This window comes from Bradyrhizobium sp. McL0615 (genome assembly GCF_049993905.1).
Classification (GTDB): Bacteria; Pseudomonadota; Alphaproteobacteria; order Rhizobiales; family Xanthobacteraceae; genus Bradyrhizobium.
In genome coordinates, this window is sequence record NZ_CP188254.1 from 2,810,395 (window position 1) to 2,868,065 (window position 57,671).

The 57,671-nt window shown below is 63.2% G+C and carries 49 protein-coding genes (2 of these 49 only partly in view); 33 read left to right on the forward strand and 16 right to left on the reverse strand.

Annotation, left to right across the window (positions count from 1 at the left end; all coding sequences use genetic code 11):
* On the reverse strand, positions 1-706 hold the 5' portion of the coding sequence (locus ACPPVP_RS13425; RefSeq protein WP_426534905.1) for a Bug family tripartite tricarboxylate transporter substrate binding protein. It extends 281 nt beyond the left edge of the window; only the first 706 of its 987 coding nucleotides appear in the window; it begins with the start codon at positions 704-706; the stop codon falls past the left edge of the window.
* A gap of 62 nt (positions 707-768) precedes the next feature.
* On the reverse strand, positions 769-1,584 hold the full coding sequence (locus tag ACPPVP_RS13430) for an IclR family transcriptional regulator (RefSeq protein ID WP_426534907.1): 816 nt from the start codon (positions 1,582-1,584) through the stop codon (positions 769-771).
* 103 nt (positions 1,585-1,687) lie between these two features.
* On the opposite strand from ACPPVP_RS13430, the gene ACPPVP_RS13435 reads away from it, so the two are divergent.
* From ACPPVP_RS13435 to ACPPVP_RS13445, 3 genes are read left to right on the forward strand one after another with little or no spacing between them, the layout of a single operon-like run.
* The gene (locus ACPPVP_RS13435) at positions 1,688-2,929 is read left to right on the forward strand and encodes an acyl-CoA dehydrogenase family protein (RefSeq protein ID WP_426534909.1); all 1,242 of its coding nucleotides are present in this window, start codon (positions 1,688-1,690) and stop codon (positions 2,927-2,929) included.
* Positions 2,930-2,977: 48 nt separating this feature from the next.
* Entirely contained in the window at positions 2,978-4,798 is a 1,821-nt protein-coding gene (locus ACPPVP_RS13440) for a flavin-containing monooxygenase (RefSeq protein ID WP_426534911.1), read from the forward strand.
* 40 nt (positions 4,799-4,838) lie between these two features.
* Positions 4,839-6,773, forward strand: a complete 1,935-nt coding sequence (locus tag ACPPVP_RS13445; RefSeq protein WP_426534913.1) for an alkyl/aryl-sulfatase — start codon at positions 4,839-4,841, stop codon at positions 6,771-6,773.
* Positions 6,774-6,909: 136 nt separating this feature from the next.
* Here the strand turns inward: ACPPVP_RS13445 and ACPPVP_RS13450 are convergent, their stop codons facing one another.
* Positions 6,910-7,980, reverse strand: a complete 1,071-nt coding sequence (locus ACPPVP_RS13450) for a glycosyltransferase family 4 protein (RefSeq protein ID WP_426534915.1) — start codon at positions 7,978-7,980, stop codon at positions 6,910-6,912.
* Between the two features lie 303 nt (positions 7,981-8,283).
* On the opposite strand from ACPPVP_RS13450, the gene ACPPVP_RS13455 reads away from it, so the two are divergent.
* From ACPPVP_RS13455 to ACPPVP_RS13470, 4 genes are all read left to right on the forward strand, one after another.
* Complete coding sequence (locus tag ACPPVP_RS13455) at positions 8,284-10,047, forward strand: ABC transporter ATP-binding protein (RefSeq protein WP_426534917.1); 1,764 nt, start codon at positions 8,284-8,286, stop codon at positions 10,045-10,047.
* A 67-nt stretch (positions 10,048-10,114) separates the two neighbouring features.
* Positions 10,115-12,313 (forward strand): glycogen debranching N-terminal domain-containing protein, encoded by a 2,199-nt coding sequence (locus ACPPVP_RS13460; protein WP_426534919.1) that lies wholly within the window; start codon positions 10,115-10,117, stop codon positions 12,311-12,313.
* A gap of 43 nt (positions 12,314-12,356) precedes the next feature.
* The gene (locus tag ACPPVP_RS13465; protein ID WP_426534921.1) at positions 12,357-12,839 is read left to right on the forward strand and encodes a PRC-barrel domain-containing protein; all 483 of its coding nucleotides are present in this window, start codon (positions 12,357-12,359) and stop codon (positions 12,837-12,839) included.
* A gap of 169 nt (positions 12,840-13,008) precedes the next feature.
* Entirely contained in the window at positions 13,009-14,238 is a 1,230-nt protein-coding gene (locus ACPPVP_RS13470) for an MFS transporter (protein ID WP_426534923.1), read from the forward strand.
* Here ACPPVP_RS13470 and ACPPVP_RS13475 read toward each other — a convergent pair.
* Positions 14,210-15,436, reverse strand: coding sequence for an MFS transporter (locus tag ACPPVP_RS13475; protein ID WP_426534925.1), 1,227 nt, complete (start codon positions 15,434-15,436; stop codon positions 14,210-14,212). The genes ACPPVP_RS13470 and ACPPVP_RS13475 overlap by 29 nt on opposite strands.
* Before the next feature lie 122 nt (positions 15,437-15,558).
* A complete protein-coding gene (locus ACPPVP_RS13480; RefSeq protein ID WP_426534927.1) occupies positions 15,559-16,050 on the reverse strand; it encodes a cupin domain-containing protein in 492 nt (163 codons plus the stop codon).
* A 253-nt stretch (positions 16,051-16,303) separates the two neighbouring features.
* Between ACPPVP_RS13480 and ACPPVP_RS13485 the strand changes: the two genes are divergently transcribed.
* Positions 16,304-16,585, forward strand: a complete 282-nt coding sequence (locus ACPPVP_RS13485; RefSeq protein WP_426534929.1) for a hypothetical protein — start codon at positions 16,304-16,306, stop codon at positions 16,583-16,585.
* 87 nt (positions 16,586-16,672) lie between these two features.
* Positions 16,673-17,386, forward strand: coding sequence for a peroxiredoxin-like family protein (locus ACPPVP_RS13490; RefSeq protein ID WP_426534931.1), 714 nt, complete (start codon positions 16,673-16,675; stop codon positions 17,384-17,386).
* 8 nt (positions 17,387-17,394) lie between these two features.
* Here ACPPVP_RS13490 and ACPPVP_RS13495 read toward each other — a convergent pair whose 3' ends face one another.
* Positions 17,395-18,297, reverse strand: a complete 903-nt coding sequence (locus ACPPVP_RS13495) for a LysR family transcriptional regulator (protein WP_426534933.1) — start codon at positions 18,295-18,297, stop codon at positions 17,395-17,397.
* 186 nt (positions 18,298-18,483) lie between these two features.
* Here ACPPVP_RS13495 and ACPPVP_RS13500 point away from each other — a divergent pair, with 186 nt between their 5' ends.
* A complete protein-coding gene (locus ACPPVP_RS13500; protein WP_426534935.1) occupies positions 18,484-19,308 on the forward strand; it encodes a 3-hydroxybutyrate dehydrogenase in 825 nt (274 codons plus the stop codon).
* Positions 19,309-19,335: 27 nt separating this feature from the next.
* The gene (locus ACPPVP_RS13505; RefSeq protein WP_426534937.1) at positions 19,336-20,496 is read left to right on the forward strand and encodes a patatin-like phospholipase family protein; all 1,161 of its coding nucleotides are present in this window, start codon (positions 19,336-19,338) and stop codon (positions 20,494-20,496) included.
* Between the two features lie 6 nt (positions 20,497-20,502).
* On the opposite strand, the gene glgA is transcribed toward ACPPVP_RS13505, so the two are convergent.
* Positions 20,503-21,930 carry a glycogen synthase GlgA gene (gene glgA, locus ACPPVP_RS13510; protein ID WP_426534939.1) on the reverse strand — a complete coding sequence of 476 codons (1,428 nt, stop codon included), beginning with the start codon at positions 21,928-21,930 and terminating at the stop codon, positions 20,503-20,505.
* A gap of 186 nt (positions 21,931-22,116) precedes the next feature.
* Between glgA and ACPPVP_RS13515 the strand changes: the two genes are divergently transcribed.
* The 9 genes from ACPPVP_RS13515 (at position 22,117) to ACPPVP_RS13555 (ending at position 31,657) form a co-directional block, all read left to right on the forward strand.
* A complete protein-coding gene (locus tag ACPPVP_RS13515) occupies positions 22,117-23,322 on the forward strand; it encodes a CaiB/BaiF CoA transferase family protein (protein WP_426534941.1) in 1,206 nt (401 codons plus the stop codon).
* Between the two features lie 149 nt (positions 23,323-23,471).
* Positions 23,472-25,013 carry an ABC transporter substrate-binding protein gene (locus ACPPVP_RS13520; protein WP_426534943.1) on the forward strand — a complete coding sequence of 514 codons (1,542 nt, stop codon included), beginning with the start codon at positions 23,472-23,474 and terminating at the stop codon, positions 25,011-25,013.
* Between the two features lie 6 nt (positions 25,014-25,019).
* Positions 25,020-25,970, forward strand: a complete 951-nt coding sequence (locus ACPPVP_RS13525; protein ID WP_426534945.1) for an ABC transporter permease — start codon at positions 25,020-25,022, stop codon at positions 25,968-25,970.
* The gene (locus ACPPVP_RS13530; protein ID WP_426534947.1) at positions 25,957-26,829 is read left to right on the forward strand and encodes an ABC transporter permease; all 873 of its coding nucleotides are present in this window, start codon (positions 25,957-25,959) and stop codon (positions 26,827-26,829) included. The genes ACPPVP_RS13525 and ACPPVP_RS13530 overlap by 14 nt, the downstream gene beginning before the upstream one ends.
* Positions 26,826-27,821 carry an ABC transporter ATP-binding protein gene (locus tag ACPPVP_RS13535; protein WP_426534949.1) on the forward strand — a complete coding sequence of 332 codons (996 nt, stop codon included), beginning with the start codon at positions 26,826-26,828 and terminating at the stop codon, positions 27,819-27,821. Before ACPPVP_RS13530 ends, ACPPVP_RS13535 begins: the two co-directional genes overlap by 4 nt.
* A complete protein-coding gene (locus ACPPVP_RS13540) occupies positions 27,818-28,798 on the forward strand; it encodes an ABC transporter ATP-binding protein (RefSeq protein ID WP_426534951.1) in 981 nt (326 codons plus the stop codon). Before ACPPVP_RS13535 ends, ACPPVP_RS13540 begins: the two co-directional genes overlap by 4 nt.
* A 102-nt stretch (positions 28,799-28,900) precedes the next feature.
* Complete coding sequence (locus ACPPVP_RS13545; RefSeq protein WP_426534953.1) at positions 28,901-29,971, forward strand: alcohol dehydrogenase; 1,071 nt, start codon at positions 28,901-28,903, stop codon at positions 29,969-29,971.
* 128 nt (positions 29,972-30,099) lie between these two features.
* Positions 30,100-31,182: an isocitrate/isopropylmalate dehydrogenase family protein gene (locus ACPPVP_RS13550; protein WP_426534955.1), complete on the forward strand. Its 1,083-nt coding sequence runs from the start codon at positions 30,100-30,102 to the stop codon at positions 31,180-31,182.
* 34 nt (positions 31,183-31,216) lie between these two features.
* Entirely contained in the window at positions 31,217-31,657 is a 441-nt protein-coding gene (locus ACPPVP_RS13555) for a hypothetical protein (protein WP_426534957.1), read from the forward strand.
* 208 nt (positions 31,658-31,865) lie between these two features.
* Here ACPPVP_RS13555 and ACPPVP_RS13560 read toward each other — a convergent pair whose 3' ends face one another.
* From ACPPVP_RS13560 to ACPPVP_RS13580, 5 genes are all read right to left on the reverse strand, one after another.
* Positions 31,866-32,687: an enoyl-CoA hydratase gene (locus tag ACPPVP_RS13560; RefSeq protein WP_426534959.1), complete on the reverse strand. Its 822-nt coding sequence runs from the start codon at positions 32,685-32,687 to the stop codon at positions 31,866-31,868.
* A gap of 18 nt (positions 32,688-32,705) precedes the next feature.
* Positions 32,706-33,431, reverse strand: coding sequence for a glutathione S-transferase family protein (locus tag ACPPVP_RS13565; protein WP_426534961.1), 726 nt, complete (start codon positions 33,429-33,431; stop codon positions 32,706-32,708).
* 369 nt (positions 33,432-33,800) lie between these two features.
* Complete coding sequence (locus ACPPVP_RS13570) at positions 33,801-34,196, reverse strand: helix-turn-helix transcriptional regulator (protein WP_334388833.1); 396 nt, start codon at positions 34,194-34,196, stop codon at positions 33,801-33,803.
* Positions 34,197-34,870: 674 nt separating this feature from the next.
* Positions 34,871-36,379 carry a sensor histidine kinase gene (locus tag ACPPVP_RS13575; protein ID WP_426534964.1) on the reverse strand — a complete coding sequence of 503 codons (1,509 nt, stop codon included), beginning with the start codon at positions 36,377-36,379 and terminating at the stop codon, positions 34,871-34,873.
* A gap of 162 nt (positions 36,380-36,541) precedes the next feature.
* Complete coding sequence (locus ACPPVP_RS13580; RefSeq protein ID WP_426534966.1) at positions 36,542-37,804, reverse strand: serine hydrolase domain-containing protein; 1,263 nt, start codon at positions 37,802-37,804, stop codon at positions 36,542-36,544.
* Between the two features lie 135 nt (positions 37,805-37,939).
* Between ACPPVP_RS13580 and ACPPVP_RS13585 the strand changes: the two genes are divergently transcribed.
* From ACPPVP_RS13585 to ACPPVP_RS13620, 8 genes are all read left to right on the forward strand, one after another.
* Complete coding sequence (locus tag ACPPVP_RS13585) at positions 37,940-38,854, forward strand: intradiol ring-cleavage dioxygenase (RefSeq protein WP_426534968.1); 915 nt, start codon at positions 37,940-37,942, stop codon at positions 38,852-38,854.
* A gap of 339 nt (positions 38,855-39,193) precedes the next feature.
* Positions 39,194-40,513 (forward strand): CmpA/NrtA family ABC transporter substrate-binding protein, encoded by a 1,320-nt coding sequence (locus ACPPVP_RS13590; protein ID WP_426534970.1) that lies wholly within the window; start codon positions 39,194-39,196, stop codon positions 40,511-40,513.
* 64 nt (positions 40,514-40,577) lie between these two features.
* Positions 40,578-41,486, forward strand: a complete 909-nt coding sequence (gene ntrB, locus ACPPVP_RS13595; protein ID WP_426534972.1) for a nitrate ABC transporter permease — start codon at positions 40,578-40,580, stop codon at positions 41,484-41,486.
* Between the two features lie 11 nt (positions 41,487-41,497).
* Positions 41,498-42,292 (forward strand): ABC transporter ATP-binding protein, encoded by a 795-nt coding sequence (locus ACPPVP_RS13600; RefSeq protein WP_247518914.1) that lies wholly within the window; start codon positions 41,498-41,500, stop codon positions 42,290-42,292.
* A gap of 52 nt (positions 42,293-42,344) precedes the next feature.
* Positions 42,345-42,770 carry a globin family protein gene (locus ACPPVP_RS13605; RefSeq protein WP_426534975.1) on the forward strand — a complete coding sequence of 142 codons (426 nt, stop codon included), beginning with the start codon at positions 42,345-42,347 and terminating at the stop codon, positions 42,768-42,770.
* Positions 42,771-42,779: 9 nt separating this feature from the next.
* Entirely contained in the window at positions 42,780-43,997 is a 1,218-nt protein-coding gene (locus tag ACPPVP_RS13610) for an NAD(P)/FAD-dependent oxidoreductase (protein ID WP_426534977.1), read from the forward strand.
* A 13-nt stretch (positions 43,998-44,010) separates the two neighbouring features.
* Positions 44,011-46,716, forward strand: a complete 2,706-nt coding sequence (locus tag ACPPVP_RS13615; RefSeq protein ID WP_426534979.1) for a molybdopterin-dependent oxidoreductase — start codon at positions 44,011-44,013, stop codon at positions 46,714-46,716.
* Between the two features lie 108 nt (positions 46,717-46,824).
* Entirely contained in the window at positions 46,825-48,126 is a 1,302-nt protein-coding gene (locus tag ACPPVP_RS13620; protein WP_426534981.1) for an aspartate aminotransferase family protein, read from the forward strand.
* 61 nt (positions 48,127-48,187) lie between these two features.
* Here the strand turns inward: ACPPVP_RS13620 and ACPPVP_RS13625 are convergent, their stop codons facing one another.
* The 3 genes from ACPPVP_RS13625 to ACPPVP_RS13635 are packed head-to-tail and all read right to left on the reverse strand — an operon-like array spanning position 48,188 to position 50,154.
* Positions 48,188-48,862 (reverse strand): L-2-amino-thiazoline-4-carboxylic acid hydrolase, encoded by a 675-nt coding sequence (locus ACPPVP_RS13625; RefSeq protein WP_426534983.1) that lies wholly within the window; start codon positions 48,860-48,862, stop codon positions 48,188-48,190.
* A gap of 34 nt (positions 48,863-48,896) precedes the next feature.
* Positions 48,897-49,283, reverse strand: coding sequence for a RidA family protein (locus ACPPVP_RS13630; protein ID WP_426534985.1), 387 nt, complete (start codon positions 49,281-49,283; stop codon positions 48,897-48,899).
* A gap of 1 nt (position 49,284) precedes the next feature.
* Positions 49,285-50,154: a VOC family protein gene (locus tag ACPPVP_RS13635; RefSeq protein ID WP_426534987.1), complete on the reverse strand. Its 870-nt coding sequence runs from the start codon at positions 50,152-50,154 to the stop codon at positions 49,285-49,287.
* Positions 50,155-50,281: 127 nt separating this feature from the next.
* Here ACPPVP_RS13635 and ACPPVP_RS13640 point away from each other — a divergent pair, with 127 nt between their 5' ends.
* The 5 genes from ACPPVP_RS13640 to ACPPVP_RS13660 all read left to right on the forward strand — a co-directional run bounded on the left by ACPPVP_RS13640 (position 50,282) and on the right by ACPPVP_RS13660 (position 57,349).
* Entirely contained in the window at positions 50,282-50,908 is a 627-nt protein-coding gene (locus ACPPVP_RS13640) for a LysR family transcriptional regulator (protein ID WP_426534989.1), read from the forward strand.
* Between the two features lie 7 nt (positions 50,909-50,915).
* Entirely contained in the window at positions 50,916-51,758 is an 843-nt protein-coding gene (locus ACPPVP_RS13645; protein ID WP_426534991.1) for an aldo/keto reductase, read from the forward strand.
* Positions 51,759-52,115: 357 nt separating this feature from the next.
* Positions 52,116-53,105: a DMT family transporter gene (locus tag ACPPVP_RS13650; RefSeq protein WP_426534993.1), complete on the forward strand. Its 990-nt coding sequence runs from the start codon at positions 52,116-52,118 to the stop codon at positions 53,103-53,105.
* Positions 53,106-53,363: 258 nt separating this feature from the next.
* Positions 53,364-56,225 (forward strand): autotransporter outer membrane beta-barrel domain-containing protein, encoded by a 2,862-nt coding sequence (locus ACPPVP_RS13655; protein WP_426534995.1) that lies wholly within the window; start codon positions 53,364-53,366, stop codon positions 56,223-56,225.
* A 41-nt stretch (positions 56,226-56,266) separates the two neighbouring features.
* The gene (locus tag ACPPVP_RS13660) at positions 56,267-57,349 is read left to right on the forward strand and encodes a zinc-binding dehydrogenase (protein WP_426534997.1); all 1,083 of its coding nucleotides are present in this window, start codon (positions 56,267-56,269) and stop codon (positions 57,347-57,349) included.
* 149 nt (positions 57,350-57,498) lie between these two features.
* On the opposite strand, the gene ACPPVP_RS13665 is transcribed toward ACPPVP_RS13660, so the two are convergent.
* A protein-coding gene (locus ACPPVP_RS13665; protein ID WP_426534999.1) for a DJ-1/PfpI family protein crosses the window boundary here: on the reverse strand, positions 57,499-57,671 show its 3' end. Its footprint extends 979 nt past the window's final position; only the last 173 of its 1,152 coding nucleotides appear in the window; its start codon lies beyond the right edge, outside the window; its stop codon occupies positions 57,499-57,501.

Genomic DNA, 57,671 nt, shown 5'->3' on the forward strand with positions numbered 1-57,671 from the left:
CGGCGACACGTTTGTCCGTCATCACGGCAAGCGGCTTCACGCTGCCGGCCTTGATGTGCGGCAACGCCAGTTCGAGCGAGACGATTTCGAAATGCATCAGATTCGTCATCAGGTCGATCAGGGCCTGCGGCTGGCCCTTATAACCGACATTGGTGAGCTTGATGTCGGCCGCCTGAAACAGCTTTTGCGCGCTCAGGTCGATCGAGGAGCCGGTGCCGGGATTTCCGAAGTTCAATTCTCCCGGCTTCTTGCGCGCGATCTCGACGAATTCCTTGATGGTGCTGGCCGGCATCGACGGATGGACCAGCGCCACGCTTTGGTTCCAGACCGCAAGGCCGACGCATCTGAGATCCCTGAGCGCGTCCCAGCCGGCGTCCTTGTAGAGCGTCGGATTGACCAGCGCCGCCGGGCCGGTGACGAGCCAGGTGTAGCCATCCGGTTCGCTGCGTGCGACCGCTGATGTGCCGATATTACTGTTGCCGCCCGGCCTTGCTTCGATGACGACCGTTTGTTTCCAGTCACGGCCGACCTGTTCGGTCACAGCGCGGGCGACCATGTCGACGATGCCGCCGGCGGGGTAGGGCACGATGATGCGGATCGGGCGGTTTGGGTAATTGCTCTGCGCCTGCGCGGTATTGGCGAACAGCATGGCCGCGCCCAAGGCAAAACCCACGGCAAGGCCCAGCGCGGTTTTGATCCGGCTCATCTTCCTTCCCCATATGTCGCGCACCGGTCGAGCGATGCGCCTTGCCCCTCTGTCGGGGGTATTCAGTCGTTGGCTACCAGCGAGCTGATGCTGCGCGCCAGGCCCAGCATGCGTGGCGCGCATTCGCGTTCGATTTGTTCGGCGTTGAAACGAAACGACGGGATACCGCAATTGACGGCAAGGCAGTCGCCCGAGGCGGTGCGGTACAGCGGCGCGGCGACGCCAAAAATCTCGCGCCGCCATTCGCCGAGCGAGATCGCAAAGCCGCGCTCCTTGCAAAGCTCGACATCGGGCAGCGTCCGCGCCTGCACATAGTCGGCTTCCTCCGGACGCTCGGCCTTCACATCAGCCACATAGGCGTCGAGTTCTTCCCTGGTGAACAGCGACAGCAAAGCGCGGCCGACGGCGGTGGGCGCCAGCGAGCTGGCAAAGCCGACATCGGGCAAATGCGTCACGGCATCGGTGGTGCGCAGCGTTTCGACATAGATGAAGTCGAGCCCGAACGGCATCGCGATTGAAACCGTGCCACCGGTATAGGACGCGAAGTCACGCATCAGCGGCCGCGCCAGTTGCCGGACTTTTAGCGCCGACAACACCGGATAGGCGGCGGCCAGAATCCCGAGGCCGAGCTGGAAGCGTCCCTTGGCGTCGCGCTTGAGATAGCCAAGCTGCGCCAGCGTGTAGGTCAGCCGCGACACCGTCGGCCGCGACAGGCCGGTATGCAGCGCGAGATCGGCATTCGACAGCGAGCCAGTGCGGTTGCGGAAAGCCGCCAGCACGTCGAGCCCATGCGCCAGCGTGGTCGCGAAGGAGGGGTCGGCGTGGTCCTCCGGTGCCTTGGCACTGGAAGAGGGACCGATGGTTGAGATCGCTGCCATGATCAAAGATTGGTCAAAATCCGGAACTATGTCAATATATCGAAATGAATTTGCAAGTCGTGTCGATATACGCTTAGGTTCCGCCCAAAATACGGGAGGCGACATGGATTTCGATCTTTCCGGTCGATCGGAAGCATGGCTGGAGAAGCTGCAGACCTTCTTCGACCACGAAGTGCTGCCGCGCCATCGCGCCTGGCTTGGGCACGTCGCCAGGGGCGAGGCCGCCCCCTTCATGGGCGACCTTCAAAGCAAGGCGCGGGCAGCAGGGCTGTGGAATCTCGGCCTTCCCGAGCTGGCCGATGACGAGCCCGGCACCCGGCTTTCCAATCTCGAATATGCGCCGCTGGCGGAAATCATGGGCCGGCTGTTCTGGGCGCCAGAAGTCTTCAACTGTCAGGCGCCCGACGTGCCCAACATGATCGCGCTGCAGGATTGCGCCACTCCTGAGCAGAAGGCGCGCTGGCTGCAGCCGCTGCTGGAGGCCAAAACCCGCTCGGCGTTCGGCATGACCGAACCCGACGTGGCCTCCTCCGATGCCACCAACATCGCCACGCGCATGGTCCGCGACGGCGACGACTACGTCATCAACGGACGGAAATGGTTCATCACCGGCGCCGCGCATCCGCGGTGCAGTTTTCTGATCGTGATGGGCGTGACCGATTCCGGTGCCGACCGCACCGGCCGCCATTCCTGCATCATCGTGCCGATGGAGACACCGGGCGTTCGTCTGGTGCGGCGGCTGCGTTGGATGGGCTGCGAAGATCATGTCGCCCCGATCGGCGAGCTTGCCTTCGATAACGTTCGCGTGCCTCGCGCGAACCTGCTCGGCGCTGAGGGCGAAGGATTCAAGGTAGCGCAGATTCGCTTGGGGCCGGCGCGCATCCATCATTGTATGCGCTCGATCGGGCTGTGCGAACTCTTGATCGAACTGATGATGGTGCGCTCGTCAGAGCGCTCCGCCTTCGGGCGCACTGTGATCCAGTACGACACCGTGCAGCGCTGGATCGCCGAATCCCGCGTCGAGCTCGAACAGGCGCGGTTGCTCGCCTATCGCTGCGCGTGGCGGCTCGATCAGGCCGGCCATCAGGACGCGTGGCGCGACGTCTCGCTGATCAAGGTCGCGGTGCCGGCGATGCTGCAGCGGATCGCCGACCGCGCCATGCAGGTGTTCGGCGCGATGGGCGGTTCCGACGATACGCCGATCCATCAGGCGCTGGCCTGGGGCCGCCTGTTGCGGATCGGCGACGGCCCTGATGAGGTGCATCTGCGGCAGATCTTTCGTATGGAGCCGATGCCGTCCTGGTCGATTGCAAACTCGCCGTATCTCGCCGCACATCCGTCCTGAGCGGTGTTAAGACGGCACGTCTCGTAATTCCTTGAAAGGCGTCTTCGGATGACGATTACCGATCAACCCCGGGCTTCGCAGAACGCTTCGATCGACAAGGAGCGGCTGCGCCAGAAATATCTCGAGGAGCGCAACAAGCGGCTGCGTCCCGATGGCAACGACCAGTATCTGCGCGTCGCGGGACAGCTCGCGCATTATCTTGACGATCCCTATACGCCGGTCACCCCGCGCGATCCGAAGACCGACCACGTCACCTTCGCCTTCATCGGAGGCGGCTTTGCTGGCCTCGCCACCGCCGCGCGCTTGTCGGAAGCCGGCATCAGGGATGTCCGCATCATCGAAAAGGGCGGTGACTTCGGTGGCACCTGGTACTGGAACCGGTATCCGGGCGCGCAATGCGATACCGCGTCGATGGTCTACATGCCGCTGCTCGAAGAAACCGGCCACATGCCGTCCGAGAAATATGCGCATGCGCCGGAAATCCTCGCGCACTGCCAGCGCATCGGAAAGCAATATGGCCTGTACGACAACGCACTGTTTCACACCGAGGTCGTAAGCCTCGACTGGGACGAAGCACAATCGCGCTGGACCATCCGCACCAATCGCGGCGATGCCTTCACCGCGCAATTCGTCGGCATGGGCACCGGGCCGCTGCATGTGCCAAAGCTTCCCGGCATCGAAGGCATCGAGTTCTTCAAGGGGCACTCGTTCCACACCAGCCGTTGGGATTACGACTACACCGGCGGTAGCCCGTCGGGCGCGCTGATGGAGAAGTTGAAGGACAAGCGCGTCGGCATCATCGGCACCGGCGCCACCTCCGTGCAGTGCGTGCCGTATCTCGCGCGCGCTTGCAAGGAGCTCTACGTCTTCCAGCGCACGCCGTCGTCCGTCGACGTCAGAGCCAATGCGCCGATCGATCCCGAATGGTTTTCGCAGATCGCTTTGCCCGGCTGGCAACAGCGCTGGCTGGAGAATTTTACCGCCAACCAGGCCGGCGGCTCCGCGGAAGAAGATCTGGTGCAGGACGGCTGGACTGATTTGTCGCGGCGCATCCGCGCAAAAATTATGGATCTGCCGCGCGAGCAGCGCACCCCGCCAAACATGCTGGCGGCGTTCGAGGATTCCGATTTTGAGAAGATGGAGGAAATCCGGGCGAGGGTCGATGCGATCGTCAGCGACCGCGAAACGGCGGCGAAACTAAAAGCCTGGTATCGCCAGCTCTGCAAGCGGCCGTGCTTCCATGACGCCTATCTGCAGGCCTTCAACACGCCGGGCACGCATCTGGTCGATACCGACGGCAAGGGCGTCGAGCGGATCACCGAGAACGGCGTCGTCGTTGCCGGCAAGGAATACCAGCTCGACTGCATCATCTACGCCTCCGGGTTCGAGGTCGGCACCGAATACAAGCGGCGCGCCGGCTTCGATCTGGCCGGCCGTGGCGGCGTCAGGCTATCGGAGCATTGGGGCACCGGCATGCGCACCAAGCACGGCATCCACGTCCACGGCTTTCCGAACGCGTTCTTGGTTCAGCCGACGCAGGGCGCCAATCTGATCTCCAACGTGCCGCATAACCTGACGGAGTCCGCGAAGACGATTGCGCTGATGGTGCGGCATGCGCAAGCGAACGGTTACAAGGAAGTCGAAGTGACAAAAGAAGCCGAGGATCGCTGGGTCGAGCTGCTGCTGACCGGCGCGGGCCGCATGATCGGCTCGCCCGACTGCACGCCGGGCTACTACAACAATGAAGGTCGCGAGCCGGGGCCGGCGGCCAAGCTCAATGTCGGCCACCCGGCGGGACCGATGGCCTATTTCAAATATATCGATGGGTGGCGTAGCAGCGGCCAGTTCGAGGGGCTGCAGTTCCGCTGACGTCAGTTCCGATTTTGTTTGCGCAAGGGAGTACTCAACAATGAGCCAACCAGCCACGACGGAAACCCCGAAAGAGGCCTCCGCTTCCGTCATCGCGCAGCATGCGGCGACGCTGAAGGCGCTGCCGTTCTCTGACATCAGGGATTTCGATGACGCCGCACGCGGCTTTCTCGGCAGCGTGGAGAACGCGAAGATCACCTCGCCGCAGGGCAGGACGGTCTGGAGTCTGGAGCCCTACGGCTTCCTGTCAGCGGAACAAGCGCCGCCGACCGTCGACCCCAGCCTGTGGCGGCAATCGCGGCTCAACATGCATCACGGCCTGTTCGAGGTGGTGCCCGGCGTCTATCAGGTGCGCGGGCTCGACATCGCCAACATGACGCTGATCGAGGGCGAGCGTGGCGTCATCGTGGTGGATACGCTGACCTCGATCGAGGGCGCGCGGGCCGCGATGGAGCTCTACTTCCAGCACCGGGGAAAACGGCCGGTCAGCGCCGTCATCTTCACCCACACCCATACCGACCATTGGGGCGGCGCGCGCGGCGTGCTCGATGACGAAACGCTCGCGAGCGGCAAGGTTCCGATCATTGCGCCCAACCTGTTCATGGAACACGCGGTTTCCGAGAACATCATCGCCGGCCCGGCGATGCTGCGCCGGGCGATGTACCAGTTCGGACCTTTGCTGGCCAAAGGCGTGCGCGGGCAGGTCGATTGCGGGCTTGGCAAGACCATGGCGGCTGGCGCGGTCGCGCTGCTGCGCCCCACTGATCTGATCATCGCAACCGGTGACACCAGAACCATCGACGGCGTGGAATTCGAATTCCAGATGGCGCCGAACAGCGAAGCGCCGGCGGAAATGCATTTCTTCATCCCGCGCTACAAGCTTTTGAACCTCGCGGAGAACTGCACGCATAATTTCCACAATCTGCTGCCGTTCCGCGGCGCCGACGTGCGCGACGCGCTGGCGTGGTCAAAATATCTCGGCGAAGCCCTGCAGATGTGGGGCGGCAAGGCGGACGCGATGTGCGGCCAGCATCATTGGCCGGTGTGGGGACAGGAGCGGATCGACACCATGATCCGCCAGCAGCGCGATCTCTACAAATTCTCGCATGACCAGACCATCCGCCTGATGAACCACGGGCTCACCGCAACCGAAATCGCGGAAACCATCCGCTTGCCGGCGAGCCTTGAGGGCGCCTGGCACGGCCGGGGCTATTACGGCCATATCCGCCACAATGTGAAGGCGATCTACCAGAAATATCTCGGCTGGTACGACGCCAATCCGGTCAATCTCGATCCGCTGCCGCCGGTCGAGTCGGGCAAGAAATATGTCGAATACATGGGAGGCGCGGATGCGATCCTGGCGCGCGCGGCCAAGGATTTCGCCAACGGCGAATTCCGCTTCGTGGCGCAGGCCCTCAGCCATCTGGTCTTCGCCGAGCCCGACAACCAGGCGGCGCGCGCGATGCTCGCCGATACGTTCGAGCAGCTCGGCTATGCCTCGGAAAGTTCGACCTGGCGCAACGCCTATTTGTTCGGCGCGCAGGAATTGCGACAGGGCATGCCCAAGGTGCCGCCGCGTTCGACGATGCCGCGCGAAACGCTGGCGGCGCTGCGCACCGAACAGCTATGGGACGTGCTCGGCGTGCGCCTCAATGGCCCCAAGGCCGAAGGCAAGCGTATCGTGCTGAACTGGAATTTCACCGACACGAACGAGACATTCATCCTCAATCTCGAAAATTCCGCGCTGACCTATGCTGCCGGAGCGCAAGCGTCCGATGCCGACGCCGGCTTCACGCTGCCGCGCGGCGTGCTCGACGAGGTGATCGCCAAGCTGACGACGTTCCCGGAAGCGGTCGGTGCCGGCAAGATCAAGGTCGTCGGCGATCCGCTGCGGCTCGCCGAGTTGATGATGTTGATGGATGAATTCCCACGAATGTTCGAGATCGTCGAACCGAAACGGACGGCGGTGAGTTGAGTGACGTGTAGAACGCGTAGGGTGGGCAAAGCGAAGCGTGCCCACCATTGTTTCGCGTCGAGGATAGATGGTGGGCACGGCGCAAGTGCGCCTTTGCCCACCCTACGGTCGCGCAATGACGGCGACCTTTGTCACACTACTCCGCGCTGCTCACCAGCTTGATCCGCGGCTCGGCTTTTTCCATCAGGCTGCGATAGGCGGCGAGATAATCGAGCGCCATGCGACGCGCGGTGAAGCGGGCTTCGAACTGCTTGCGGATGGCGGCGCGGTCCAGCGTGGCAAGACGGTCGACCACGGCAACGGCGCTGGTTTCGTCTTCCACGACGAAGCCGGTGAGACCGGGATCGATGATCTCCGGGACCGACCCGCGGTTGTAGGCAAGCACGGGTGTGCCGCAGGCCATGGCTTCGATCATCACAAGCCCGAACGGCTCCGGCCAGTCGATCGGCACCAGAAGGCCGATTGCGCCGCTGAGGAAACCGGGTTTCTCGCGATCACCGATCTCGCCGATAAATTCGACCAGCGGATTGGCCTTGATCAGCGGCGAGATGACCTCGTCGTAGTATTCCTGGTCGGCGCGATCGACCTTGGCCGCGATCTTGAGCGGAATGCCGCAACGGACGGCGATGCGGATGGCGCGATCCACGCCCTTTTCCGGCGCGATCCGCCCCAGCACGGCGAGATAAGACGGCTGCACCGGCTGCGGCGTCAGCAAATTCTCCGGCAATCCATGGAGAATGGTACGCACCCAGTTGGCCTGCGGCACCGGCCGCCGCTGCGCGTTGGAGATCGAGACCACCGGAACCTTGGAGAAGGTATTGAAGACCGGCTGATGCTCCGGCAGGTCGAGCCTGCCATGCAGGGTGGTCAGGAACGGCGTCGGCTGCCGGTAGAACAGCGAGAATGGATAGTAGTCGAGATGAAAGTGGAGAAAATCGAACTCTTCATCGTCGCATTTCTGCCGCACGCGCTCCAGCATCACCATATGTAGTGCATTGGGATCCCGCACCGAGCCGTCAAGGCGCAGCGCTTTCGGCCACGTCGCGTCCAGTTTCGCGGAGGTGTGCGAATCGCCGCTGGCAAACAGCGTGACGTCATGTCCGAGTGCCACAAGTTCCTCGGTAAGCCAGTGCACCACCCGCTCGGTGCCGCCGTACAATTTGGGGGGGACAGCCTCTGTCAGCGGGGCGACCTGCGCGATGCGCATATTTACGTCTCCTGGTTGGAATGTTGGTTGAACAAAGCCCTCAGCCCACGGTCGACACCGGCGTGCCAGTAACGGGAACGTTCCCGCATCTGCGAAGTTCCTTAGATCAGCACATCTTGCTTCCTCCACACGGCTGTCTTGCTGATGCCATCTGACACGAACAGATTTAAGGCCGTCTCGATGCTGCAAAATTGTTGCGCGGTGATGGCCACATGCGCGGAAACCCGAAGCGGCATTCTTCACGTCATCGTGTGCGATACGCGGTAGGGATTCTCGTTCACTCTCAACAGGTTTGCGGAACTCATGGATAATCTCTCAGGCTATGTGCGGCATCCGTTTTCATTCGTTCTGCGCTATATGCGCCGGCGACGTGCGGCGCATGTGATCATTGTGTCTGCTGTCGTGGCAGCAGTTGCCTGCTCGGTGGGCACGCAGTACGGCGTGAAGAACCTGGTCGACAGCCTGACAGCCGGTTCGTCGCACGCCAACGGCGTATGGCTGGCATTCGGTTTTCTCATGATGCTGATTGCGGCAGACAATCTCTTGTGGCGGGTCGCGAGCTGGACCGCGAGCTTCACCTTCGTCGGCGTCACCGGCGATCTCCGCCGCGATATGTTCCGCCATCTGACCGGTCATGCCCCCAGCTATTTCTCAGATCGTCTGCCGGGAATGCTGACCAGCCGTATTACGGCGACATCCAACGCAGTGTTTACCGTCGAGAACATGTTCGTTTGGAACGTGCTGCCGCCGTGCATCGCGACCATTTCGGCAATTCTTCTGATCGGAACGGTCAGCCTGGCGATGTCCGCGGGGCTGATCGTGATCGCGGGTATCATGCTGATGGCGATGTTCCGCCTCGCTGCGGCGGGCAAGCCGCTGCATGACGAATTTGCCGACAAGGCGGCTGCGGTGGACGGCGAGATGGTGGATGTCATCAGCAACCTGCCGCTGGTCCGCGCCTTCTGCGGCCTGAGCTACGAACATGACCGCTTTGACGCCACCGTCGAGCGGGAACTCGACGCCCGGGGCCGCAGCCTGCGCTATCTCGAGAAGCTTCGGCTGCTTCACGCCGTCGTGACAATCATACTGACCATCGCGCTGCTAGCGTGGTCCATCACGCTCTGGCAGCAAGGCGCGGCGTCCACCGGCGACGTGGTGCTGGTCTGCACGCTCGGGCTTTCGATCCTGAGCGCGACGCGTGACCTTGCGGTGGCGCTGGTCGACGTCACCCAGCACATTGCCCGCCTGACCGAAGCGGTCGCGACGCTGTTGCTGCCGCACGAATTGAAGGATCATCCCGAGGCCGAGCCGCTGATCCGCAGCGGAGCCGCCGTCTCCTTCAACAACGTCGCGTTCCACTATCCCGGCGGCGCACAGGTGTTCGACAAGTTCTCGTTGCGCATTCAGCCGGGACAACGGGTCGGACTGGTCGGGCATTCCGGCGGCGGAAAATCCAGTTTGTTCGCGTTGCTGCAGCGGTTCTACGACATCCAGCGCGGCAGCGTCACGATCGACGGCCAGGACATTTCGCGGGTGACACAGCAAAGCCTGCGCGAGGCGATCTCGGTGGTGCCGCAGGACATCTCGCTATTCCACCGCTCGATCATGGAAAACATCCGCTATGGACGGCCGAACGCGACCGATGACGAGGTGCTGCGCGCGGCGATCGCGGCGCGCTGTGATTTCATCGAGAATCTTCCCGAGGGCATGGATACCATGGTCGGCGATCGCGGCATCAAGGTCTCCGGCGGCCAGCGGCAGCGCATCGCCATCGCGCGGGCTTTCCTGAAGGACGCGCCGATCCTGTTGCTGGATGAAGCGACCGCGGCGCTCGACAGCGATTCCGAGGAGGCGATCCGAGAGGCCTTGTCACGGCTGATGCGCGGGCGCACGGTGATTGCCATCGCCCATCGTCTCGCCACGTTGCGCAATTTCGACCGCGTGGTGGTGCTGCAGGGCGGCCGGATCATCGAGGACGGTCCGCCGGATATCCTCGTGCAGGGAAGGGGCCCTTACCGGGAATTGGTCGCGCGCGAAATGGGCCGGCTCGCCAGTCATGCGGCGTGATCGTCGCCAGTAGCGTTTGCGTTCCCGATGCGTCCATCGCAACGCAAAACAATCGCTTGAGGTTCAAATGACGGCGGAAGTCACTCAACTCATCACCATTGAGGCCGCCGAACACGTGGCGGAATCGCCGTTCTACATTCCGATGACGGGCCCGGCGACGCGGCAGCGCCGCTCGCTCAAGCATGACGACACCTTTATCGTGCTGGACAGCCACGGCGATATCGGCGCCTCTGCCGGCGGACCCGACGGCCTGTTCAACGCCGACACGCGTTATCTGGCGCGGCTCGAAATGGTGCTCGACGAAGTCCAGCCGCTGTTGCTCGGCTCCAATCTGCGCGACGACAATTCGGCGCTGACCGTCGACCTCACCAATTCCGACGTGTACCGCAACGGCAGGCTGGCGCTGCAGAAGGATACGCTGCACATCGTGCGTTCGATTTTCCTGTGGCGCGGCACGGCCTACCAGCGCATCGCTCTGCAAAATCACGGCGACCGGCCGGCGAGCTTCGACCTGACGCTGCTGTTCGACAATGACTTCGCCGATTTGTTCGAGGTGCGCGGCGAGCGCCGGCCGCGCCGGGGCGTGGGCTCCAGCCGGTTGCTCGGCCCCGCCGACGTCGTGCTCGAATATAGCGGGCTCGACGGTCAGATCCGAATTACCGCCCTGCATTTCGAGCCGCGGCCGACCCGGCTCGCCACCCACTCGGCGACCTTTCATTTCGACCTGGAGCCGAAGGAAGCGACCGCCTTGTTCGTCGCGGTATCCTGCAACAAGCCGATCATGCAGAAGCCGCCGCCGTTCTTCCGCGGCCTGCTGGCACATCGTCGCGAGATGCGGCGCTCGACAGCAGGCGCGGCCAGCATCGAGACGTCGAACGATATCTTCAATGAGGTGCTGTGCCAGGCGATGGCCGACCTCAACATGCTGATGACCGAAACGCCGCAGGGCAGATATCCCTATGCGGGCATTCCCTGGTATTCGACCACGTTCGGCCGCGACGGATTGATCACCGCGCTGCAGATGCTGTGGATCGATCCGCGCATTGCCCAAGGGGTGCTGCGGCGGCTGGCTTTCTTTCAGGCCAAGACCACCGATCCGCTCGCCGACGCCGAGCCCGGCAAGATCCTGCACGAGATGCGCGGCGGCGAGATGGCCGCGCTGCGCGAGGTGCCGTTCGCGCAGTATTACGGCAGCGTCGATTCGACGCCGCTGTTCGTGCTGCTGGCCGGTCTCTACGTCGAGCGTACGGGCGACGACGAAACGCTGGCCGAGCTGTGGCCGGCGATCGAGGCGGCGTTGCAATGGATCGACGTTTCAGGCGATCCCGATCACGACGGTTTTGTCGAATACCAGCGCGCCACCGAGCAGGGGCTTGCCAACCAGGGCTGGAAGGATTCCTTCGACGCGATCTTCCATGCTGATGGACAACTCGCCGAAGGCTATATCGCGCTGGCGGAGGTTCAGGGCTATGTCTTTGCCGGCAAGCGGTTGGCGGCGCGCTGCGCCCGGCGCCTGGGAAAGATCGACCAGGCGGCGCAGCTCGAATCCGCGGCGCTGCTGTTGGCCGAGCGTTTCGAGGAGGCGTTCTGGTGCGAGGAGCTCGGCACCTATGCGCTGGCGCTCGACGGCGCCAAGCGGCCATGCAAGGTGCGTACGTCGAATGCCGGCCAGCTTCTGTTCACCGGCATCGTCCGAACCGATCGAGCGCGGAGGGTTGCGGCCGATCTGATGAGCCAGAAATTCTTTTCGGGATGGGGCATCCGCACCGTTGCGCGCGGCGAGGCCCGTTACAACCCGATGTCCTATCACGACGGGTCGATCTGGCCGCACGACAATGCGCTGATCGCGCTCGGCTTCGCGCGCTACGGCCTCAAGCATTCGGTGGCGCATTTGTTCAGGGGTTTGTTCGACACCGCGAGCTATATGGATCTGCGGCGGCTGCCGGAATTGTTCTGCGGATTCCAGCGCGAGAGGCGGCGCGGACCGGTGCTCTATCCCGTCGCCTGCGCGCCGCAGGCCTGGGCCAGCGCGACGCCGTTCAGCCTGCTGGAAGCAGCCCTCGGTCTCGAATTCGATGCCGCACGCGGTGAGATCCGCCTGCGCGATCCGCATTTGCCGGAATTCCTCAACGAAGTGTTGTTGCGCGATCTGCGGCTCGGGCCTTCCAGCGTCGACTTGAGGGTTCGCCGCCACGGCGATGAAGTGTCGCTCGAGGTGGTGCGAACGCGAGGCCAGATTCAGGTGTCGATCGTATTGACGCATTGAGGGGCCATGCGCGGCTCATTGTATCCAGGAGTTAGGTGACCACATGCGCATTGGTATTCTTATTCTGTTTCTGATCGCTGGATTGGCCGGTGGTCCGGCGTCTGCGGCGGAGGACACCGGCGCGACGCAAGGTGCCCGCACGGCTCCGACCGACGCCGCCAAGGAACCCGCGCCGCCGCCGTCGGTTACCGTGATTGGTGCCAAGGATGCCCACGGCATTCTCGGCCGCGAGGTTCGCAGTGCCGCGAACGAGGATATGGGGCGCGTCGTCGACGCAATCGTGGATCGTGAGGGCAATGTGCGCGCCGCCGTGATCGATTTCGGCGGTTTCCTCGGTGTCGGCAGCCGGAAGATCGTCGTCGACTGGGGCGCGCTGCGTTTCGGCGGCGTCGCAAACAAGCGTGACAGCATCACGCTCGAGCTGACCAAGGCGCAGGTGTCGGCGGCGCCCGAATACAAGGAGGACGCGCCGGTCATCGTGCTCGGTGCGGCCGGCCGTCTGCAGCCGTGGGATTTCGATCACTAGCGCATGATCCGGAACAGTTGCTACCGGTTTTCCCCGGGACAAACGCAAGGCGTTTGTCCGGAGTTCATGCCCAAATAAGGAGGAGCAGCAGCTGGTCGCGCGTCCATCCCCATCGTTTGATCGGATTGACGACGGTCGCCGCGGGCGATCCGCCGGTGACGACAATGTTATGCTGCTGCCGCCCGCGCCCGGCGGCAAGCCAAAACCGTCGCGTGAAAGCCAGCGCGGCCTCGACTGGTTCATCTTCTTTCTCGCCGACGTTCAGACCGGCTTCGGGCCGTTCGTGGCGGTCTATCTGACCACGCAGAAATGGACGCAGGTCGAGATCGGCTTCGTGCTGTCGATCGGTGGCATCATCGGCCTGCTCGGGCAGATGCCGGGCGGCGCTATCGTCGATGCCGCGCGTTCCGAGCGGCTAGTGGCGGGCCTCGCGGTCGCCACCATCGGCTGCGCCGCGCTGGCCTATGCGTTATGGCCGATCTTTCCGGTGATAACTGCAGCGGCGGCGCTGCATGCGCTGGCGAGCTGCGTGCTGGGTCCGGCGATTGCGGCGATCAGTCTTGGCCTGGTCGGGCCCTTCGCGATGGGGGAACGGCTTGGGCGTAATGCCCGCTTCGCTTCGCTCGGCAACGGCTCGGCGGCGGCGCTGATGGGCGCGACCGGTTACCTGCTGTCGAGCCGGTCGGTGTTTCTCGTGACCTTCATGCTCGCGATCCCGACATTGCTGGCGCTCTCGCGGATTCGCGAGAAAGAGATCGATGTGGCTCAAAGTCATGGCGCCCTCGTGCGGGAGGTTCCCGATAAGGAGGCCACCAGTGTCTTCCACCTGCTGCGCCAGCGTCCGTTGCTGATTTTTGCGGGCGGCGTGCTGCTGTTTCAGCTCGCGAACGCCGCCATGCTGCCGCTGATGGCCGGCGTCGTCACCATGCGGTCGAGCCAATGGGCGCCGGTGCTGATTGCGGCCTGCATCATCGTGCCGCAGGCCATTGTCGCGCTGGCCTCGCCCTCGGTTGGCCGCAAGGCTCAGGTGTGGGGCAGGCGGCCGTTGCTGCTGTTGGCATTCGGCGCGCTGGCGATCCGCGGCCTGCTGTTTGCGGTGGTGAACGATCCCTATCTTCTGGTCGCGGTGCAGGTGTTCGACGGCATCACCGCGGCGGTGCTCAGCGTGATGATCCCGCTGATCGTGGCCGACGTCGCCTTCGGCAGCGGCCACTTCAATCTGGCGCAAGGCATCGTCGGAACCGCGACCGGTATCGGCGCGTCATTGAGCACGGTGCTGGCGGGCTATATCAGCGACACGTTTGGCAGCAGCTTCGCCTTCACGGGACTGGCCGGGGTCGCAGCCGTCGGCCTGACGGTGATCTGGCTGTTCATGCCGGAGACGCGGCGGGTTGAGTAAGCGTGAGGCGCGCGGTGAGTAGCGCCGAGATGGCTAGCGACGCGCCGACGCCAGCGACGCAGGCGGTCCATCCGAAGCGGTCGAACAACAGGCCCAGCACGGCGCTGCCGACCAGACCACCGAGGAAATAGCAGGCAAGGTAGGTGCCGCTTGCAATGCCGCGGTTATCGCCGGCGGCCTGCCCGACAAAGCCGGTGGCGCAGGCCTGCGCGAAGAATGTGCCGACGCCGACCAGCACCATTCCCGCCAGCACCTCTGGCAGATGCGAGGACAGCATCAGCGGCAGGCCCAGAGCGGCGGCCGCGAGCGCGCTCCAGATCGCCGGCCGGGTGCCGAAGCGCGCCACCGCCCTGCCGGCGAACAGCGTCGTGACCATGGAGGGGGCGAACACGAAATAGACCAGGCCGAGATCCATCCGCCCCAGCGACAGCGGCGCGCGCACCAGCACGAAATTGACGAAGGTGAAGGTGCCGATAAAGGCGAACAGGATGCAAAAGCCGATGGCAAAGGCCGAGCGCAGCGCCGGGTTGCGCCAATGTCCGATCGTGGCAGCCAACGGCGATCGCGCCGTGGGCATCGCATGCATCGGCTTGACGCGCTGGATGGTGAAGTAGACCAGCACCGCGCCGGCAAGATTGAGCAGCGCGAAGAAATAGAAGTTCGAGGCCAGCCCGATCGTGTCGACTAAAGCAGCCGACACCAGCCGTCCGACCAGATTGCTGGCGACGTTGCCAGTTATATAGGCGGCGAACGCGCCGCCTGCGTCCATCGAACTGCATTGCTCGCCGAGATAGGCGAGCGTCAGCGCAAATGCCGAGGCCATGCAGAGTCCCTGCGCGATGCGCAGGATCGTGAACACGGTTAGATCGGGGGCGCTCGCCAGCAGCGTGGTGGGGATCGCGAGCAGGACCAGGCTCAGGAGTATGCCGAACCGGCGGTCGATGTGTGGGCTCAGGAAGCCAACCACGAGCCCCGCGACCGCCATGCCCATGGTGCTCGCATTGACCGCAAAGCCCATCGCCGCGGGGGTCACGTTGTAATGCCGGGTCAGCGAGGGGAGGATCGCCTGCGTGGCGAACAGATCGACCACGGTCAGGAACGCCGTGAGACCGGTGACGAGGGACCGCAGCACCGCGCCGGGTGAATGACCGTGCATTTCCATCGCTTCCGATTTCATTTGCGCGGAGATATCGGTCATGGCGCTGCTCAATGCTGCTCTTGAGAAAGAAGGATGTGACGCCTGGGCGCGTGGGGCGACACGTGAGACCCCAGGCCGTCACATCCGGCAACGAGACGTCGGATGGCGCTCGTTACAGCTCCTTACATGTTGTGGTCGTGCGGATCCTTGCGGACGTCGCCGACATAGAGAATAACGGTCTCCTTGCCGAGGTTTTTCCACCAGTGCGAGGTGCCGGCGACTTCCGGCCTGATCTCGCCGGCCTTATGCACGATCGGCTCGGCGCAGTTGCTGGCATATTCGACGATCTCGCCCTGCTGGACGAAGATCAGCGCGGGACGATCGTCATGGCTGTGCCAAGGCACGATCCCGCCGGGCTCGATGGTGAGCTTGCGGAAGCGCAGCTCGCGATCCCTGATATTGGCTGGCTGCTTTTCGAGATTGATCGCGCCAAGCGTCACGTCGGTAACGCCGACCGGCTTGGTGTCGACCATCGGGCGGACGTTGGGCTGCATCTTGCCGGCCGGGCATTCGCCGGCAATGGCGCCGGAGGTTGCCGCAAACGAGCCTGCGACGATTGCGGCAAGCGCGAGGCCCTGCCGGATCGTATGTGGCGTGACGTTGGACTTGGACATGTCGTGGTCTCCTCTTCAGGTTATGCGGCTCGGAATGATCCGGCCGGCTACGTCACGACAGTCGCGGAATTGGCGCGGAAGAGGAAATGCCGGTTGACTCTCGACTCCATAGCGTCGCGCTATTGCAGTCTCTCAATACGCCGCGGCTATCGAACCGATTGTGCAACGGCATTTCTCATTCAGGCCAGGCGGCCCTCTGATGGGACAGCGCCCGATTGGCGGGCGTCATTTGTCATTCATCCTGAGGACCCCCATGACCACACTGTCCAAGACCCTCATTGCCGCCACTGCTTTTGCGGCGATTGCAACTTCTGCCTTCTCGCAGGCTCCCATGGAATTCAAGTCGGGCATGGCCCACGTCTATGTCGGAGGAAAAATGTCCGGCATAACCATAGCCCCCGGCGAGAAGAACCATGAGGCGATGATGAAGAACGCCACCAAGGTGCCGAACAACACCGTGTTCTTCATGAACAATGGCCAGCTCTATTCGACCTCGGGTATGCTCGACCCGACGGGTAACTTCTATATTCCCTGATCCAGGGCGTTCAACACCTCCGGGCCTCCTCTTGCGGGTGGCCCGGACCGGAAAATAGTATCGAGCAGCCGAATGCCGGAGCAGAACATGTTGCTATCAGCAGCCAATGCCGAACGCCTCAAGCAGGCGTTTCAGCAATGCCGTGACATGGAGGGCACCTTGCGCGATCAGCTAGAGGCCTACGCCGCGGCGGGACGGGAGATCTTTCCGGCCTACGGCGAGGCGGTCGATCGGCTGGTGGTGCGACTCAATCAGAATGGCGGCGGCGAAAACGCGCCGCGGCCGGGCGAGGCGATGCCGCCGTTCCTGCTGCCGGACGAGACCGGCCGGCTGGTCAGCCTGAAATCACTGCTCGACCATGGCCCGGTTGCGGTGATGTTTTATCGCGGGCATTGGTGCCCTTATTGCCGGCTGAATGTGCGGGCGGTGATCCAGGCCCAGGACCGGATCAAGGCGTTGGGCGCGCAAACGGTTGCGATCATGCCGGAGACGCAGGCCTATGCCGGGAAATTCAAATCCGAGGCGGCAGCGCCGTTTCCGGTGCTGAGCGACCTCGATAATGGCTACGCACTGTCGCTCAATCTTGCGATCTGGCTCGGCACCGAAATCCAGCGGTTGCTGTCATACCAGGATATGGCGAGCTTCCAGGGCAATGACGGCTGGGTGTTGCCGATCCCGGCGACCTTCGTGGTCGGTCGCGACGGATTGGTGAAGGCGCGCTTCGTCGATCCCGATTTCCGCAAGCGCATGGAGATCGACGACCTGATTGCCGCGCTGAAGGGCGCGAGCGAAGCACGGTAACGCTTCTCTCAGACGCCAGACGACTTGGCAATGAATTGCGGCCAGTCGGCGCCGCGCAGCATTCGCATCACGGCGGATGCCACTGCAGTCCGTTCGCGCCCGGCGACGCCGTAGAGGTTCACGGTGCGCCGCGCATCCAGCCCTTCGACGGCGGTACGTTTAAGCGTCGGCGGGATCGAGGCGGTATCGGGTACCACGGCGACGCCGATATCGGCCTCCAGCAGTTCGATCAAATCGCGTTCGGAAGCGATCTCGTGGCTGCGATCGACGTCGAGCCCATGTTCGCGAAGCGAAGTGTTCACCCGCGCCGCATGTTCGCAGTAATTCCGCGACAGCAATTGCTCGGCACGAAGATCGCTGAATTCGATTTTGTCGCGCGTCGCCAGCGGGTGGTTCTTGTTGACGACGAGTTGAAAGCTTTCCGTGAACAGCGGCCAGGTGTCGAGCCGTTCCCATTCCTCGCTGATCTCGGCGGCAATGCCGAGCTCGGCTTCACCCTTCTTGAGAAACTCGGCGACTTCGCGGGCATTACCGCGCAGAAACCGGAACTCCAGGCGGTTGAACAGCCGCTTGATCTGGTCGAGATGCGGAATCAGGAGCGACAGGTCGACGGAATGGGTCAGCGCGATCCGGAGCGCGCCGACTTCGCCGCTCTTGAAGGACGAGGCAAGTTCGCGTGCGCCGGTCGCTGCCTCATAGCACTGCTTGAGCAGCGGATGCATTCGCTGGCCGAGTTCGGTCAATTGCGCGGCGGGACGCTCGCGGCGAAACAGGTCGCCGCCGAGTTCGGCTTCCAGCTGCTTGATGGCCCGCGTCAGCGACGGTTGTGTCACGTTGCACTCGTCGGCGGCGCGCGTGAAGTTGAGCACGCGCGCGACCGCAAGGAAGTAGCGAACCTGATGCATCTCCATGGCGGTGCCCCGTTTAATCGTGTCCGGAACGTACCCGATCGCGGCGCTCGACGACACCATAACCGCGATAGCGTCAGCGTATGGTTTTGGAAGCCAAACGGCATTTCCTTCCATGAAGACGGCCGGGCAGGGTGGAGCCGAGATGGTCAGCGTAAAGCGCTGAATCCCCGCACGAAAGGAAGGCCCATGAATATCCAGCTCAAAGCCCAGGACGCTGCGGCCTCGCGGCCGCTGACCGGCAAGGTCTCGCTGATCACGGGTTCGACCAGTGGCATCGGGCTCGGGATTGCCCGCGCGCTGGCGCAGGCCGGCTCGGCGGTGGTGCTGAACGGTTTTGGCATCGCGGCCGAGATCGCCAAGACCCGGGATCGGATTGCCGCCGATTTCGGTGTCGAAGTCAGCTATTCCGCGGCCGACATGACGAGCCCGGAGGCGATTGCCCAGATGATCGCGGCGACCGTCGCCAGTCACGGCCGGCTCGATATTCTGGTCAACAATGCCGGCATCCAGCATGTCGCGCCGCTCGAGCAGTTTCCGGTCGAGAAATGGGATGCGATCCTGTCGATCAACCTGTCGTCGGCGTTCCACACCACGCGGCTGGCGTTGCCGGCCATGCGCCAGAACAGGTTCGGGCGGATCATACACATCGCGTCTGCGCATGGATTGGTCGGGTCGCCCTTCAAGGCGGCCTATGTCGCGGCCAAGCATGGCATCGTAGGCCTGACCAAGGTGACCGCGCTCGAGACCGCCGAGGACGGCATTACCTGCAATGCGATCTGTCCCGGATATGTCTATACGCCGCTGGTCGAGGCGCAGATCGACAGCCAGGCCAGGGCGCACGGCATTTCCCGCGAAAAGGTCATCCACGATGTGTTGCTGGCGCAGCAGCCCAACAAGCACTTTGCCTCGGTCGAGGAATTGGGCGCGCTGACGGTCTTTCTCGCCAGCGACGCGGCGGCATCGATCACGGGCACGGCGTTGCCGGTCGATGGCGGCTGGACTGCCCATTAGCGCCGCGAATATCCAAGGGAGCGTGACATGAGAGATGTTCAGGACATCGGCTTTTCGCCGAACAGATCGCAGGCCAAATCCGATCCGGGACAGGTCGTACTGGTGCTGCAAGGCGGCGGTGCGCTCGGCTCCTATCAGGCCGGCGTCTATCAGGCGCTGCATGAAGCCGGGATTGAGCCGGACTGGATCATCGGCACCTCGATCGGCGCGATCAACGCCAGCCTGATCGCCGGAAATGTGCCGCACATCCGGCTGTCGCGCTTGCGCGAGTTCTGGAAGAAGATGGAGCAGAACCCGGTCTGGAGTTTTCGCGACATCCTTCCGGGGTTCAACGAAAAGCTCTCTTACTGGTCGACGGTGACTAACGGCATTCCCGGCTTCTTCCGGCCCAACCCGCTCGCCCATGCCGGCGACGGTTATCCGCTCGGCGCCGACAATGCCGGCTATTACTCGACCTCGCCGCTGGAGCGGACGCTGACGGAACTGGTCGATTTCAATCTGGTCAACCAATGCACGCCGCGCCTGACGGTCGGCGCCGCCCATGTCCGCACCAGCCAGATGCGTTATTTCGACAGCCGCGATGGCGAACTCGGCGTCAGGCATATCATGGCCTCGGGTGCGCTGCCGCCGGCATTTCCGGCGGTACGCATCGACGGCGAGCTTTATTGGGACGGCGGCATATTGTCGAACACGCCGACCGAGGCGGTGTTCGACGACAATCCGCGCAAGAACTCGCTGATCTTCGCGGTGCATTTGTGGAATCCGTCCGGGCCTGAGCCGACCACGATGGCGGAGGTGCTCAATCGCCACAAGGACGTGCAGTATTCCAGCCGGATCGCCAGCCATATCGCGCGGCAGCAGCAGGCGCATCGCCTGCGCCACGTCATCAACCAGCTTGCTGCGCGTCTGCCGGAGTCTGAGCGCAACAGCGAAGCGGTGAGAGAGCTTGCCGGCTATGGCTGCCCGACCCGGATGCATGTGGTGCGGCTGCTTGCTCCACAGCTCAGCCGCGAGGATCACACCAAGGATATCGATTTCAGTCCGTCCGGCATTATGCAGCGCTGGGACGCAGGTTACCACCACACCAGGGCGGTACTCGAAAGGAAGCCCTGGCTCGGCGGGTTCGATCCGCTCTCCGGCGTGATTCTCCACGAGCAGATGGAAGTCATGCCGGAAGCGGCTGAGTAAGGGACGTCACGCGACGATGGAAGGCGCGATCGTCTTGCGGTACAGCGAGCTATAAAGGGCGGCCGACAGATCCCAGCTAAACGACCGCGCCATCGCACTGCGCCGCATCGCATCGAGCCGGTCCTTGGCGCGGAACGCATCGAAGGCGCGCCGGACGCCACCGAGGAAAGATTCCGCCGACGGCTGCGAAAACAGGAATCCGGTTTCGCCATCCTTGATGGTCTCCGCCAGTCCGCCGGTCTGGTGGCCGATCGGCAGCGATCCGAACCGCTGCGCATACATCTGGCTCAGCCCGCACGGTTCGAACCGCGACGGCATCAGCGTGAAATCGCTGCCGGCAAAAATCCGCCGCGCCTGAGCGTCGTTGAAGCCGATGACGACGCCGATCGCATCGGGCCTGCGGCGGTGCGCGTTGACCAGCGCCTGTTCGATCTGGGCTTCGCCGCTGCCGGTCACCACGATCTGTCCGCCGGCCTCGATGATTTCGTCAGCCGCGGACAAAACGAGATCGACGCCCTTCTGGTGCACCAGCCGGGCAACAAGTCCAAACAGCGGACCCCGCGACAGCGCCAGGCCGAACTGCTTGCGTACGTAATCGGCGTTCGCCTGCTTGCCTTCCCAGTCGCCGGAAACGAACGTCTGCGCCAGATGCGCGCAGGCGCTGGGATCCCAGCTTTCGTCGATACCGTTCAGGATGCCGGTCAGTTGGGCGGCGTCCGAGCGGCGCTGCAACAGACCTTCCAGCCCGCAGCCGAGCTCGCGCGTCGTGATCTCCTTCGCATAGGTGGTGCTGACGGTGGTCAGGTGCGAGGCGTAGACGAGGCCCCCCTTGAGGAACGAGACATGGTCGTAGAACTCCAGCCCATCGATGTGGAAGGAACTTTCGGGCGCCCCGATCCGGCGCAGCGAGTCCTGCGGGAACAGTCCCTGATAGGCGAGGTTGTGAATGGTCAGGATCGAGGGGACCTTTGAGCCTCGCCATGCCAGATAGGCCGGCGCCAGCGCGGCCTGCCAGTCGTTGGCGTGAACCAGGTCCGCTGCCCAATTCTTGTCCAAGGTGCCCGCGGCAAGTTCGGCGGCGGCGGAGGCGAACCGACCGAACCTGACGTCATTGTCCGGCCAGTCGCGCCCTGATTCGTCGCCATAGGGATTGCCCGGTCGGTCGTACAACTGGGGGCAGAGCAGGACGTAAACCGGCAGACCATCCTTGGTCGATGCCCGCCCGAGCGAGCAGGCCGGCATCTCCGCCAGCGCGGGACATTCCCCAACGATTTCAATGTGGGTGAACTGTTCGATGATGTCCCGGTAACCGGGCAACATGATCCGGACGTCACTCCAGCGGCGCAGCGCCCGCGGCAGTGCCGCAGATACGGCGGCGAGACCGCCCACCCGGACAAAATCATCCATTTCAGTGGTGACGAACAAGACCTTCAAGGCAAACGTCCTCGTACCAACCGCAACGCTACAGATGCAAGAATGGGTCCAACTTCCTTACCCTTATAACGCGCGCTCGGGGTCGTCGTTCCTGAGCGAACTGCTTTCCTGTCGACGCTGCACAATTTAGGGTCTCGGCCGCCAACCAAAACGAATGGCCGGAAAAGGCCTAGGGAGTTTCACGCAATGACGATAGCCGGCAATGATCAGAGGAATTTGACAGGCAGCTTTACCGGCCTGCGGGTCCTCGATTTCTCCACCACGATTGCCGGCCCCCATTGTACACGAATGCTCGCTGACATGGGAGCGGAGGTTATCAAGATCGAGACCGAGGAAGGCGAGACGATGCGGACCCGCCCGCCGGTGCGGAATAGCTGCTCGACCGCCTTCGGCCAGCTCAATGTCGGCAAGAACAGCCTGGTCCTGGATTTGAAGTCGCCGCAGGGTGCCGAAGCCGTTCGCCGGCTGGTCGCGACCGCGGATGTGCTGGTGGAGAATTTCCGTCCGGGCGTGATGCGGCGACTGAAGCTCGATTACGCCGCGCTGCATGAGGCCAACCCGAAGCTGATCTATTGCTCGATCTCGGGATACGGCCAGACCGGGCCGTCGGCCGAACTGCCGGCCTATGCGCCGGTGATTCATGCGGCCTCCGGCTATGAGATGGCGCATCTGGCCTATCAGCCCGGACGCAGCCGGCCGGACTATTGCGGCATCTATCACGCCGACGTGCTGACCGGCGTCTATGCGTTCGGCGCCATCTCGGCGGCGCTGTATCAGCGCAACGCGACCGGGCAGGGCCAGCATATCGACGTCTCAATGCTGGAATCGATGCTGAGCCTGACGCTGAGCGAATTGCAATGGGCACAATTCGAAGTGAAGCCGACGCAGCGGCCGATGTTCGGCCCGATCGTGACGGCGGATGGCTATGTGATGGTGGCGATCGCCAGCGAGAAAACTTTCCAGAGCCTGATGCAGGTGATCGGTCACCCGGAATGGGTGAGCGATCCGCGCTTTGCGAAATATTCCGACCGCCGGGAAAACTGGGTGAGCCTGATGGAAGGCGTCGAGGCGTGGTCGGGCACCGTCACGACCGAACAGTGCCTCGTTGCGCTCAATGCGCGCGGCGTTCCGTCATCAGCCTATCGCACCGTCGCCGAGGCGCTGCGCGATCCGCAGATCGCCCACCGCGGTGCATTGGCCGAGGTCGAGGACGGCGGTGGCACCTTCAAGGTGCTCAACCTGCCGTTCCGCATGTCTGGCGCCAAAGTGTCGGCGGCGCGGCGCATGTCGACGCTCGGCGAGCACACGCGTGCCTACCTGAAAGAGACCGGCCTGTCGGAGGATGAAATCGCAGCCTTTGCCGGCAAGGCGCAGATAGCGGGACGCGGCTGACGGTGCGGTCCGCATAGCGAAACATGAACCTGCGGCGTTTCATCTGCGGGTTGCGAACGGCCTTGCCCGCGACGGCGATTCCAGACAATCTTACCGCAGCGATCATGATCCGGAATACCGGACGGATGACACATCGGGAGGGAACATCAATGAAAGCTGCGATCCGTTCGAGTGCGCTTGCGCGTATATTTCTTGTGGCGGGATTTGGTGTGGCATTGTCGGCTATGCCCGCCAACGCGCAGAAAGCGGGCGGCAGCATCACCGTCGGCCTCGAACTGGATATCCCTGGTTTCGACCCGTTGAAGGTCGGCGTTTACGACACCTCGGCGGAAACCGCGGCGGCAGCGATTTTCGACACGCTCGTTGCACTGGATGACAACGGCAAACCGGTCCCGAAGCTGGCGTTGTCCTGGACCCATTCGGACGACTACAAGACCTGGACCTTCAAGCTCCGGCCCGGCGTCAAATTCCACGACGGCACGCCGTTCAATGCGCAAGCGGTCAAGGAGAACTTTGACCGGCAGAAAGATCCGGCCAATAAATGCCGATGCGCGTTCTACATCGCCTACGTCAACAACGTGCAGGCGCCCGACGAGTTGACGGTGGTCTATAATCTGAACGATCCGCAGGTGAACCAGCCTGCACTGATGACCATTCAGAGTTCCAACAATGTCGTTCACTCGCCGACGGCGTGGAAGACCAAGGGCGACGACTACAACCGCAATCCCGTCGGCACCGGCCCCTACATCCTGAAGTCATGGACGGCGGGCGACCGCATGGTGCTGGAAAAGAATCCGGACTACTGGAACAAGGGCCATCCCTATCTCGACCGCATTGTGTTGAAGCCGCTGCCGGATGCGCAGTCGCGCTTTGCCAGCCTGCAGTCGGGCGAGGCCGACATCGTCTGGGACGACGAATACAGCGCCGACAACATCGCGCGCGCGCAAAAAGATCCCAAGATGAAGGTGCACACCTATGCCGGGTCCGGCGCGCAGGTTTACGCCTTCAACACCAAGGTCGCACCGTTCGATGATGTCCGCGTGCGCCAGGCGTTGGTGATGGCACTCGACCGCAAGAAGATGTCGCAGGCGATCACGAATGGCCTAGCGAGGCCTGCCAGCAACCCCTATGGCGACGGTTCCTGGGTCAAATGCAAGGACGATGGTGCGCTCCCCGAAGACCTCGAGAAGGCAAAGGCGCTGATCAAGGATTACGGCAAGCCGGTCGAGTTCAAGATGATCGTTACCGCGACCCCGCGCGGCCGCACCATCGGTCAGGTGCTGCAGCAGTTCTGGAAACGGGCTGGCGCCAATATGGAGATCGAGCAAATCGATCAGGCTACCGTCGTGCCGCGCGCTTTCATGCGCCAATTCCAGTTGACGCCATGGCGGATCGTCGATCTTGCCGATCCCGATCCCCAGATGTACGCCAACTTCCGCACGGGCAGCCCGGTCGCGCTTGCCAATTACTCCAATCCCGAACTGGACAAGCTGCTCGACCACGCGCGAGTCACGGCCGATCCGGAAAAGCGAACCGAGGATTATTGCGCGATCAGCCGCATTATCAACCAGGAGGCGATCTGGTTCTGGTCCTTCCAGAACACCTATTACGCGATCGCGACATCCAAGCTGAAGGGCCTGCCAAAAATCTATCACGGGGTGATCGACGTATCGGACACCTGGCTGGAATGATCTTCCATGCTGTTCTTTGTCGCGCGCAGGCTTCTGTATCTGATACCGGTTCTGATCGCCGTATCGCTGTTGACGTTCTTCATCGCGTCGCTTTTGCCGGGCGATCTCGCTTACGTAATCCTCGGCGATCAAGCGACGCCGGAGAACGTTGCGGCGCTCCGCAAGGATATGGGGCTCGATCAGCCGGTCTGGATACGTTACTTCAGCTGGCTCGGTAACATCCTGCAGGGTGACTTCGGTCGGTCGTTCCGCACCGGGCAAACCGTGCTGCAGGCAGTAACCGAACGGCTGCCGGTATCGTTCGAACTGATGATCCTGGCCGAGATCATGGGCCTCGTCATTGGCGTGCCGCTCGCCATCGTTTGCGCCGCACGCAGTGGCGGCGCCTTCGATCGCTTCATGACCGGCAGCGCGTTTGCCATGCTTTCCGTACCGGCCTTCCTGTCGGCGATCCTGCTCATCTATCTATTCGCGGTGGAACTGCGCTGGTTGCCGGCGACGGGGTACGTGCCCTTCGCCGAAGACCCCATCGCGAATCTGCGGTTCATGGTGCTGCCTGCGTTGACGCTGGCGCTCGCCGAATGGCCGGGGATCATGCGGGTGCTGCGATCGGACATGATCGCAACCCTGCAGGAAGATTATATCGCGCTGGCGAAAGCCAAGGGATTGAAGGCCTCGCGCATCCTGTTCGTGCACGCGCTGAAGCCCTCGTCGCTCACTCTGGTCACGATAACCGGCATCAATATCGGTCGATTGATCGGTGGCACTGTCATCGTGGAAACGATTTTTGCCTTGCCGGGAATCGGCCGGCTGCTGGTCGGTGCCATCTACACCCGCGACCTCATCATCCTGCAGGGTGTGGTGTTGATTGTCGCCGCCGGCTTCGTGATCATGAACTTTATCGTCGATCTGCTCTACGCCGTCCTCGATCCCAGGATTCGTCATGGCCACGCTTGAACTCACCATCGACGAGGGCGTCGCGGCGCGACCGGCAAAGCGCGGACGCCGATTGGGACTGCTGTTCTGGATAGCGACCGGTTGGATGATTTTCATGTTCACGGTCGCGATCCTTGCGCCTGTGCTGCCGCTACCGAGCCCGACCGACATGGACATGCTGGAACGACGTGCTCCGTTCTCCATGGAGCACTGGCTCGGAACCGACGGTCTTGGCCGCGACGAGCTCTCAAGGCTCGTCTATGGCGCGCGGATTTCGCTCGTGGTCGGGCTGTGCGCGCCGATGATCGGGCTCACCATCGGCGGCGCGCTCGGCATGCTGGCGGGCTATTTCCGTGGCCGGTTCGAGTCCGTCGTGGTTGGCAGCATGGACGTGCTGCTGGCGTTTCCGCCCCTGATCCTGGCGCTGGCTGTGACCGCCTTTCTCGGGCAGTCGATCCTCAACCTCACCTTCATTCTCGGTGTGCTCGGCATTCCCGCCTTCATGCGGGTGGCGCGGGCGGCGACGCTGACGCTGGCGCGTCGTGAATTCGTCATCGCGGCGCAGGCGTTGGGAGCGACGCATGCGCGCATCCTGTTGCGCGAACTATTGCCGAACGTCATCCTGCCACTGTTTGCCTTCTTCCTGCTCGGCGTCGCTGTTACCATCGTGGTCGAGGGCGCCTTGTCGTTCCTCGGCCTCGGTGTGCCGCCGCCGATATCGAGCTGGGGCAGCATGATCGGGGAGGGGCGCGAAAGCCTGGAGGTCGCGCCGAGGCTCGCCTTCCTTCCGGCGATCGCGATGTTCCTGACCGTGCTCTCCTTCAATCTCATCGGCGATACGCTGCGTGCGCTCACCGATCCACGTCAGGGCGCGCTGTGACCGGGAATAACCTGCTTTCCGTCGAGGACGTTGTCGTCGATCTGCCGACGCCGCGCGGCAATTTGCGCGCGGTGGATCATGTCGACCTCACGGTGGGCGCGGGCCGGACGCTCGGCGTCGTCGGCGAATCCGGCTGCGGCAAGACCATGTTGTCGCGGGCGATCCTGCAATTGCTGCCGAAGAAGGCAAAACTCTCTGGCCGCGTGATGTTCGACGGGCAGGATCTGCTGCAGCTCTCGCCGGAGAAACTGCGCAAGCTGCGCGGGCGCTCGCTGGCGGTCGTGTTCCAGGATCCGATGACCTCGCTCAACCCAGTGCTCACGATCGGCACCCAGTTGATCGAGACGCTGCAGGAGCATCTGGAACTCGACGACGCCACCGCCACCAGACGCAGTGTCGAATTGCTCGCGGCGGTCGGCATCCCCGCGCCCGAGCAGCGGCTGGTGCAGTATCCGCACCAGCTTTCCGGGGGCATGCGCCAGCGGGTGGCGATCGCGATCGCACTGTCCTGCGAGCCAAAACTGCTGATCGCCGACGAGCCGACCACCGCGCTCGACGTCACGATCCAGGCGCAGATTCTCGACCTGCTGGCGCGCGAGCAGCGCCGCCGCCACATGGCGATGATCCTGATCACCCACGATCTCGGCGTCGTCGCCGGCCGCACCGACGAGGTCGCCGTGATGTATGCCGGCCGCGTGGTCGAGCGCGCACCGACGCCGGCCTTGTTCAAGAAGATGCGGATGCCCTATACCGAAGCGCTGCTCGCGGCGCTGCCACGGCTCGATGCCGCGCCCCACACGCCGCTGCCGGCGATCTCCGGACGTCCGCCCGATCCGACCCGGCCGCTGCAGGGCTGCTCGTTCTCGCCGCGCTGCCGCTATGCGGTGGCCCGCTGCCAGACCGAGAAGCCGGCGTTGACGGAAGCCGAGTCCCGCGACCATCAATATGCCTGCTTCCGTCCCATCGAAGTCCGCGTGGGAGCCGTCGCATGATGCAGCAAGCCGTGTCGGCCGCTTCAGGCGAGCCGCTGCTCGCCGTCGACGACCTGGTCGTGGAATATCCCGTCGGCACCAAGATCGTTCATGCCGTGTCCGGCGTGTCCCTGCAGATCGCGCGCGGCGAGACGCTGGGTCTGGTCGGCGAATCCGGTTGCGGGAAGTCGACGCTGGGCCGGGCGGTGCTGCAGCTGCGCCGGCCGACCTCGGGACGGGTTTTGTTCGACGGGCACGATCTCACGACAATGCAGGGCGATGCGCTGCGCCAGATGCGCCGGCGCGTGCAATTGATCTTCCAGGATCCGATCGCCTCGCTGAACCCGCGACGCAAGATCGGCGACATCGTCGCCGAGCCGCTGGTGATTGCAGGCGTCAAGGACCCGGAGAAGCGCGAGCGGCTCATCCACGAGGTGCTGAGCGCGGTCGGGCTTGACCCGACCCTGGTCGTGGGGCGGCTGCCGCATGAATTCTCCGGCGGACAGTGTCAGCGCATCTGCATTGCGCGCGCCCTCATTCTCAATCCGGAGTTCATCGTCTGCGACGAGCCGGTCTCCGCGCTCGATGTGTCCATCCGCGCCCAGATCCTCAATTTGCTGGAAGAGATGAAGGGCCGGTTCGGCTTGACGCTATTGTTCATCGCGCACGATCTCGCGGTGGTGAAGGCGGTGAGCGACCGCGTCGCGGTGATGTATCTCGGCCGGTTGTGCGAGGTCGGCCCCTCCGAACAGCTTTTCGCCCGGCCGGCGCACCCCTATACCGCGCTGCTGATCGAGGCCATCCCGGTACCCGATCCGGACGTCCGCCCCACCGAGACCGTGCCGGTGGGAGAGCCGCCATCGCCGATCGCGCCGCCGTCCGGCTGCCGGTTTCGCACCCGCTGTTCCCGCGCCGATCCGCGATGCAGCGACGAGATGCCGGAACTGCGCGCCGTGGCGCCCGGCCAGTTCGTGGCCTGCCATCACCCTCTGATCTGAATAACGAAGACTGCCGCCCGCGTTTGTCTCGATTGGGCAGACGTGGCAATGTCCGTCCTCAGAAAGTCTACGCCCAAGAACAAGAATGACGGGAGAGAAGCGATGAAGAGTTTTCAGGTCGCCGAGTTCAACGCACCGCTGAAAGAGGTGGATCAGGAGACGCCGCAGCCGACAGGCACGCAGGTGCTGATCAAGGTGAAGGCGGCCGGCGTCTGCCACAGCGACATTCACATCTGGGAAGGCGGGTATGATCTCGGCCATGGCCGCAAGCCGCTGTCGCTGAAGGACCGCGGCGTGTCGCTGCCGCGCACGATGGGCCACGAGACGGTCGGCGAGGTGGCGGCGTTCGGGCCCGACGTGACGGCCGCCGACAAGGGCGGTCTCAAGGTGGGCGATGTCGCACTGGTTTACCCCTGGCTCGGCTGCGGCAAATGCGCAACGTGTGTGGGCGGCGACGAGAACATGTGCGTCGTCAAGCCGAACGCGCTCGGCGTCTATTGCGACGGCGGCTATGCCGATCACATGACGGTGCCGAACCCAAAATACCTGTTGAATCTGAAAGGGCTCGATCCCGTTACCGCGGCGCCCTATGCCTGTTCCGGCGTCACCACCTACAGCGCGCTGAAGAAGGTCGAATCCGCCTTCAATTCGCCGATCGTCATCTTCGGCGCCGGCGGGCTCGGCTTGATGGCGCTGTCACTGTTGAAAGCGATGGGCGGCAAGGGCGCCATCGTGGTCGATATCGATGCCCGCAAGCGCGAAGCCGCGGAAGCGGCCGGTGCACTCGCCACCGTCGACGGCAAGGCGCCGGATGCGCTCGAGCAACTGGCAAAGGCGGCTGGCGGCCCCATTCGCGCCGTGATCGATCTCGTCGGCAATGCGCAGACCACGCAGCTCGGCTTCGACTGCCTGACCAAGGGCGGCAAGCTCGTCATCGTCGGCCTGTTCGGCGGCGGCGCGACCTGGGCGCTGCCGCTGATCCCGATGAAGGCGATCTCGATCCAGGGCAGCTACGTCGGCAATTTGCGCGAAACCGCGGAATTGCTCGAACTGGTTCGCAACAAGATGATCGCGCCGATTCCGGTGACGACGATGCCGCTCGCGAAGGCCAACGAAGCGTTGACCGATTTGCAAAAAGGCAAACTGGTCGGCCGCGCCGTGCTGACGCCGTAGGCCTCCGGCCGTCGCCTTCGTCATTGCGAGCGCAGCGAAGCAATCCATCTATCCGTTCTGCGGCGCTATGGATTGCTTCGCTGCGCTCGCAATGACGGCAACTACCTTCTGACCTGTCAAGGAACCCCATGTCCGCAAACAACGCCCTCCACATCGCCGTGCTCGGCGGCGATGGCATTGGCCCTGAAGTGATGGCGCCGGCGATCGAAGTGCTGCGCAAGATCGAAGCGACGACCGACCTGAAGTTTCGCTTCACCGATGCCCCGGCCGGCGCCAACAATTATCTCGCGACCGGCAAATCGATGCCGGATTCGACGATCCGGTTGTGCGAGGAGACGGATGCCATCCTGCTCGGCGCCTGCGGCCTGCCGTCGGTGCGCTACCCTGACAATACCGAGATCGCGCCGCAGATCGAACTGCGCTTCCATTTCGACCTCTATGCCGGCGTGCGCCCGGCGCGGCTCGTTCCGGGTGTGCCGAGCCCGATCGTCGGCGCCGACCAGCGCGGTATCGACCTCGTGCTGATCCGGGAATCCACCGAGGGCCTGTTCGCCTCAATGGGCAAGGGTGTGGTGACCGATAACGAGGCGCGCGAGACGCTCGTGATCACCCGCAAGACCTCGGAGCGCCTGTTCGAGTTTTCGTTCCGCCTTGCCGAACGCCGCAAGGCGCGCGGCAAGACCAATGGCGGCCTGACCTGCATCGACAAGGCCAACGTGTTCAGGGCGTTCGCGTTTTTTCGCGGAATGTTTGATGAAGCTGCGAAACGCCATCCCGGCGTCAAGACGGACCGGGTCTATGTCGACGCCTGCTCGCTGATGATGGTGAAGCGTCCCTGGGATTTTGACGTCATGGTGACGGAGAACATGTTCGGCGACATTCTCTCCGACCTCGCTGCCGGCCTGATCGGCGGCCTCGGCATGGCGCCGTCAGCCGATATCGGCGACCGCTACGCCGTGTTCCAGCCCTGCCACGGCACCGCGCCTGACATCATGGGGCAGGGCAAGGCCAATCCCACCGCGATGATCCTCTCAGCCGCGATGATGCTGGACTGGCTGGCCGACAAGCACGGGCTCGAAAGCGCCGCCGAGGCCGGCGAGCGCATCGAGCGCGCGGTGGACAAGGCCTATGCAGGAGGCATCAAGCCGATGGAGTTCGGTGGCAGCAACGGCACGGCTGACGTGACGAAGGCGGTGCTGGCGGCGCTATAGGATGGGTTGAGCGACTCAATCGTGAAGGCATGTAATGAATCGATTCACCCCAACCGTACTGGAAATTGACACGGGCGTAAGTATCGGTGTTTCTGACGCCGGGATATGGAGTGTCAGAGCGGGAGATAACAGATTCTCGCTTGAGGAAACCAACGATTTTTTTCGGGTCTGGCTGTTATTTGAGCGGCCTTTCCCGGAGGTGAAGGCTGATCTCGAGCGCGTTGCTGCCGACGCGAAAGTAGACGCTTCTTTTCCGTTTGCGAAGCTAATTGGATCAGCCTTGAATGCGATGTCAGGTCATTGGACCGAATGCGCAATGACCTGGGTACCGTTTCTAACTCTGATGGAGAGGGCGCCCTTGAAAAGCCTCTTCATCGAGGTGAGAGACTCAAAGTGGGCAAGCCAGAAGATCAGACAGCTCGCACGCAAGTATGTGAGCGAAATCGAACGTGGCGTCCAAAGCGGGCGACACTAGAAAGTAGCATGGCGAGCCAGCGGAGCGAGTTGTTGATCGTCGCCTTGTGTGTCAGTAAGCCACCGTCGTCATACCCCGCGAAGGGGCATCCAGTACGCCGCGGCTCCTATGTTCAATCATTGGCGTCTCCGGAATACTAGATCATCCGCCCCAGTGCGCAATTGCGCACTGGGGCGGATGATGACCGCGGAGAGTGAGCCGCCAAAGATTACTTCCCCTTGAACTGCGGCTTGCGCTTTTCCATGAACGCCGTTCGTCCTTCGCGAAAATCTTCCGAGTCCATGCAGGCCATGCCGATCTTCTTGATCGCATCCATGTCGCGCTTGCTTTCGTCCTTCAGCACTTCGGCAATCGTGATCTTGGCGGCCTTGATCGCCAGTGGTGCGTTGCCGGAGATGGTGCGCGCGATCTCCATGGTGGCGTCCCATAATTCCGCCCCTGGCAGCACGCGGTCGACCAATCCGATCCGCAGCGCTTCCGCAGCTTCGATCCGCATTCCCGTGTACATGATGAGCCGCGCCCAGGATGGCCCGACCAGCGAGACCAGGTGCTTGAGACCGTCATAGCCATAGGCAATGCCGAGTTTTGCGGCGGGAATGCCGAACTGGCTGTTGTCGGAGGCAATGCGAATATCCGTCAGCATCGCCACCTGCATGCCGCCGCCGAGACAGAAGCCGCGGATGCAGGCAATGGTCGGCTTCGGGTAACTTGCCAGCAGCGCACGCTGCGCCTCGCTCCGTTTCGAATATTCCTCCGAGGCCGCTGCATTGTGGCGGGTCTTTTCAAACTGGCTGATATCTGCGCCCGAAACAAAAGCCTTGTCGCCGGCGCCGGTCAGGATCACGACGCGCACGTCGGGATTGTCGCGCAGATCGACCAGCGCGCGGCCGAGGCCCTCCCACATCTCGAGCGACATCGCATTGCGCTTGTCGGGATTGTTGAAGGTGATGACGCCTATGCCATCGCGGACGCTTTGCAGGATCTTGCCGTCGGCATGGGATGTTTCGGCGTTGTTCGGGGTATCTAGCATCGGGGCTTCCAGTCCATTTCAGGAATCAACGAAGGGGCCGAAATTTGCCTGGGCGTAGGCCGGCCGCGCCTGCAGTCTAGTCCACCACGCCGCGACGCGTGGATGTTTCTTTTCGGTCATCTCATCCGGCGCAATTTCCTCGTCGATGCGCTTCACGAAGGGGGCTGCGGCGATGTCGGCGATCGAGTAGGCCTTGCCGACCAGCCATCCGGACGGCTTCATCGCTTCCTCCATCTTGTCCAGCAGCACGACCAGTTTGGCCCGCGCCGCGTCGCGCTCCTCCTCGGTGTAGGGTTTGCGCGCGGCCCGGAGCCAGGCTTCCTGCCGCTCCTTGCTCGGGATGTTCTTGAGTTTTTCGGCGAGTTCCTGGTCCGACCATTGCGCCGCGGTCTTCGCCAGATGATGCCGCCAGTTGAAGATGATGAGATTGCCGATCAGCCCATCGATGTGCCGGATCCAGTTGCGCATCTCGGCGCGTTCGTAAGGCGTATCCGGCCGGAGCGGGGAAGCGGGAAACGTCTCGTCGAGATATTCGCAGATCGTGCCGCTTTCGTGCAGCGGCCGGCCGTCATGGATCAGTGTCGGGATCACGCCGAGTGGATTGATCCTGAGATATTCCGACGAATGATGCTCCATGGCCGCCATGTCGACCACGTGGCCTTCATAGGCGAGGCCTTTCTCCGCCAGGCATAGCCGGACACGGCGCGAAGCGCTCGAACGCCAGCCGTGGTGAAGGATGATCATTGTCGCCTCCCGAAGCCGATGGACCGGTCTTTTTATCGAGAGTGTGGTGCCATGTTTCATCGGCCCCGGGCAAGGTCGCGTTCGGGGACAGGCTGATGGCAGTTTCGCCGGACTAGTCGATACCGGATGGCTTTGCGGCCTACATCGAGACCGGGATCGAGCGCCGGGCACCAATCAAAAATCAGGCGCCAGGTTCGAATAAGCGGAAAATTTCTTCAGAAAATCTCTTTAAAGGCTCGCGCTCGCACGAAACGACCGGAAGCTTTCACCGACGATGGCGCTCAGGCCTAGCGCAGCAACAGGCTACCCGGCGATTTCTCGCGTCGATTAAAACGGGTCCGCGGTGCTGCGATCCAGGCGCGATATTGCCTAGGCCTCGTTGGCCGCGATCGATTCCATCAAGGACACCAGCTGACGCTGTACGGTCTGGTCCTTGATCTTGCTGTAGGCACGCAACAGCCTCAGGCTGAACGCGCTATCCAGGAAGAGCAGGCTCTCGACTTCGCGCGCCTTGCCGTCGCCGTCGTAGAAGAACGTCACCGGCACGTCGAGCGCGGTAGCGATTTGCTGAAGGCGAGCAGCGCCGACACGGTTGACGCCCTTCTCGTACTTCTGGACCTGCTGGAAGCTGACGCCAAGCTTGTCGCCGAGCTCCGCTTGAGAGATTTTCTGTTCCACACGCCGCAGGCGAATTCGCTTGCCCAATTCGATATCGGGTTTGCCCGCGCTGCGCTGCTTCATCTTCTTCGCTGCTGATCTGTTCATTCTGGTTTTACCGTCCTTCAATCGGGAAACCCTGGCAAAAGTAGGTCAGAGGTTCATCCGCATTTGCCGTGTTTAAAGTCAGTCCGAACCGTGAGGTTGTAAAGAGAACCACAGGAATCCTGAGATATTACGGGATGGTAGCCAAACGCATGCGCGCATGGGAAGCATCCTGATACCGGCGCCGCCAACCACTTAAAGCTGTCGGCACCCGGGGCGCAATTGGAAAAAACCCCGCGCTCTACATTTGACAAAATATTCGACAAACCACAACCACCGCGAGTTCAAAGGTCACAGATTTTGGCCGGCATGCTTACTGCGGCGCGGTGAAGCACCGGATTTTTACGGGAGTTGCCGGCCGAAAATGCCTCGCTCACAGCGCGTGCCGGCTCGAAATTCGACATACATTGCGTGAAATGCCTGCAGGAAGTGACACGTGACAAAATGCAGCAAAATTCAGTCTGATTTTCGGATCAAGCGTGACGGGAAATTGCGGTAACCCACGGCTCCGCACGTCATCCGCGGCGTTGACGGGGGGCAGCCCCGGATCCGACATCGCGCAACATTTGCAGCGTGTCGGTGGCCTGCGCAGTGAACATCACCGCCGGCATCCGCTGGAATGTTGCCTCGGCAACTGATCGTTTCGGAGATGCTGAAATAGCGGTCCCCGTATCGGCCTATTCTTCCCTGTCGAGCGCACAGCTCACCGTGTAGATGACGCCGCGGGGCAGGAAATCGACGGTCGCTTCGCCACCGAGCTGGTCGCGCGCGCTGCGCTCGATCAGCCGCGAGCCGAAGCCGCGCTGCACCGGCGCCGTGACCGGTGGGCCGCCGGCCTCGGTCCAGATCAGCCGCAGCTTGCGCCCGTCGCTTTCCTCGAGGATCTCCCAGTCCACCGCCACGGTGCCGGTGTCGTTCGAGAGCGCGCCGTATTTGGCGGCATTGGTGGCGATCTCGTGCACGATCATCGACAGCACCACGGCGAGCCGCGGCGACAGCGGAACCTGCGGTCCGAACATCCGCACCCGCTCCGCATTGCTGAGCAGATAGGGCTGCAGCACCCGCGCAATCACCTCCCGCAGCTCCGCGCCCTGCCACTTCTCCTGGCTCAGCAGATTGTGCGCCTCCGCCAGCGCGCCGAGCCTGCCCTCGAACTTCGCGCGCTCGGCCCGGCTTGCGCTCCGGAATGTCTGCGTGGCGATCGACTGCAGGACCGCGAGCGTATTCTTGACGCGGTGGTTGAGCTCCTCGATCAAAAGATTGTGCAGCATCTCGCCGCGCGCGATCTGGGTCGCCATCCGCACCGCAAAGGCGAGACCGACCATCAGGAGCACGGCGCCCATCACGCTTGTGATCGCGAGGTTGCGCCAGAGCGGCGCGACCAGCGAGCTTTCGGCGACGCCTGCGGCTACCGTCCAGCCGGTGAGCGAAGAGCGGGCGAAGCTCGTGATCAGCGGCACGCCCTCGAGCGATACGGTCGACACGGTGGATTCCGGAGTCCTGAACATCTCGGCGTGGAGCGAGGGCGATGCGCGCTGGCCGACGGTCTCCTGAGGATTCGGCACGCGCGCGAAATTGGTGCCTTCGCTGTCGAAGATAGAGATCGTCCAATCCCGGTTCGGCCGCTGCTGCTCGATCATGGCCTGGAATATTTCGATCGGCGGGCTGAACGAGATGTCGTAAAGCACCTCGTCGCCCTGCATCACCGGCACTTCGACCGTCACGATCAGCCGCTTCTTGACCGTCCCAAAGAACAGGTTGGAATAGACCGGCTTCTTCTCCGCGAAGACTTTCTCGACCATGGGGAGGTTGTTGCGGAACGGCAGGTTTGCCGTGTCAGGCGTGAGTGAGGAGAACACCTGACGTCCTTTGCGGTCAGCCACCAGCACGACGCCGCCTTCGCCGTACTGGTCGAGAAAACCCTGGCAGATGCGGCGGAATTCCTCGAAATCCCGGTGGTGCAGGGTGTTTGTCAGCGACAATACCTGCAGCGCGCCGGTGATCCGCTGCATCTCCGCATCAAGCACGAGACGAATGCTGTAAACCGTTTCAAACACGCGTTGCGTGGCGTTCTGGCGGTCCTGCCTGTAATGGTTGAAAACAATGCCGGCCGCGAAAAGAATCAGCGGCAGCGTGGTTCCCGCAACCAGAAGGGCAAGACGCACTGGCAGTGAAGGTTTCGGCAACGCAAGCCCCGGGTCGGCCCCCAACAGCCGGAAGCATAGGAGAAGCCGCCGAATTTCGCCAAGGAGATTAAGGGGATATTGAGAGGAATTGATTTGGCTTTTTGACGGCCGCCCCGGGCTCCGCGGCGGGCCGTGTGCACCGCGGAACCCGGATTATTTCCTTCAAAGATTGCTGTCGGTGATGGCGGCATACACCATGGTGCGAAGTTCGCGCCGCAACGGATAAGCGCTCGACGGCAGCACCTGCGTCATGAAGATCATGATCAGTTCTTCCGCCGGATCAATGAAGAACGAGGTGGTCGCCGCGCCGCCCCAGTTGAACTCGCCGGGACTGCCGGCGATCAGCGTCTGCGCCGGGTTCATGGTGACGGCAAAGCCCAGACCGAAGCCAATGCCATTGTAGGCTGCTTCGGAGAACAGCGAGCGCGACATCGCCGGCAGGTCGACGCCGCCGGGCAAATGGTTCGACGCCATCAGCTTCAACGTCTTCGGGCCGAGCAGGCGAACGCCGTCGAGTTCGCCGCCATTGAGCAGCGCACGGCAGAAGGTGAGATAATCGGCCGCGGTCGAGCACAGGCCACCGCCGCCGGAGATGAACGAGGGCGGCGACAGAAACGAACTCGTGGCCGGGTCGTCCTGCAGCGTCAATTTGGCCTCGCCGGCAGTCATGCCGATCTGCACGCCGGCCGAATAGCAGGCCGCGAAGCGATGCGCCTTCTCCTTCGGCACGAAGAAATCGGTGTCGTTCATCCCCAGCGGATCGAAGATGCGCTCTTTGAGAAACTGCTCGAACGGCTTGCCGCTGATCAGGCCGATGAGATAGCCGACCACGTCGGTGGCGACGGAGTAGTTCCAGGCCTCGCCCGGCGAAAATTCCAGCGGAATCTTTGCCAGATCGTCGATCATGGTTTGCAGCGTGCCGGCCTTGATCACTTCGCCGATCTGGGTCTCGCGATAGGCGGCATCGACATTGCTGCGCTGCTGGAAGCCATAGGTAAGGCCCGAGGTGTGGCGCAGCAGGTCGACGATCAGCATCGGCCGCGTCGGCGGGCGGGTCAGGAAGGCGGGATGCGTGCCGGCCACGAACACGCCGAGGTTCTTCCAGGCCGGAATGTATTTGTGCACGGGCTCGTCGAGCGCAACGCGGCCTTCCTCGACCAGCATCATGAAGGCAACGGTCGTGATCGGCTTGGTCATCGAATAGATGCGGAAGATCGTGTCGTCCGTGACCGGCGCCTTGCGCTCGAGGTCGGCAAAGCCCTGTGCGGTCGAATGCACCACCTTGCCGCGGCGATAGATCAGAAGCTGTGTCCCGGGGAAGCGGCCGGCATCGACATAACGCTGTTTCAGGTGATTTTCGAGGCGATCGAGCGCCGCTTTCGACATTCCGGCGGATTCGGGCGAGGCGGGGGCAGGGGCTAGCATTGGGCACTGATCTCCGGCGGGCGATGTGGCCTTGATAGCCGAAAAGTGTGCGCCGTTCCAACCGGCCGCGCTTACCCAGCGCGGGACGCTGGTATAGGGTGACGCCAGCCTTTTTTATTCCGCAGGACAGCAAAAATGCGCCAATTCAGCGAAACCGAACTGACCGCCGCCGTGATCCGCAGTTTCGACGATACGCCGAATCCGCGCGCCAAATTCCTGCTGCAGGAATTGGTGAAATCGCTGCACGACTATGTCCGCAAGACCGATCTCACATTCGAGGAATGGGAGTACGCGATCGACTTCCTGACCCGGACCGGCCAGAAGTGCACCCCGATCCGGCAGGAGTTCATCCTGCTCTCCGACGTGCTCGGCGTGTCGATGCTGGTCGATGCCGTCAACCACAGGGAGCGCGAGGGCGCGACCGAGACCACGGTGCTCGGCCCGTTCTATGTCGGCGAGCACAAGGTGACGCCGCATGGCGCCGATATCTCGGCCAGCCTGCCGGGCGAGCGGATGTTCGTGCAGAGCCGCGTCACCGACCTTAAGGGCAAGCCGCTGGCGAATGTGCCGGTCGACGTCTGGCACGCCGATGATGACGGCTTCTATGATTCCCAGAAGCCGGCCTATGCGACGGAAGGGCCGTCATCCCGGGCGCGCTTCATCACCGACGCCGACGGAAAATTCTTCTTCCGCACCATCCTGCCGTGCAGCTATCCGATCCCGACCGACGGACCGGTCGGCGAGATGATCGTGCAGACCCGCCGCCACGCGATGCGGCCGGCCCATGTGCATTTCCTGGTCGCCGCGCCCGGTCACCAGCCGCTGATCACGCACGTCTTCATGGACGGCGACAAATATCTCGATTCCGACGTGGTGTTCGGGGTCAAGGACGAGCTGGTCGCGAGAATCGAAAAGCGCAGCGATCCGACCACGCCGGACGGCAAACCGGCGGATGGGCCATGGCACCTCATGACCTACGAATTCCGGATGAAACCCGGCGACGGCAATGCGCCGAAGCCGATGGGGGTGAAGTCCAAAGAGGACGCCTAGCGCTCCGATTCCTTGCTCTGCCCAATTCTTGTGCGCCGCACAAGAATTGGGCGAATCGCAAATTTAGAATGCGAATAATGACCCCGGATACGGCGCGGTGTTCCGCCGCATCTGCTATATAATCTATTGATATAAATAAGTTTTTTGCGATGCAAAAGGCTTGGCACGAAGCTTGAATAGCTTGTGCCGACGCCATTGAAGCCGTCCCTCGAGACCACTCATCCGAATTGTGTCGCCGCCATTCCGGGGCCTCCCTGGAACGCGCCCTTCTGCGCCCAGCGCGACGACCGCAATCGGACGGCCCCGGTTAAGCACTGACGCAAAAGGACAATGATGCCCATGACGAAACCCACCAATCCGACCTCACGCCGTGGTCTCAGCCGCCGCCAGCTCCTGAAGGCGGCCGGTGGTACGGCGGCCTTGCTCGCCGCCGCCAGGCTGAATTTGCCCGCCGGCGCCTTTGCGCAAGCTGCTGGTCCGGAAGTCACCAAGGCGACGCTTGGGTTCATCGCGTTGAGCGACGCCGGTCCGCTGTTCGTCGCCAAGGACAAGGGATTCTTCGCCAAGCACGGCATGCCCGACGTCGAAGTTGCCAAGCAGGCGTCGTGGGGCACCACCCGCGACAACCTCGTGCTCGGCTCGGAAGGCAACGGCATCGATGGTGCGCATATCCTGACGCCGATGCCGTATCTGATTTCGGCCGGCAAGGTGACGCAGAACAACGTTCCGACGCCGATGTATCTGCTGGCGCGGCTCAATCTCGACGCCCAGTGCATCTCGATCGCCAAGGAATATGCCGACCTCAAGATCGGGACCGATTCCTCGCCGCTGAAGGCGGTGTTCGAGCAGAAGAAGGCCGCCGGCAAGTCGGCCAAGGTCGCGATGACCTTCCCGGGCGGCACACATGATCTGTGGATTCGTTACTGGCTCGCCGCCGGTGGCATCGACCCCGACAAGGACGTCGAGACCATCGTGGTGCCGCCGCCGCAGATGGTGGCCAACATGAAGGTCGGCACCATGGACGCGTTCTGCGTTGGCGAGCCGTGGAACCTGCAACTCATCAACCAAGGCATCGGCTACACCGCGGTGAACACCGGCGAAATCTGGAACAAGCATCCGGAGAAGTCGCTCGGCATGCGCGCGGCTTGGGTCGACAAATATCCGAAGGCCGCCAAGGCCATTCTGATGGCTGTCATGGAAGCGCAGCAATGGGCCGACAAGGCGGAGAACAAGAAAGAGCTCGCCACCATCATGGGCAAGCGGCAGTGGATGAATTGCCCGGTCGACGACGTCTATGACCGTTCAGCGGGCAAGTTCGACTACGGCATTCCAGGCAAGGTCGTCGAGAACTCGCCGCACATCATGAAGTATTGGCGCGATCACGCCTCTTACCCGTTCCAAAGCCACGATCTCTGGTTCCTCACCGAGGATATCCGCTGGGGCAAGTATGAAGCGGGCTTCGACACCAAGGCGCTGATCGCCAAGGTCAACCGCGAGGATCTCTGGAAGGACGCGGCCAAGACGCTGGGCGTCCCCGCTGCAGAGATTCCGGCTTCGACCTCGCGCGGCAAGGAGACCTTCTTCGACGGCAAGGTGTTCGATCCGGAAAACCCGGCTGCGTATCTGAAGTCCCTGTCGATCAAGCGTGTGGATGTCTGATCAAGCCCGGGCCGCGCGCTGGATGCGGGCGGCCCGCTCATTGAAACGCGGAGATGAAATTTCAATGTCGATGCCTGCGATCAAAGCCGAAGCCACCACGGTGGCGATGCCGACCAGCTCGCCGATTGCGGCGGCGCCAGTGGTCACGATGACGCCGAAGCAGGCGCCGCGTACCGAGAAATACGCCAAGATGGCGAAGGAGGCCGCGGTGCGCGTCGTGCCGCCGCTGATCGTGATTGCGCTGCTGATGCTGTTCTGGGAGCTGGTCTGCCGCCGCACCGGCTCGACCCTGCCGCCGCCGTCGCGCGTGTTCAAGGAAACCAAAGAACTGATCTTCGATCCGTTCTTCGATCGCGGCGGTATCGACAAGGGCCTGTTCTGGCACCTGTCCGCGAGCTTGCAGCGCGTCGCGCTGGGTTATTCGATCGCCGCCATCGTCGGTATCGCGCTCGGCACGCTGGTCGGGCAGTCGGTGTGGGCGATGCGCGGGCTCGATCCGCTGTTCCAGGTACTGCGCACCATTCCGCCGCTGGCATGGCTGCCGCTGTCGCTCGCCGCGTTCCGTGACGGCCAGCCCTCGGCGATCTTCGTCATCTTCATCACCTCCGTCTGGCCGATCATCATCAACACCGCGGTCGGCATCCGCAACATCCCGCAGGACTATCGCAACGTCGCAGCGGTGGTGCAGCTCAATCCGCTGGAGTTCTTCTCCAAGATCATGATCCCGGCGGCGGCGCCCTACATCTTCACCGGTCTTCGCATCGGCATCGGCCTGTCGTGGCTGGCGATCGTCGCAGCAGAAATGCTGATCGGCGGCGTCGGCATCGGCTTCTTCATCTGGGACGCCTGGAACTCCTCGCACATCAGCGAGATCATCCTGGCCCTGTTCTATGTCGGCATCATCGGCTTCGTGCTCGACCGCCTGATCGCGGGAATGGCGAAGTTCGTGACCCGCGGCACCGCGCTGAACTGAAGGAACATGTCATGCAGGCCTATCTGAAGCTCGACCACATCGACAAGACCTTCACCCGCGGCAACGCTACCACCGAGGTGCTGAAGGACATCAACCTGACGATCGGGAAGGGCGAATACGTCTCGATCATCGGCCATTCCGGTTGCGGCAAGTCCACGCTGCTCAACATCGTCGCCGGCCTCACCGACACCACCCAGGGCTGCGTGCTGCTGGAGAACCGCGAGGTCAATTCGCCGGGGCCGGACCGCGCGGTGGTGTTCCAGAACCACAGCCTGCTGCCATGGCTGACGGTCTACGAGAACGTCCGGCTCGGCGTCGACAAGGTGTTCGCCTCGACCAAGACCCGTGCCGAGCGCGACGCCTGGGTGATGCACAATCTCAATCTGGTGCAGATGGCGCACGCCAAGGACAAGCGGCCCTCGGAAGTTTCCGGCGGCATGAAGCAGCGCGTCGGCATCGCGCGCGCGCTGGCGATGGAGCCGAAGGTTTTACTGCTCGACGAGCCCTTTGGCGCGCTCGACGCGCTGACCCGCGCACATCTGCAGGACTCGGTGATGGCGCTGCACCAGAAGCTCGGCAACACCATTTTGATGATCACCCACGACGTCGACGAGGCCGTGCTGCTGTCGGACCGCATCGTGATGATGACCAACGGCCCGAGCGCACGGATCGGCGAAGTGCTGGAAGTGCCGCTGGCGCGTCCGCGCAAGCGGCTCGAACTCGCGACCAACCCCGGCTACCTCAAGTGCCGGCAGCGCGTGCTCGAATTCCTCTACGAGCGGCATCGCTTCGTCGAAGCGGCCTGAGTTTTGCTTGGTCCTGTGTGGGGCGGGGCCTGGAAGAGGCAGGAGAAGAAAGATGACACCTGAGCAAGTCGATCTCGTGCAGCAGAGTTTCACCAAGGTCGCTCCGATTTCCGAACAGGCCGCCATGTTGTTCTACGAACGCCTGTTCGAAGTCGCTCCCTCGGTCAAGGCGATGTTTCCCGCCGACATGACCGAGCAGCGCAAGAAGCTGATGGGAACGCTCGCCGTCGTGGTCAACGGCCTCGGCAATCTCGGGTCGGTGTTGCCGGCGGCCAGTGCCTTGGCAAAGCGTCACGTCGGCTACGGTGCCAAGCCGGAGCACTATCCCGTCGTCGGGGGTGCGCTGTTGTGGACGCTCGAAAAGGGGTTGGGCGAGGCCTGGACGCCTGACGTTGCCGATGCCTGGACTGCGGCCTACGGCACGCTGTCCGGTTACATGATCTCCGAAGCGTACGGCGAGGCGCAAGCCGCCGAGTGAGGATGCGTCATGAGCGAACCGCTTGTCATCGTCGGCAACGGCATGGCCGCCGCCCGCCTGGTCGACGAATTGGCCAAGGTGGCGTTGGGCCGCTACGCCATCGCCGTGATCGGCGATGAACCGCGGCTCGCCTATAACCGCGTGCTGTTGTCCTCGGTGCTGGCCGGCGAGACCACTTCGCAGGACATCGAGCTTCGGCCGGCCTCCTGGTGGCGCGACCGCGGCGTCACGCTGAAATATGGCTGCACGGCCACCGAAATCGATGTCGGCCGCCGCGAACTCAAGATCGCGAATGACGAGAGCGTTCCGTTTTCGAAACTGGTGCTGACCACAGGCTCGTCGGCGCTGCGGCTCAACGTGCCGGGCGCGGACCTCGCCGGCGTGCATACGTTCCGTGATAGCCGCGACGTCGATTTGTTGCTGACGCTGGCGGCGCAGAAGAAGCGCGTGGTGGTGGTCGGCGGCGGATTGCTGGGCCTCGAAGCAGCCTACGGCCTCGCCAAGGCCGGCGCGCCGGTGACGCTGGTTCATCTGATGGATCGCCTGATGGAACGCCAGCTCGATGCCCCCGCAGCCGAACTCCTGAAATCCCTGGTCGAGCGCAAGGGAATCGAAGTCCTGCTCAACGCCAACACCGCGCGCATTCATGGCGAGACGCGTGTCGAAGGACTCGAACTGGTGGACGGCCGGCTGATTCCGGCTGACGCGGTGATCTTCGCGGCGGGCATCCGGCCGAACATCGCGCTCGCCAAGGAAGCCGGCATATCCGTCAACCGCGGCATCGTGGTCGACGACCATCTGCAGACCGGCGCGGCGGACGTATTCGCGATCGGCGAATGCGCCGAGCATCGCGGCATCTGCTACGGGTTGGTCGAACCGGCCTATGAGCAGGCGCGGGTGCTGGCGCGGCATCTCGCCGGGCGCGAGGCTTCCTATCCCGGCAGCATCGTCGCGACCAATTTAAAAGTCTCCGGCGTCAGCGTGTTCTCCGCCGGCGATTTCATCGGCGGCGACGGCAGCGAGACCATCGTGCTGTCAGATATCAATCATGGCACCTACAAGAAGCTTGTAATATCAGGCGGGCGGTTGATCGGTGCGGTCCTGATCGGCGATGTCGCCGACGCGTTGTGGTATCTCGAACTGATCCGCTCGCGGCAGCCGACACAAAGAATTCGTGCCGACATGATGTTCGGCCGCTCGCTCGCGATCCGTTCGGAAGCTGCATGATCCGGTTGCCGCCATGACCGCCATCGATCCCGACCTGCGCGCCATCAGCACCACCTGCGCCTATTGCGGCGTCGGTTGCGGCATTCTGGCGACGCCGGACGGACGGGGCGGGGCGGCGATATCGGGCGATCCAACGCATCCCGCCAATTTCGGCCGGCTCTGCTCGAAGGGCTCGGCGCTCGGCGAGACGCTCGGCCTGACCAACCGGCTGCTCTATCCGATGATCCGCTGCGGCAAGGGCACCATGGAGCGGGTGGCCTGGAGCGACGCGCTCGACCATGTCGCGCACCGCTTCCAGCACATCGTCGCGCGCGACGGCCCGGGCGCGGTCGCGTTCTATCTCTCCGGTCAGTTGCTGACGGAGGACTATTACGTCGCCAACAAGCTGATGAAGGGTTTCATCGGCAGCGCCAATGTCGACACCAATTCGCGGCTCTGCATGGCCTCATCGGTTGCGGGCCATCGCCGCGCCTTCGGCGCCGACACCGTGCCGGGCTGCTATGAAGATCTCGACGAGGCGGATCTTCTGGTGCTAGTCGGCTCCAACGCGGCCTGGTGCCATCCGGTGCTGTACCAGCGCATGCTTGCCAACAAGCAGAAGCGCGGCGCGCGGATGGTCGTGATCGATCCGCGCCGGACCGACACTGTCGGCGACGACGATCTGTTCCTGGGATTGAAGCCGGGCACCGATACGGCGCTGTTCAGCGGGTTGCTGGTTCACCTCGCTGATAATGGTGCGTTCGATCGGGATTACATCGAGCGCTACACCGCAGGGTTCGACGACGCGATCGCCCGCGCGCGCAGCATGGCCGGTAGCCCCAGTGCAACCGCGCTGGCGACCGGCCTCTCCGAGCAGGACGTCGCGACATTCTTCCAGATGTTTGCGAACACCGCGCGTGTCGTCACGCTGTATTCGCAGGGCGTCAACCAGTCGGCGCAGGGCACCGACAAGGTCAACGCCATCGTCAATTGCCATCTCGCGACCGGGCGGATCGGCAAGGTCGGCGCATCGCCGTTCTCGCTGACCGGGCAGCCCAATGCGATGGGCGGCCGCGAGGTCGGCGGGCTCGCCAACCAGCTCGCCGCCCACATGGGATTTACGCCGCCGGATATCGACCGCGTGCGCCGGTTCTGGAAGGCGCCGCGCATCGCCACCCATGAGGGCCTGAAAGCGGTCCAGATGTTCGAGGCCATCGCGCGCGGCGAGATCAAGGCGCTGTGGGTGATGGGAACCAACCCTGCCGTGTCGCTGCCGGATGCCGATGGCGTTCGCGAGGCGCTGAAGAAACTCGAACTGTTCGTGGTTTCCGAAAATGTCATATCCAACGACACGGTCGACGTCGGCACGCACGTGCTGCTGCCGGCGCAGGCGTGGGGCGAGAAATCCGGCACGGTGACCAATTCGGAACGGTGTATCTCGCGGCAGCGCGCGTTCCTTTCCTCACCGGGCGAAGCCAGGCCGGATTGGTGGATCATGGCCGAGGTCGCCAGGCGCCTCGGCTTCGGCGCTGCGTTCGGTTTTACTTCGCCGGCGGATATTTTTCGAGAACATGCCGCGCTCTCGGCATTCGAGAACGAGGGCGCGCGCGACTTCGACATCGGCGCGCTGACTTCGCTGTCGGACAGCGAATTCGACGCGATGGCGCCGGTGCAATGGCCGGCCCGGCAGGGTGCCGAGCCGCAGGCGCGCTTCTTCGCCGAAGGCGGCTTCTTCGCCAACGATTTCAGGGCTCGCTTCATCGCGCCGGAAATTCCCGCGTTGCGCACCGAGACCACGGCGGCACGCCCGCTGCGGCTCAATACCGGCCGCATCAGGGACCAATGGCACACCATGACGCGCACGGGCGAAAGCCCGCGGCTCGGGCAGCATCTGCCGGAGCCCTTCGTCGAGGTTCATCCCGACGATGCCTTGAAGTTTGGCGTCGCCGACGGCGACTTCGCACGGGTCACGACCGACTATGGGAAATGTACGCTTCGCGTGATCGTCAGCGAGCGCCAGCAGCGCGGCATGCTGTTCGCGCCGATCCATTGGAGCAGGGCGAACGCCACCGGCGCGCGTGTCGGGTCGCTGGTGGCTCCCATTACCGATCCGTTCTCCGGCCAGCCCGAGAACAAGGCGACGCCGGCATCGATCACGCCTTACGAATACGTGTTCCGGGGCTTTGCACTGTCGCGCAAGCCGCTCGAACTGCCCGCGCATGCGTGGGCCACACGCGTCGCCGTCAACGGTGGTCACGGTTACCTGTTCGCCGACAATGCCGATCTCGTGGGCTGGCAGTCCTGGCTGAAATCGTTCGCGCGCGACGACATTGCCGAATACGTGGATTTCGGCGGCGGCGTCTATCGCGCCGCGTCGTTTAGCGGCGACCGCATCGAAACCTGCCTGTTCATCGGGCCCGCGCGCGACGCCGGCGACTGGAATGTGGTGAAGGGCCTGTTTGCAGCCGATACGCTCGGCACCGACCAGCGCCGCATGCTGCTGTCGGGCAAATCGGCCGACGGCCTTGCCACTGCCGGCCCAATCGTCTGCGCCTGCTTCGGCGTCGGCCGCAACACCATCTGCGATACCATCGCGGCCGGCGCGCGTTCGGCGGCGGACATCGGCGCCAGGCTGAAAGCCGGCACCAATTGCGGTTCCTGCATTCCGGAATTGAAGCGGTTGATCGCGCAGACGGGGCTGAGCGATGCGGGGCAGCGGAAGCTGGCGGCGGCGAACTAGAATTGTCCGCTGTCATTGCGGAGCCTGACCGCGCCAACTCACGAATTTTAGCTTTTTTTGATCACCATCTCTCCGTAGGCTGACTCGAATTCAGTTTAAGGAGAAGCGATGTCGGCTAATTCAGAGCCAGAGTTTTGGCAGTCCGCGCAGCAGCACCTCATACGCTATGGTGGAGCGTTTGCGCCGGTGATTATTGAACGAGCGCAAGGCAGCTTTGTTTATGACGCCGACGGACGAGGCATACTAGATTTCACATCAGGCCAAATGAGCTCGCTGCTCGGACACGGTCATCCAGAAATATCAGAAACTGTAACCGAACACATTCGCAATCTGGACCACTTGTTCAGTGGAATGTTGTCGCGACCGGTCGTTGATCTTGCCACGAGGCTGGCCGAATTGACGCCTCCTGGCCTGGATCGGTCAATGCTTCTAAGCACGGGAGGTGAAGCCAACGAAGCGGCTATCAAGATGGCCAAGCTTTATACGGGCAAATTTGAAATCGTAAGCTTTGCGCAGTCGTGGCACGGCATGACTGGTGGGGCTGCATCGGCAACCTACAGCGCTGGTCGAAGAGGCTATGGGCCAGCGGCAGTTGGTTCATTGGCGATTCCTGCACCCTACCTCTACAGAACTCGCTTTGAGCGCGATGGGGTTTTCAGGTGGCAAGACGAACTCGATTACGCGTTCGACTTGATTGACAGGCAATCATCCGGAAGTCTCGCCGCGTTTATCGCCGAGCCGATATTGAGTTCCGGTGGGCTTATCGATTTGCCGGTCGGCTATCTAAAAGCTCTGAAAAGAAAGTGCAGCGAACGTGGCATGCTGTTGATTCTCGATGAAGCGCAAACCGGAGTAGGCCGCACGGGAATGATGTTCGCTTTCGAACGAGATGAAGTGACGCCGGATATTCTCACGCTATCGAAAACCTTAGGGGCCGGATTGCCACTTTCTGCGGTGGTGACGTCGCAGGAGATTGAAGAAAAATGTTACGATCGAGGATTTCTTTTCTATACGACGCATGTCTCTGATCCACTGCCCGCGGCAGTCGGCCTGAAGGTCCTGGAGATTGTTCAGCGGGATGGCCTGGTAGAGCGCGCGCGGAGCGCCGGTCAGCGACTTGAGAGCGGGTTGCGGAAGCTTCAACAACGATTTGGATGTATCGGCGACATTCGCGGGCGCGGACTGTTGCTTGGCGTCGAGATTGTCAAAAGCCGTTCTGGAAAAGAGGTTGCACCCGAGCTTGGAGCCGCTATCACACGCGAGTGCATGGCGCTCGGACTTAGCATGAATATTGTCCAACTGCCTGGAATGGGCGGCGTCTTCCGCCTCGCTCCGCCGCTTACCATAAGCGATGAGGAGATCGATCTTGGCCTGACGCTTCTCGAACAGGCAATGCTTAAGGTGTTGTAGCGTCGATGTCGAAGCTATCTGACCTCAATTCATTCGGTCTGAGGCTGCTCGACATCATGACCTACTTCGTTTCTAGCCGCGAGAACCGAAAATTGCAGTGGCTGGCGCCGCCGGCCAGCGTCTGGGTTCGTTCCAGACGAATGCCACGGGTTGCGTAGGCCTCGAAATCAAGTCCGCAAATGTGCGGGAGGATTTCTCTATCGCCGTGACGCGCCGCGAATTTGCAGAAACCACAAGCCTTGTAGTCGATGCCGAATTCAAAGCTGTCGCCGGGCTCCGGCTCGACGAAATCGTAGACAAAATCCTCCTTATATTCGTTCGCCAGGCTTTTTGCGGCCTGTTCGCGCAGCAAGGATTGGTTCTCCGGAGACAAGAACTGACGTCCCGAGGCGAGCCGTTCGGCCTCGGGGACGGTCAGCAATTGAGCCTTGTAACTTTCTCGCTCGATATCGCCAATGATCGGCAGAGCAACGCCATGTCGCCGGAGCACGCGCCCGATCGCCATGAAGCCCATCAAGCGCATGAAGAAGTCGCTCATGCGGCTGGCCGCGCCACCGACATAAGGCATCTGGCTGAGCACGATTTCGAACTCATCCATCACATCCTGTCGGACTTTGTCCAAATCCGCCAGATGCGCGCGTTCGCGCAGCATCGTCTCAGCCAGATCGAGGCGCTGGCGCATGGCGGCTTCCATCGCGCCGCGATGCGCCTGGTAAAATGGATGAATTTCGCTCATGCGATGTCTCTCCGCAGCATCAGCCGTATGCGTTTCATTCCGCGGCGATCGCCTCGATCTCCAGCAACCATTTGCCGTCGACGGTTTCCGCGATCATCACCGTGGACGCGGGCTCGTTTTCCGCGAGCATCTTGCGGCGAACGGCGCGGTTGGTCACCACTTGGCTTCGGTCGGTCAGGAACGTGTTGATCTTGACCAGATGCTCGACACCGAGGCCTGCGGCGGCGAGCACCGCGATGATGTTGCGCCAGGCCTGCTCGCATTGCGCCTCGAAACCTTCGGGCAGGCTGCCGTCAGATTCTTCCGGCACCTGCCCGCTGATGAACAGCAGCCGGCGATGCTGAGAAAGTTCGAGCCCCATGCTGTAGCCGCTGGAAGGCGCATGGACGCTTGCGGGATTATGGCGGGTGATATGAGCCATCTCAGATTGTCTCCTGTTCGACGAATTCCAGCGCCAGACCATGCGATGCCGTGGGCGGAACCAGCAGCACGGCGTCGCTCACCTCGAACCCGACGCCGTTGCTTTTCAAGGCCCGCCTGGTTGCATCCAGGTCGGTGACCGCCAGACGCGCGGCGCAAAAGCGCGGCGTCGGTGCGACGGCCAAGCCCGGCAGCCGGCGCGCCATCTCGGGCGGGCTGAGCACGGTGATCCGGTCGCCGCGCGCGCCGACCGTCAGTCGCCCGGGCGCAAGCTCGGCGGCGCTTTCGGTGATGTGTTCGAGGAAACCGCGATGCACCGCCGGCTCCGGCGCCGACATCACCACCTCGATCACGCGCAGGGCGCCGTTGGGGTGGCGCTGATATTGCGGCTTCCAGAACAGTTCTGGCGGGTGACGCTGCTGGCAGGTGAAGAAGGCGATCCCGGGCATCGCGGGATCGGTGGCGAAGGCGAGCGAAAATTCCACGCGCGCCGTGCCGCCGCTGGGAAGCACCGCGTCACGGCCAAAATCGAACGGCGCATAGGCGCCGATGTGATGGCCCTTAAAGCGCGCCGCATCGGCATGGGCGTCGGCGCTGTGCATCGCCAGCATCGACATTCCCTCGGCGGTGGCGAGAAAATCCTGGTTGTGGGCGGCGAAGCTGAATCGACCAGGCGCGGCCGGCGGCGCCGCCGCCGCATCGGTGACCGCCAGCAGTTCGAGAAAATTGTTGGCGAACATCGCCAGGCGGTTGCTGGTTCCGAATGGATGCACGCCGGTCGGCGTTAGCCTGAAGCCGAGCGTTTGCCAGTCCAGCGCGGCCTGCGCCAGATCGCGGACACAGATGACGAGATGATCTAGTCGGCGAGGCATGGGGATCTCCGGATGGCCGGCCGACCGTATCCTTCGGCAGCACCCCGGAGCAAAGCATTGTTGCTGCGGTCCAGCGCAAGAAAATCTATTGCAAGGCCAGCCCCTATCAGTGACAAACTGGACGGCGATGACCTACATCCTTCCACCGCTCAATGCGCTCCGCGCGTTCGAAGCCGCAGCCCGGCATCTCAGCTTCAAGCTCGCCGCGCATGAGCTGCATGTGACGCCTGCCGCCGTGGGGCAGCAGGTGAAGGCGCTGGAAGCGCGCCTTGGCGTCCGCCTGTTCGAGCGACTGCACAAGCAGCTCGTCCTCACCGAGGCCGGCCAGGCCTATCTGCCGGAAATTTCCGACGGCTTTCGTCGCATCGCCAATGCGACCGAAAAATTGAAGCCGGTGGGCGCGGTGCTGCTGCAACTCGGCGTCCACGGCAGCTTCGATCTGCGCCGTCTGGAACTGGAGCAGTTTCGCGCCACCCATGTCGAAATCGGTTTGCGGGTGCTGCAGCCCGCCGGCCTGCATGAGTTGATCGAGGGCAAGGTCGATGTGCTGATCGCTCGCGGGCTCGGCCACCATCCGGGCTACCGCTGCGACCGCGTGACGGAGGGATCGGGGGTCGGCGACTGGCTGATTGCGCCCGCCGGCACGGCGGATTGCCCCGAGATATCGGGCTTTCGCGATTGGCTGCGCGGTCTGCCGGCGGAGAACGCGCTCCCGCTGCATCGCCGCCGTCTGGTCGGCATCGTCAGAAGTTGAGGTAATTGTGAAACAGAAAAAATTCGGCACGCACGGCCCTGATGTATCCGTGATCGGGCAGGGCACCTGGTATCTCGACCGCGGCGACCGCAAGGCCGCCATCGCCGCGCTGCGCCGGGGCATCGAGACCGGCATGACGCATATCGATACCGCCGAGATGTATGGCGAGGCCGAGCCCGTGATCGCGGACGCCATCGCCGGCCTGCCGCGCGAAAAACTGTTTCTGGTATCAAAAGTGTTGCCGAGCAACGCCTCGCGGCGCGGCACCATCACCGCCTGCGAGCGTTCGCTGAAGCGGCTGAAGACCGATCATCTCGATTGCTATCTGCTGCACTGGCGCGGCTCGTATCCGTTCGAGGAGACGGTGGCGGCGTTCGACGAACTGGTGGCTGCCGGAAAGATCCGCTCGTGGGGCGTCAGCAATTTCGATTCGGACGATCTCGACGAACTGCTCGATGTCGCGGGCGAGGGCAAGATCGCCTGCAATCAGGTGCTCTATCATCTGCAGGAGCGCGCGATCGAGCACGCGGTGATTCCGTGGTGCGAGCAGCGCGGCGTCGCCGTCGTCGCCTATTCGCCATTCGGCCATAATGACTTTCCATCCGCGCGCAGCAAAGGCGGCGAGGCGCTGCAGGCGATTGCGGACGCGCACAAGGCGACGCCGCGTCAGGTCGCACTGGCGTTTCTCACGCGCGCGCCATCGGTGCTCGCGATTCCGAAAGCATCGAACGCGGAGCACGCCACGGACAACGCCGCTGCCGGAAAGATGTCGCTCAGCGATGCCGAGATCGCCGCACTCGACAAGGCCTTTCCGCGCGGCCCCAAGCCGCGCGGCCTGCCGATGCTCTGATCTCTTCACCCTCGCCCCGCACTTGCGGGGTCGAGACGAGCGAAGCTCGCTCTTAGAGGGTCGGGGTGAGGGGCTCTCACCGCGAATGCTGCGGTTTGTTGATAGACCTGTACCCCCTCACCCGGAATTCGCGCTTCGCGCAAATTCCGACCTCTCCCCGCAAGCGGGGCGAGGTTGAAGAAGAGCTCGCGCAATTGCTTCGCATCAACGCGCTGAGGGAACACCGTCCTTAACAAACTGCTGCAATTGCCCCCTCAGCGCATATCCGCATCCTGTTTTCGGACCTAGTCGCATCGGGCGAATTGGTGTTTTTTGCAACCTCGCCCGATTCGAAATTTACTGCCTTTTGAGATTGCCGTGACACCGCCCCCCGCCGCAGCCGCCAGGCTGGACAGCGCTCCGATACCTTTGCCCGAAAAGAAGTCCGCCCTTCGCAAGGCGCCCGCGCGCGCCGATCGGCCGTTCAAGGGCATCGCACTGATCCTGGCGTCGACAATATTTCTCGGCATCTCGGATGTGACCGCAAAATACCTGTCCGCGACGCTGCCGTCGATCGAGATCGCGTGGATCCGCTTCGTGGTGTTCGCGCTGATCATGACGCCGGCGATGATGCCGGGCTCGCCGCTGTTTGCGCTGCCGACAAATCGGCTCGGCCTGCAGCTGATGCGCGGGGTGACGGTGCTGGCCTCGTCGCTGTTCTTCATTTCCGGCCTGCGGTTCCTGCCGATCGCGGAAGCCTCCGCCACCGGTTTCGTCGCGCCGCTGCTGGTCACCGCGCTGTCGATCGTCTTTCTCGGCGAGAAGGTCGGCATGCGCCGCTGGATCGCGACCGGCGTCGGCCTGATCGGCGTCATCATCATCCTGCGTCCCGGCACCGGCGCGTTTCATCCCGCGGCGTTCTTCCCGCTGGTCTCGGCGCTGGCCTGGGCCTGCACGCTGATCATGACGCGGATGATGAGCGGCACCGAGCGTGCCATTACCGTGATGACCTATTCGTCGATCGCGGGCGTCTGCATCCTCTCGGCACTGGTGCCGTTCGTCTGGGTGACGCCAACCTGGCACGACATCGCCTTCGGCATCTTCATCGGCGTCGCCTCCACCGCGGGCCAATGGATCGTGGTGCTGGCATTCCGTTATGCCGATGCTTCCGTGCTGGCGCCGTTTTCCTACACGCAATTGCTGTGGGTGAGCGTGCTCGGCTTCCTGATCTTTGGCGAAGTCCCTGATGTCTACACCGTCACCGGCGCCGCCTTCATCGTCGCGTCTGGCCTGTATACCGCCCATCGCGAGCGCGTCAGGCGCTCGCAGCTTCTGGCCGTTCCGGGCGAGCCGTCGCCGAACGCCTGATCCCGCCCAGCCAGGCGGTCACGTTTACATCGCCAAAACCGTGGCGCGGGTGCCACAGCGGCGTCGCAAAACGCCCGGTTGTGGTGCCGATCTGGGGGATACAACCCCGCTTCCGTAATTCTACGGCGGAACCCATGCTAACAAGTTCCGATGGCGCCGCAGTGCGCCGGGGAAACGGGGTTCGGGCGTTTGCATTTTCAGTCGCTACCGTTGGCGCAAGGCCGACGCCGCCGTGATGCGGCTGTGCGGGCCGTCGCCATGTCGGCATTTCTCGCTGGCCTGAGCCTGTTGGCGGCACCCGCGAACGCGGCCTGCGCGCCCGATCCGGCGTCGAGCGGCGAGACCGTCACCTGCAGCGGCAACACCCCGGCCGGCTTTCAGGCCGGCGGCGGCGTCGACAACCTTACCGTCAACGTGCTGTCCGGCGCGACCGTCAGCAACGGCGGCGGCGTGATCATCGGCGTCAACGACTTCAACGCGGTCACCAACAGCGGCACGCTCTCCGCCGGGCCAAACAGCACTGGAATCTTTGCCGGCGTCAACAACACGATCGTCAACGCCGCCTCTGGCGTCATCACCCTCGGCGCTCATGGCGTGGGAATCTTCACCGCCGGCAACAGCACCGTGACCAACGCGGGCGCCATCACGGTCGGCAACGCGGCCGGATTGTCGGGCGCCATCGTTGGCATCAATGACGACAACACCGTCAGCAACCTGGCCGGCGCCACCATCACCGCCGGATCGAACGCCGACGGAATCCTGCTGCAGGGCAATCGCGCCATCGTCAACAACGCCGGCACGATCAGCACGACCGGTTCGGGTGCCGCGATCGATGTATTCGGCACCGATGCCCTGGTCACGAGCAATGGGCTGCTCAACATCGGTAGCAACGGCGCCGGAATCGCGACGCAGGGCGACCGCGCCCTGATTACGCATTTTGGAACGATCAACGGCGGAGCTGGAAGCGTCGGTATCGCCTATAACGGCTTGTCTGGAACCATCAACCAGAGCGGCCAACTGCTGCTCGGCAACAATGCTGTTGGCATTCTCGTGTTCGGCGATTCCAATACCATCACGAATAGCGGCGCCATCACCGTTGGAAACGGCGGCAGCGGTATCGACGTTTCCAGTTCTGGTGGCAGCAACTCCATCATCAACACCGGCAAGATCAATGTCGGCGCGGGCGCCGCAGGCATTCACCTTGGCGGCACCGGCACCGTTTTCAACTCGGGCACGATCAACGCCGCGATCGGTTTCGCGGCGATCGAACTCTGCGGCTGTGGCAACAGCGTGCTGACGCTCGGCCCGGGCAGCGTCATCAACGGCCTCGTGCTCGGCAATGGCACCGACACGTTCCAGCTCGGCGGCTCCGGCAAGGATAACTTCAACCTCAGCCTGATCGGCGCGGGCAATCAGTATGACGGCTTCTCGACCTTCAACAAGGTCGGCAGCTCGAACTGGACCGTCACCGGCACCGGCGCGCAAGACTGGAACGTTCTCGGCGGCACGCTCTCGGTCAACGGCGTGATCAACGGTCTCGTCACCATCAATGCCGGCGGCACACTCGGTGGCACCGGCACCATCGATAACGTCCTCGTCAATGGCGGCGTGCTCGCGCCGGGCAATTCGATCGGCACCCTCAACGTGGCGGGCAGCCTGACCTTCTCGGCGGCGTCGAGCTACATGGTCGAGATTTCGGGTGCGAGCAGCGATCTGACCCGGGTCACCGGCGTGGCGACCCTTGGCGGCGCCACCGTCGTGGTCGTGCCGATCGGCACGGTGGCGAAGCACTACACGATCCTGACCGCGACCGGCGGCCTGCCCGACACGTTCAATCCGGCGGTGTCGGGCGTTTCGTCCAACCTGAATCCGACGCTGAGCTACGACGCCATCAACGTCTATCTGAATTTCGCGCTGAACTACGGCGGCGGCCTCAACGTCAACCAGCAGAACGTCGCCAATGCGCTGACCAATTTCTTCAATACGACCGGCGGCATTCCCGTCGGCTTCACCTCGCTCTCACCGGCCGGCCTCACGCAGGTCTCGGGCGAGCTGGCGACCGGATCGCAGCAGGCGACCTTCGACGCCATGAACCTGTTCCTGTCGCTGATCTCGGATCCGTTCGTGGCAGGCCGCAATGACGGCTTCGGTGGCAGCGCAGGCGCGATCCCGTTCGCCGAGGAGAGCGCGCTTGGTTACGGCGCGAAGAAGCCCGCCGTGCGCGATGCCTTCGCCAGGTTCCCAACCAAAGCCGATATCGCCCGCAACGACCGGTTCGATCAGCGCTGGAGCATCTGGGGCTCCGCCTACGGTGGCGGCAGCAACACCTCGGGCAACGCCGCGCTCGGATCGAACGACGCGACCGCGCGTGCGTTCGGATTCGTGGTCGGTGCCGACTATCGCCTCTCGCCCGACACGCTGGCCGGTTTTGCGCTCGCCGGTGGCGGCACCAACTTCAGCGTCAGCGGTTTCGGCTCCGGACGCTCGGATCTGTTCCAGGCCGGCGCCTTCGTTCGCCACAACTTCGGCAACGCCTATGTCACCGCCGCCGCGGCCTATGGCTGGCAGGACGTGACCACCGAGCGCACCGTCACGGCGGCGGGCTTCGAGCGCCTGCGCGCCGAGTTCAACGCCAACGCATATTCCGGCCGCATCGAGGGCGGCTACCGATATGTGACGCCCTGGATGGGCATCACGCCCTACGCCGCCGGGCAATTTACCACCTACAGCCTGTCGGCCTATGCCGAGCAGGTGCTGGCGGGCGCCGGCACCTTTGCGCTGAACTATGCGGCCAGGGACGTCACGGCCTCACGCACCGAACTCGGCGTTCGCACCGACAAGTCGTTTGCGATCTCGAACGGCATCCTGACCCTGCGCGGCCGCGCCGCCTGGGCGCATGATTTCAACACCGACCGCAACGTCACCGCCTTGTTCCAGACGCTGCCGGGCGCGGCCTTCGTCGTCAACGGCGCGGCGCAGGCACATGACTCCGCATTGGTCACGGCTGCTGCCGAGATGAAATGGCTGAGCGGCTGGTCGGCGGCGGCCGTCTTCGAAGGCCAGTTCTCCAACGTGACCAATTCCTATGCCGGCAAGGGGGTTGTGCGCTATGCGTGGTGATCCTCCATGCTAAGGTGAGAAAAACGCCGGGAGGAACTTAAGTGCGCGCTGCTATTTTCAGGAATGGCGAGATCGTCGTCGATCAGTTGCCGGAACCCAAGCCGGGGCCCGGCATGGTGCTGGTCAAATCGCTGGCCTGCGGCATCTGCGGCTCAGACCTGCACGCGCGCAAGCACGCGCACCGCATGGTGGAACTGGCAAAGCATTTTCCCGGCCGCAAGCCGATGGACCTTTCGCGCGACGTCGTGTTCGGCCATGAATTCTGCTGCGAGGTGCTCGACTATGGTCCCGGCACGACGCAGAAGTTCAAGCCCGGCGCGAAAGTCTGCTCGCTGCCGGCGCTTTTGACCGCCGAAGGCCCACAGGGCATCGGCTACTCCAACGACAATATCGGCGCCTATGCCGAGCGCATGCTGCTCAGCGAAGCCTTGCTGCTCGAAGTCCCGAACGGCCTTGCGGCCGAGCACGCCGCGCTGACCGAGCCGCTCGCGGTCGGCGTGCATGCGGTCGCAAAAGCCAATATCAAAGGCGGCGAGGTGCCGCTGGTGATCGGCTGCGGGCCGGTCGGGCTTGCGGTCATCGCGGCGTTGAAGATCAGGGGATTGCACCCGATCGTCGCCGCCGATTATTCGCCGGCCCGCCGCGCGCTCGCCGAAAGGCTCGGCGCCGACGTGGTCGTCGACCCCGCGCGTACGCAGCCTTATGCGACGTGGGCCGAGCATGCCCAGATGTCGCCGGCGGAAAAGGCCGCGCGGCCGCCGCTGCAGGCGCTGTTGCCGGCGCTAAAACCTGCGCTGATCTTCGAATGCGTCGGCGTGCCCGGCCTGATCCAGCAGGTGTTCGAAGGCGCGCCGCGCGATGCGCGCATTGTCGTGGTCGGTGTCTGCATGGAAACCGACCGCTCCGAGCCGATGCTTGGCATCCTCAAGGAGCTCAACGTTCAATATGTGCTGGGCTACACGCCGGAGGAATTCTCCTATTCGCTCCGCCTGATTGCGGAAGGGCAGGTCGACGCCGCCTCGATGGTGACCGCCAGCGTCGGCATCGACGGCGTCGCCAAGGCCTTCGCCGATCTCGCCAACCCGGAAGCGCATACCAAGATCATCGTCGAGCCGTGGCGGTGATTACTGTTGGGACTGCGTAGGGTGGGCAAAGGAGCGCCAGCGACGTGCCCACCATCTATCACCGAGCACGCTGCCAGATGGTGGGCACGCTTCCGCCTTCGCTCGTTGAGCTACGGCGGACGCAGTCGCTTTGCCCACCCTACGGCATCTCACTCTGTCGTTCGATTTCTCGGATACTCGAGCTGCATTGCGACGAAGTCGGTCGTGCGCGCGTCGTAGCGGGCCGTGACGGCACGCAGCGTATCGTCGAGCGCTTCCGCCGGCTTGCGGTCTCCGATCTCCGGCAGTCGTCGCGCCGCCGGCCAGTTCGTCGTGACCTCAT

Excerpts from the sequence above, each read along its gene's own strand:
- ACPPVP_RS13610 (WP_426534977.1), top strand. The coding sequence starts at position 42,780 with ATGAGCGAACCGCTTGTCATCGTCGGCAACGGCATGGCCGCCGCCCGC.
- ACPPVP_RS13600 (WP_247518914.1), top strand. The coding sequence starts at position 41,498 with ATGCAGGCCTATCTGAAGCTCGACCACATCGACAAGACCTTCACCCGC.
- ACPPVP_RS13530 (WP_426534947.1), top strand. The coding sequence starts at position 25,957 with ATGGCCACGCTTGAACTCACCATCGACGAGGGCGTCGCGGCGCGACCG.
- ACPPVP_RS13470 (WP_426534923.1), top strand. The coding sequence starts at position 13,009 with ATGCTGCTGCCGCCCGCGCCCGGCGGCAAGCCAAAACCGTCGCGTGAA.
- ACPPVP_RS13450 (WP_426534915.1), bottom strand. The coding sequence starts at position 7,980 with ATGCGCATCGCGCAGGTCGCCCCGCTGACAGAGGCTGTCCCCCCCAAA.
- ACPPVP_RS13640 (WP_426534989.1), top strand. The coding sequence starts at position 50,282 with ATGACCTACATCCTTCCACCGCTCAATGCGCTCCGCGCGTTCGAAGCC.
- ACPPVP_RS13580 (WP_426534966.1), bottom strand. The coding sequence starts at position 37,804 with ATGCTAGCCCCTGCCCCCGCCTCGCCCGAATCCGCCGGAATGTCGAAA.
- ACPPVP_RS13625 (WP_426534983.1), bottom strand. The coding sequence starts at position 48,862 with ATGAGCGAAATTCATCCATTTTACCAGGCGCATCGCGGCGCGATGGAA.
- ACPPVP_RS13590 (WP_426534970.1), top strand. The coding sequence starts at position 39,194 with ATGACGAAACCCACCAATCCGACCTCACGCCGTGGTCTCAGCCGCCGC.
- ACPPVP_RS13620 (WP_426534981.1), top strand. The coding sequence starts at position 46,825 with ATGTCGGCTAATTCAGAGCCAGAGTTTTGGCAGTCCGCGCAGCAGCAC.
- ACPPVP_RS13430 (WP_426534907.1), bottom strand. The coding sequence starts at position 1,584 with ATGGCAGCGATCTCAACCATCGGTCCCTCTTCCAGTGCCAAGGCACCG.
- ACPPVP_RS13550 (WP_426534955.1), top strand. The coding sequence starts at position 30,100 with ATGTCCGCAAACAACGCCCTCCACATCGCCGTGCTCGGCGGCGATGGC.
- ACPPVP_RS13635 (WP_426534987.1), bottom strand. The coding sequence starts at position 50,154 with ATGCCTCGCCGACTAGATCATCTCGTCATCTGTGTCCGCGATCTGGCG.
- ACPPVP_RS13480 (WP_426534927.1), bottom strand. The coding sequence starts at position 16,050 with ATGTCCAAGTCCAACGTCACGCCACATACGATCCGGCAGGGCCTCGCG.
- ACPPVP_RS13465 (WP_426534921.1), top strand. The coding sequence starts at position 12,357 with ATGCGCATTGGTATTCTTATTCTGTTTCTGATCGCTGGATTGGCCGGT.
- ACPPVP_RS13435 (WP_426534909.1), top strand. The coding sequence starts at position 1,688 with ATGGATTTCGATCTTTCCGGTCGATCGGAAGCATGGCTGGAGAAGCTG.
- ACPPVP_RS13560 (WP_426534959.1), bottom strand. The coding sequence starts at position 32,687 with ATGCTAGATACCCCGAACAACGCCGAAACATCCCATGCCGACGGCAAG.
- ACPPVP_RS13445 (WP_426534913.1), top strand. The coding sequence starts at position 4,839 with ATGAGCCAACCAGCCACGACGGAAACCCCGAAAGAGGCCTCCGCTTCC.
- ntrB (WP_426534972.1), top strand. The coding sequence starts at position 40,578 with ATGTCGATGCCTGCGATCAAAGCCGAAGCCACCACGGTGGCGATGCCG.
- ACPPVP_RS13615 (WP_426534979.1), top strand. The coding sequence starts at position 44,011 with ATGACCGCCATCGATCCCGACCTGCGCGCCATCAGCACCACCTGCGCC.
- ACPPVP_RS13630 (WP_426534985.1), bottom strand. The coding sequence starts at position 49,283 with ATGGCTCATATCACCCGCCATAATCCCGCAAGCGTCCATGCGCCTTCC.
- ACPPVP_RS13440 (WP_426534911.1), top strand. The coding sequence starts at position 2,978 with ATGACGATTACCGATCAACCCCGGGCTTCGCAGAACGCTTCGATCGAC.
- ACPPVP_RS13605 (WP_426534975.1), top strand. The coding sequence starts at position 42,345 with ATGACACCTGAGCAAGTCGATCTCGTGCAGCAGAGTTTCACCAAGGTC.
- ACPPVP_RS13460 (WP_426534919.1), top strand. The coding sequence starts at position 10,115 with ATGACGGCGGAAGTCACTCAACTCATCACCATTGAGGCCGCCGAACAC.
- ACPPVP_RS13455 (WP_426534917.1), top strand. The coding sequence starts at position 8,284 with ATGGATAATCTCTCAGGCTATGTGCGGCATCCGTTTTCATTCGTTCTG.
- ACPPVP_RS13495 (WP_426534933.1), bottom strand. The coding sequence starts at position 18,297 with ATGGAGATGCATCAGGTTCGCTACTTCCTTGCGGTCGCGCGCGTGCTC.
- ACPPVP_RS13475 (WP_426534925.1), bottom strand. The coding sequence starts at position 15,436 with ATGACCGATATCTCCGCGCAAATGAAATCGGAAGCGATGGAAATGCAC.
- ACPPVP_RS13485 (WP_426534929.1), top strand. The coding sequence starts at position 16,304 with ATGACCACACTGTCCAAGACCCTCATTGCCGCCACTGCTTTTGCGGCG.
- ACPPVP_RS13585 (WP_426534968.1), top strand. The coding sequence starts at position 37,940 with ATGCGCCAATTCAGCGAAACCGAACTGACCGCCGCCGTGATCCGCAGT.
- ACPPVP_RS13555 (WP_426534957.1), top strand. The coding sequence starts at position 31,217 with ATGAATCGATTCACCCCAACCGTACTGGAAATTGACACGGGCGTAAGT.
- ACPPVP_RS13565 (WP_426534961.1), bottom strand. The coding sequence starts at position 33,431 with ATGATCATCCTTCACCACGGCTGGCGTTCGAGCGCTTCGCGCCGTGTC.
- ACPPVP_RS13520 (WP_426534943.1), top strand. The coding sequence starts at position 23,472 with ATGAAAGCTGCGATCCGTTCGAGTGCGCTTGCGCGTATATTTCTTGTG.
- ACPPVP_RS13500 (WP_426534935.1), top strand. The coding sequence starts at position 18,484 with ATGAATATCCAGCTCAAAGCCCAGGACGCTGCGGCCTCGCGGCCGCTG.
- ACPPVP_RS13540 (WP_426534951.1), top strand. The coding sequence starts at position 27,818 with ATGATGCAGCAAGCCGTGTCGGCCGCTTCAGGCGAGCCGCTGCTCGCC.
- ACPPVP_RS13490 (WP_426534931.1), top strand. The coding sequence starts at position 16,673 with ATGTTGCTATCAGCAGCCAATGCCGAACGCCTCAAGCAGGCGTTTCAG.
- ACPPVP_RS13505 (WP_426534937.1), top strand. The coding sequence starts at position 19,336 with ATGAGAGATGTTCAGGACATCGGCTTTTCGCCGAACAGATCGCAGGCC.
- ACPPVP_RS13525 (WP_426534945.1), top strand. The coding sequence starts at position 25,020 with ATGCTGTTCTTTGTCGCGCGCAGGCTTCTGTATCTGATACCGGTTCTG.
- ACPPVP_RS13515 (WP_426534941.1), top strand. The coding sequence starts at position 22,117 with ATGACGATAGCCGGCAATGATCAGAGGAATTTGACAGGCAGCTTTACC.
- ACPPVP_RS13570 (WP_334388833.1), bottom strand. The coding sequence starts at position 34,196 with ATGAACAGATCAGCAGCGAAGAAGATGAAGCAGCGCAGCGCGGGCAAA.
- ACPPVP_RS13655 (WP_426534995.1), top strand. The coding sequence starts at position 53,364 with ATGTCGGCATTTCTCGCTGGCCTGAGCCTGTTGGCGGCACCCGCGAAC.
- ACPPVP_RS13545 (WP_426534953.1), top strand. The coding sequence starts at position 28,901 with ATGAAGAGTTTTCAGGTCGCCGAGTTCAACGCACCGCTGAAAGAGGTG.